The sequence below is a fragment of the Escherichia sp. S10b genome (assembly GCF_028421345.1).
Classification (GTDB): domain Bacteria; phylum Pseudomonadota; class Gammaproteobacteria; order Enterobacterales; family Enterobacteriaceae; genus ECMA0423.
In genome coordinates this window covers 1-57,671 of sequence record NZ_JAHZSO010000074.1, presented here as the reverse complement: position 1 = coordinate 57,671, position 57,671 = coordinate 1, and the positions used below count along the sequence as shown (strand labels likewise).

General features: G+C 51.6%; 53 protein-coding genes, 4 tRNA genes and 2 pseudogenes (1 of these 59 running past the window's edge). 39 read left to right on the top strand and 20 right to left on the bottom strand.

Annotation, left to right across the window (positions count from 1 at the left end):
• The 6 genes from thrP to FTE26_RS06900 all read left to right on the top strand — a co-directional run.
• Window positions 1-1,088: the 3' portion of a bifunctional threonine/serine APC transporter ThrP gene (thrP, locus tag FTE26_RS06925; RefSeq protein WP_000774731.1), read on the top strand. It extends 298 nt beyond the left edge of the window; 1,088 of the gene's 1,386 nt are visible here — the last part of the coding sequence; its start codon lies beyond the left edge, outside the window; the stop codon is at window positions 1,086-1,088.
• Between the two features lie 102 nt (window positions 1,089-1,190).
• Window positions 1,191-1,267, top strand: a tRNA-Arg gene (locus FTE26_RS06920).
• Window positions 1,268-1,325: 58 nt separating this feature from the next.
• Window positions 1,326-1,401 (top strand) — tRNA-His (locus FTE26_RS06915).
• 20 nt (window positions 1,402-1,421) lie between these two features.
• Window positions 1,422-1,508 (top strand) — tRNA-Leu (locus FTE26_RS06910).
• Between the two features lie 42 nt (window positions 1,509-1,550).
• Window positions 1,551-1,627: transfer RNA gene (locus tag FTE26_RS06905), tRNA-Pro, on the top strand.
• A 146-nt stretch (window positions 1,628-1,773) separates the two neighbouring features.
• A complete protein-coding gene (locus FTE26_RS06900) occupies window positions 1,774-3,009 on the top strand; it encodes an anaerobic sulfatase maturase (protein ID WP_000941530.1) in 1,236 nt (411 codons plus the stop codon).
• Window positions 3,010-3,116: 107 nt separating this feature from the next.
• On the opposite strand, the pseudogene FTE26_RS06895 reads toward FTE26_RS06900, so the two are convergent.
• The 5 genes and pseudogenes from FTE26_RS06895 to hemC all read right to left on the bottom strand — a co-directional run.
• Window positions 3,117-3,254 (bottom strand): annotated as a pseudogene (locus tag FTE26_RS06895) (arylsulfatase); the annotation flags it as partial.
• A 678-nt stretch (window positions 3,255-3,932) separates the two neighbouring features.
• A complete protein-coding gene (hemY, locus tag FTE26_RS06890) occupies window positions 3,933-5,129 on the bottom strand; it encodes a protoheme IX biogenesis protein HemY (protein WP_000921791.1) in 1,197 nt (398 codons plus the stop codon).
• 2 nt (window positions 5,130-5,131) lie between these two features.
• Window positions 5,132-6,385: a uroporphyrinogen-III C-methyltransferase gene (gene hemX / locus FTE26_RS06885; RefSeq protein WP_001388707.1), complete on the bottom strand. Its 1,254-nt coding sequence runs from the start codon at window positions 6,383-6,385 to the stop codon at window positions 5,132-5,134.
• A gap of 21 nt (window positions 6,386-6,406) precedes the next feature.
• On the bottom strand, window positions 6,407-7,147 hold the full coding sequence (gene hemD / locus FTE26_RS06880) for a uroporphyrinogen-III synthase (protein WP_000026061.1): 741 nt from the start codon (window positions 7,145-7,147) through the stop codon (window positions 6,407-6,409).
• Window positions 7,144-8,085: a hydroxymethylbilane synthase gene (gene hemC, locus FTE26_RS06875; RefSeq protein WP_001296976.1), complete on the bottom strand. Its 942-nt coding sequence runs from the start codon at window positions 8,083-8,085 to the stop codon at window positions 7,144-7,146. The genes hemD and hemC overlap by 4 nt, the downstream gene beginning before the upstream one ends.
• A 386-nt stretch (window positions 8,086-8,471) precedes the next feature.
• Here hemC and cyaA point away from each other — a divergent pair, with 386 nt between their 5' ends.
• A complete protein-coding gene (gene cyaA / locus FTE26_RS06870) occupies window positions 8,472-11,018 on the top strand; it encodes a class I adenylate cyclase (protein WP_000281681.1) in 2,547 nt (848 codons plus the stop codon).
• Window positions 11,019-11,057: 39 nt separating this feature from the next.
• On the opposite strand, the gene cyaY is transcribed toward cyaA, so the two are convergent.
• The 4 genes from cyaY to FTE26_RS06850 form a co-directional block, all read right to left on the bottom strand.
• Window positions 11,058-11,378, bottom strand: a complete 321-nt coding sequence (gene cyaY / locus FTE26_RS06865; RefSeq protein WP_000999947.1) for an iron donor protein CyaY — start codon at window positions 11,376-11,378, stop codon at window positions 11,058-11,060.
• A gap of 47 nt (window positions 11,379-11,425) precedes the next feature.
• Window positions 11,426-12,739, bottom strand: a complete 1,314-nt coding sequence (locus tag FTE26_RS06860; protein WP_000678269.1) for a hypothetical protein — start codon at window positions 12,737-12,739, stop codon at window positions 11,426-11,428.
• Window positions 12,736-14,244, bottom strand: coding sequence for a hypothetical protein (locus FTE26_RS06855; protein WP_000580517.1), 1,509 nt, complete (start codon window positions 14,242-14,244; stop codon window positions 12,736-12,738). Before FTE26_RS06855 ends, FTE26_RS06860 begins: the two co-directional genes overlap by 4 nt.
• 337 nt (window positions 14,245-14,581) lie before the next feature.
• Window positions 14,582-15,136, bottom strand: coding sequence for a DUF3304 domain-containing protein (locus FTE26_RS06850; protein WP_000522559.1), 555 nt, complete (start codon window positions 15,134-15,136; stop codon window positions 14,582-14,584).
• Window positions 15,137-15,485: 349 nt separating this feature from the next.
• On the opposite strand from FTE26_RS06850, the gene lptM reads away from it, so the two are divergent.
• The 6 genes from lptM (at window position 15,486) to uvrD (ending at window position 21,109) form a co-directional block, all read left to right on the top strand.
• The gene (gene lptM, locus FTE26_RS06845) at window positions 15,486-15,689 is read left to right on the top strand and encodes an LPS translocon maturation chaperone LptM (protein WP_000799884.1); all 204 of its coding nucleotides are present in this window, start codon (window positions 15,486-15,488) and stop codon (window positions 15,687-15,689) included.
• A gap of 36 nt (window positions 15,690-15,725) precedes the next feature.
• On the top strand, window positions 15,726-16,550 hold the full coding sequence (gene dapF / locus FTE26_RS06840; RefSeq protein WP_001160654.1) for a diaminopimelate epimerase: 825 nt from the start codon (window positions 15,726-15,728) through the stop codon (window positions 16,548-16,550).
• The gene (locus tag FTE26_RS06835; protein WP_000812796.1) at window positions 16,547-17,254 is read left to right on the top strand and encodes a DUF484 domain-containing protein; all 708 of its coding nucleotides are present in this window, start codon (window positions 16,547-16,549) and stop codon (window positions 17,252-17,254) included. Before dapF ends, FTE26_RS06835 begins: the two co-directional genes overlap by 4 nt.
• Window positions 17,251-18,147 (top strand): tyrosine recombinase XerC, encoded by an 897-nt coding sequence (xerC, locus tag FTE26_RS06830; RefSeq protein WP_000130694.1) that lies wholly within the window; start codon window positions 17,251-17,253, stop codon window positions 18,145-18,147. Before FTE26_RS06835 ends, xerC begins: the two co-directional genes overlap by 4 nt.
• Window positions 18,147-18,863: a 5-amino-6-(5-phospho-D-ribitylamino)uracil phosphatase YigB gene (yigB, locus tag FTE26_RS06825; protein WP_001213584.1), complete on the top strand. Its 717-nt coding sequence runs from the start codon at window positions 18,147-18,149 to the stop codon at window positions 18,861-18,863. Before xerC ends, yigB begins: the two co-directional genes overlap by 1 nt.
• 83 nt (window positions 18,864-18,946) lie before the next feature.
• Window positions 18,947-21,109 carry a DNA helicase II gene (uvrD, locus tag FTE26_RS06820; RefSeq protein WP_000383401.1) on the top strand — a complete coding sequence of 721 codons (2,163 nt, stop codon included), beginning with the start codon at window positions 18,947-18,949 and terminating at the stop codon, window positions 21,107-21,109.
• Window positions 21,110-21,255: 146 nt separating this feature from the next.
• Here the strand turns inward: uvrD and FTE26_RS06815 are convergent, their stop codons facing one another.
• Window positions 21,256-22,020: a phosphodiester glycosidase family protein gene (locus FTE26_RS06815; protein WP_000951164.1), complete on the bottom strand. Its 765-nt coding sequence runs from the start codon at window positions 22,018-22,020 to the stop codon at window positions 21,256-21,258.
• Window positions 22,021-22,181: 161 nt separating this feature from the next.
• On the opposite strand from FTE26_RS06815, the gene ysgD reads away from it, so the two are divergent.
• Both ysgD and corA read left to right on the top strand, forming a co-directional pair.
• The gene (gene ysgD, locus FTE26_RS06810; RefSeq protein WP_211180520.1) at window positions 22,182-22,238 is read left to right on the top strand and encodes a protein YsgD; all 57 of its coding nucleotides are present in this window, start codon (window positions 22,182-22,184) and stop codon (window positions 22,236-22,238) included.
• Window positions 22,239-22,389: 151 nt separating this feature from the next.
• Window positions 22,390-23,340, top strand: coding sequence for a magnesium/cobalt transporter CorA (gene corA, locus FTE26_RS06805; RefSeq protein ID WP_000947159.1), 951 nt, complete (start codon window positions 22,390-22,392; stop codon window positions 23,338-23,340).
• 53 nt (window positions 23,341-23,393) lie between these two features.
• Here the strand turns inward: corA and FTE26_RS06800 are convergent, their stop codons facing one another.
• Together FTE26_RS06800 and FTE26_RS06795 are read right to left on the bottom strand one after the other, a co-directional pair.
• On the bottom strand, window positions 23,394-23,873 hold the full coding sequence (locus FTE26_RS06800; protein WP_000837561.1) for a DUF943 family protein: 480 nt from the start codon (window positions 23,871-23,873) through the stop codon (window positions 23,394-23,396).
• Window positions 23,870-24,718: a YPO3983 family protein gene (locus FTE26_RS06795; protein ID WP_001059709.1), complete on the bottom strand. Its 849-nt coding sequence runs from the start codon at window positions 24,716-24,718 to the stop codon at window positions 23,870-23,872. The genes FTE26_RS06800 and FTE26_RS06795 overlap by 4 nt, the downstream gene beginning before the upstream one ends.
• Window positions 24,719-24,904: 186 nt before the next feature.
• Here FTE26_RS06795 and FTE26_RS06790 point away from each other — a divergent pair.
• Window positions 24,905-25,051: pseudogene (locus FTE26_RS06790) on the top strand (CorA family divalent cation transporter); the annotation flags it as partial.
• 625 nt (window positions 25,052-25,676) lie between these two features.
• Window positions 25,677-25,976, top strand: coding sequence for a hypothetical protein (locus FTE26_RS06785; protein ID WP_000526434.1), 300 nt, complete (start codon window positions 25,677-25,679; stop codon window positions 25,974-25,976).
• A gap of 46 nt (window positions 25,977-26,022) precedes the next feature.
• On the opposite strand, the gene rarD is transcribed toward FTE26_RS06785, so the two are convergent.
• Complete coding sequence (gene rarD, locus FTE26_RS06780; RefSeq protein ID WP_000339103.1) at window positions 26,023-26,910, bottom strand: EamA family transporter RarD; 888 nt, start codon at window positions 26,908-26,910, stop codon at window positions 26,023-26,025.
• 51 nt (window positions 26,911-26,961) lie between these two features.
• The gene (gene yigI / locus FTE26_RS06775; protein ID WP_001277142.1) at window positions 26,962-27,429 is read right to left on the bottom strand and encodes an acyl-CoA thioesterase YigI; all 468 of its coding nucleotides are present in this window, start codon (window positions 27,427-27,429) and stop codon (window positions 26,962-26,964) included.
• Window positions 27,430-27,593: 164 nt separating this feature from the next.
• Here yigI and pldA point away from each other — a divergent pair, with 164 nt between their 5' ends.
• From pldA to rhtC, 3 genes are all read left to right on the top strand, one after another.
• On the top strand, window positions 27,594-28,463 hold the full coding sequence (pldA, locus tag FTE26_RS06770; protein WP_001259700.1) for a phospholipase A: 870 nt from the start codon (window positions 27,594-27,596) through the stop codon (window positions 28,461-28,463).
• Between the two features lie 132 nt (window positions 28,464-28,595).
• Window positions 28,596-30,425, top strand: a complete 1,830-nt coding sequence (recQ, locus tag FTE26_RS06765) for an ATP-dependent DNA helicase RecQ (protein ID WP_001346040.1) — start codon at window positions 28,596-28,598, stop codon at window positions 30,423-30,425.
• Between the two features lie 63 nt (window positions 30,426-30,488).
• Entirely contained in the window at window positions 30,489-31,109 is a 621-nt protein-coding gene (gene rhtC / locus FTE26_RS06760; protein WP_000928824.1) for a threonine export protein RhtC, read from the top strand.
• A 61-nt stretch (window positions 31,110-31,170) separates the two neighbouring features.
• Here rhtC and rhtB read toward each other — a convergent pair whose 3' ends face one another.
• Window positions 31,171-31,791 (bottom strand): homoserine/homoserine lactone efflux protein, encoded by a 621-nt coding sequence (gene rhtB, locus FTE26_RS06755; protein WP_000171710.1) that lies wholly within the window; start codon window positions 31,789-31,791, stop codon window positions 31,171-31,173.
• A 110-nt stretch (window positions 31,792-31,901) separates the two neighbouring features.
• On the opposite strand from rhtB, the gene pldB reads away from it, so the two are divergent.
• The 3 genes from pldB (at window position 31,902) to bioP (ending at window position 34,707) form a co-directional block, all read left to right on the top strand.
• Entirely contained in the window at window positions 31,902-32,924 is a 1,023-nt protein-coding gene (gene pldB / locus FTE26_RS06750; RefSeq protein ID WP_000487654.1) for a lysophospholipase L2, read from the top strand.
• Window positions 32,925-32,931: 7 nt separating this feature from the next.
• Entirely contained in the window at window positions 32,932-33,732 is an 801-nt protein-coding gene (gene yigL, locus FTE26_RS06745; RefSeq protein ID WP_000285353.1) for a sugar/pyridoxal phosphate phosphatase YigL, read from the top strand.
• 75 nt (window positions 33,733-33,807) lie between these two features.
• Window positions 33,808-34,707, top strand: a complete 900-nt coding sequence (gene bioP / locus FTE26_RS06740) for a biotin transporter (protein ID WP_001196238.1) — start codon at window positions 33,808-33,810, stop codon at window positions 34,705-34,707.
• Here bioP and metR read toward each other — a convergent pair.
• Entirely contained in the window at window positions 34,595-35,548 is a 954-nt protein-coding gene (gene metR / locus FTE26_RS06735) for an HTH-type transcriptional regulator MetR (protein ID WP_000573618.1), read from the bottom strand. The genes bioP and metR overlap by 113 nt on opposite strands.
• 117 nt (window positions 35,549-35,665) lie before the next feature.
• On the opposite strand from metR, the gene metE reads away from it, so the two are divergent.
• Window positions 35,666-37,927: a 5-methyltetrahydropteroyltriglutamate--homocysteine S-methyltransferase gene (gene metE, locus FTE26_RS06730; RefSeq protein ID WP_000153962.1), complete on the top strand. Its 2,262-nt coding sequence runs from the start codon at window positions 35,666-35,668 to the stop codon at window positions 37,925-37,927.
• A gap of 38 nt (window positions 37,928-37,965) precedes the next feature.
• On the opposite strand, the gene FTE26_RS06725 is transcribed toward metE, so the two are convergent.
• Window positions 37,966-38,781 carry a dienelactone hydrolase family protein gene (locus FTE26_RS06725; protein ID WP_001296987.1) on the bottom strand — a complete coding sequence of 272 codons (816 nt, stop codon included), beginning with the start codon at window positions 38,779-38,781 and terminating at the stop codon, window positions 37,966-37,968.
• A 261-nt stretch (window positions 38,782-39,042) separates the two neighbouring features.
• Here FTE26_RS06725 and udp point away from each other — a divergent pair, with 261 nt between their 5' ends.
• From udp to tatD, 9 genes are all read left to right on the top strand, one after another.
• Complete coding sequence (gene udp, locus FTE26_RS06720; RefSeq protein WP_000045177.1) at window positions 39,043-39,804, top strand: uridine phosphorylase; 762 nt, start codon at window positions 39,043-39,045, stop codon at window positions 39,802-39,804.
• Window positions 39,805-39,944: 140 nt separating this feature from the next.
• Window positions 39,945-41,372, top strand: coding sequence for a DNA recombination protein RmuC (rmuC, locus tag FTE26_RS06715; protein WP_000347731.1), 1,428 nt, complete (start codon window positions 39,945-39,947; stop codon window positions 41,370-41,372).
• A gap of 94 nt (window positions 41,373-41,466) precedes the next feature.
• Complete coding sequence (ubiE, locus tag FTE26_RS06710; protein ID WP_000227958.1) at window positions 41,467-42,222, top strand: bifunctional demethylmenaquinone methyltransferase/2-methoxy-6-polyprenyl-1,4-benzoquinol methylase UbiE; 756 nt, start codon at window positions 41,467-41,469, stop codon at window positions 42,220-42,222.
• Window positions 42,223-42,235: 13 nt separating this feature from the next.
• Window positions 42,236-42,841 carry a ubiquinone biosynthesis protein UbiJ gene (gene ubiJ, locus FTE26_RS06705; protein WP_001295259.1) on the top strand — a complete coding sequence of 202 codons (606 nt, stop codon included), beginning with the start codon at window positions 42,236-42,238 and terminating at the stop codon, window positions 42,839-42,841.
• Window positions 42,838-44,478 (top strand): ubiquinone biosynthesis regulatory protein kinase UbiB, encoded by a 1,641-nt coding sequence (ubiB, locus tag FTE26_RS06700; protein WP_000187530.1) that lies wholly within the window; start codon window positions 42,838-42,840, stop codon window positions 44,476-44,478. Before ubiJ ends, ubiB begins: the two co-directional genes overlap by 4 nt.
• Before the next feature lie 78 nt (window positions 44,479-44,556).
• Window positions 44,557-44,826, top strand: coding sequence for a Sec-independent protein translocase subunit TatA (tatA, locus tag FTE26_RS06695; RefSeq protein WP_001295260.1), 270 nt, complete (start codon window positions 44,557-44,559; stop codon window positions 44,824-44,826).
• 3 nt (window positions 44,827-44,829) lie between these two features.
• Window positions 44,830-45,345, top strand: coding sequence for a Sec-independent protein translocase protein TatB (gene tatB / locus FTE26_RS06690; protein ID WP_000459594.1), 516 nt, complete (start codon window positions 44,830-44,832; stop codon window positions 45,343-45,345).
• A 2-nt stretch (window positions 45,346-45,347) separates the two neighbouring features.
• Window positions 45,348-46,124, top strand: coding sequence for a Sec-independent protein translocase subunit TatC (tatC, locus tag FTE26_RS06685; RefSeq protein ID WP_000109943.1), 777 nt, complete (start codon window positions 45,348-45,350; stop codon window positions 46,122-46,124).
• Between the two features lie 41 nt (window positions 46,125-46,165).
• A complete protein-coding gene (gene tatD, locus FTE26_RS06680) occupies window positions 46,166-46,948 on the top strand; it encodes a 3'-5' ssDNA/RNA exonuclease TatD (RefSeq protein ID WP_001296978.1) in 783 nt (260 codons plus the stop codon).
• Here tatD and rfaH read toward each other — a convergent pair.
• The gene (rfaH, locus tag FTE26_RS06675; protein WP_001192396.1) at window positions 46,945-47,433 is read right to left on the bottom strand and encodes a transcription/translation regulatory transformer protein RfaH; all 489 of its coding nucleotides are present in this window, start codon (window positions 47,431-47,433) and stop codon (window positions 46,945-46,947) included. The two genes, tatD and rfaH, sit on opposite strands and share 4 nt — an antisense overlap.
• Window positions 47,434-47,599: 166 nt before the next feature.
• On the opposite strand from rfaH, the gene ubiD reads away from it, so the two are divergent.
• A complete protein-coding gene (gene ubiD / locus FTE26_RS06670) occupies window positions 47,600-49,093 on the top strand; it encodes a 4-hydroxy-3-polyprenylbenzoate decarboxylase (RefSeq protein ID WP_000339804.1) in 1,494 nt (497 codons plus the stop codon).
• 45 nt (window positions 49,094-49,138) lie between these two features.
• Window positions 49,139-49,840 (top strand): NAD(P)H-flavin reductase, encoded by a 702-nt coding sequence (gene fre, locus FTE26_RS06665; RefSeq protein WP_000209826.1) that lies wholly within the window; start codon window positions 49,139-49,141, stop codon window positions 49,838-49,840.
• Window positions 49,841-50,031: 191 nt separating this feature from the next.
• Here the strand turns inward: fre and fadA are convergent, their stop codons facing one another.
• Both fadA and fadB read right to left on the bottom strand, forming a co-directional pair.
• On the bottom strand, window positions 50,032-51,195 hold the full coding sequence (fadA, locus tag FTE26_RS06660; RefSeq protein ID WP_000438743.1) for an acetyl-CoA C-acyltransferase FadA: 1,164 nt from the start codon (window positions 51,193-51,195) through the stop codon (window positions 50,032-50,034).
• 9 nt (window positions 51,196-51,204) lie between these two features.
• Window positions 51,205-53,394, bottom strand: a complete 2,190-nt coding sequence (gene fadB / locus FTE26_RS06655; RefSeq protein WP_000965894.1) for a fatty acid oxidation complex subunit alpha FadB — start codon at window positions 53,392-53,394, stop codon at window positions 51,205-51,207.
• A gap of 189 nt (window positions 53,395-53,583) precedes the next feature.
• Here fadB and pepQ point away from each other — a divergent pair, with 189 nt between their 5' ends.
• The 4 genes from pepQ to hemG are packed head-to-tail and all read left to right on the top strand — an operon-like array spanning window position 53,584 to window position 57,576.
• Complete coding sequence (gene pepQ / locus FTE26_RS06650; protein WP_000444561.1) at window positions 53,584-54,915, top strand: Xaa-Pro dipeptidase; 1,332 nt, start codon at window positions 53,584-53,586, stop codon at window positions 54,913-54,915.
• Window positions 54,915-55,529, top strand: coding sequence for an IMPACT family protein (locus tag FTE26_RS06645; RefSeq protein WP_001296979.1), 615 nt, complete (start codon window positions 54,915-54,917; stop codon window positions 55,527-55,529). Before pepQ ends, FTE26_RS06645 begins: the two co-directional genes overlap by 1 nt.
• A gap of 38 nt (window positions 55,530-55,567) precedes the next feature.
• The gene (trkH, locus tag FTE26_RS06640) at window positions 55,568-57,019 is read left to right on the top strand and encodes a Trk system potassium transporter TrkH (protein ID WP_000545677.1); all 1,452 of its coding nucleotides are present in this window, start codon (window positions 55,568-55,570) and stop codon (window positions 57,017-57,019) included.
• An 11-nt stretch (window positions 57,020-57,030) separates the two neighbouring features.
• A complete protein-coding gene (hemG, locus tag FTE26_RS06635; protein WP_000853969.1) occupies window positions 57,031-57,576 on the top strand; it encodes a menaquinone-dependent protoporphyrinogen IX dehydrogenase in 546 nt (181 codons plus the stop codon).
• Window positions 57,577-57,671 lie beyond the last annotated feature (95 nt).

The following is a 57,671-nucleotide window of genomic DNA, read 5'->3' as shown; positions in this document are numbered from 1 at the left end:
GGATGGCCGTGGGGATCTCAGAAATCACCGCCATTGGCGTTTATGTCCAGTTCTGGTTCCCGGAGATGGCGCAGTGGATACCCGCATTGATCGCAGTGGCGCTGGTGGCGTTGGCGAATCTGGCGGCGGTGCGGTTGTACGGCGAAATCGAGTTCTGGTTCGCGATGATCAAAGTCACCACGATTATCGTGATGATTGTCATTGGCCTGGGCGTGATTTTCTTTGGCTTTGGCAATGGCGGGCAGTCGATTGGTTTTAGCAATCTCACAGAGCATGGCGGTTTCTTTGCGGGTGGCTGGAAAGGGTTCCTGACCGCGCTGTGTATTGTGGTGGCGTCCTACCAGGGCGTGGAGCTGATTGGCATTACTGCCGGTGAAGCGAAGAATCCGCAGGTGACGCTGCGCAGTGCCGTAGGCAAAGTGCTGTGGCGGATCCTGATTTTCTACGTAGGCGCGATTTTCGTTATCGTCACCATCTTCCCGTGGAATGAAATTGGCAGCAACGGCAGCCCGTTCGTACTGACTTTTGCCAAAATCGGTATTACCGCAGCGGCGGGCATTATCAACTTTGTGGTGCTGACGGCTGCGCTCTCTGGCTGTAACAGCGGCATGTACAGTTGCGGACGTATGCTCTACGCACTGGCGAAAAACCGTCAGTTACCGGCGGCGATGGCGAAAGTTTCCCGTCACGGCGTACCAGTTGCGGGTGTGGCAGTATCTATTGCTATTCTGCTAATTGGCTCATGCCTGAACTACATCATTCCCAATCCGCAGCGTGTGTTTGTCTACGTCTACAGTGCCAGCGTGCTTCCGGGGATGGTGCCATGGTTTGTGATATTGATAAGCCAGCTGCGTTTTCGGCGTGCACATAAAGCGGCGATTGCCAGCCATCCGTTCCGCTCAATCCTGTTCCCGTGGGCCAACTACGTAACAATGGCATTCCTGATTTGCGTTTTGATCGGCATGTACTTTAATGAAGATACGCGTATGTCGCTGTTTGTTGGCATCATCTTTATGCTGGCGGTGACGGCGATTTATAAAGTTTTTGGCCTTAATCGCCACGGGAAAGCGCATAAACTGGAGGAATAAGCAGCAAAACGCACAAACCGTAACCAAACGCGCAATTTATTTAAAAAGGGACTAGACAGAGGGGTGGGAAGTCCGTATTATCCACCCCCGCAACGGCGCTAAGCGCCCGTAGCTCAGCTGGATAGAGCGCTGCCCTCCGGAGGCAGAGGTCTCAGGTTCGAATCCTGTCGGGCGCGCCATTTAGTCCCGGCGCTTGAGCTGCGGTGGTAGTAATACCGCGTAACAAGATTTGTAGTGGTGGCTATAGCTCAGTTGGTAGAGCCCTGGATTGTGATTCCAGTTGTCGTGGGTTCGAATCCCATTAGCCACCCCATTATTAGAAGTTGTGACAATGCGAAGGTGGCGGAATTGGTAGACGCGCTAGCTTCAGGTGTTAGTGTCCTTACGGACGTGGGGGTTCAAGTCCCCCCCCTCGCACCACGACTTTAAAGAATTGAACTAAAAATTCAAAAAGCAGTATTTCGGCGAGTAGCGCAGCTTGGTAGCGCAACTGGTTTGGGACCAGTGGGTCGGAGGTTCGAATCCTCTCTCGCCGACCAATTTTGAACCCCGCTTCGGCGGGGTTTTTTGTTTTCTGTGCATTTCGTCACCCTCCCTTCGCAATAAACGCCCGTAATAACTCATTGCCCCACGGTATGATTTCGCCCTTAACGTATTGAAGGATGACTTCAGGCAAGGAGTGACCATGCTGCAACAGGTTCCAACGCGTGCTTTTCATGTGATGGCGAAACCGAGTGGTTCCGATTGTAATCTGAACTGTGACTACTGTTTTTATCTCGAAAAACAATCCCTTTACCGCGAAAAGCCAGTCACGCATATGGACGATGACACGCTGGAAGCGTATGTCCGTCACTATATCGCTGCCAGCGAACCGCAAAACGAAGTGGCTTTTACCTGGCAGGGCGGCGAACCAACGTTACTCGGGCTGGATTTTTACCGCCGTGCCGTAAAGTTACAGGCGAAATACGGTGCTGGCAGGAAGATAAGTAACAGCTTCCAGACTAACGGCGTGCTGCTCGATGATAAATGGTGTGCATTTCTGGCAGAAAATCATTTTCTTGTTGGGTTATCGCTGGACGGTCCGGCTGAGATCCACAATCAATATCGCGTGACCAAAGGTGGCAGACCAACGCATAAGCTGGTGATGCGTGCCCTGACGCTGCTGCAAAAACATCATGTCGACTATAACGTGCTGGTCTGCGTCAACCGCACCAGCGCGCAGCAACCGTTGCAGGTTTATGATTTTTTGTGCGATGCGGGAGTCGAATTCATCCAGTTTATTCCGGTGGTCGAGCGCCTGGCTGATGAAACAGCTGCCAGCGATGGACTGAAACTACATGCGCCTGGTGATATTCAGGGGGAACTGACGGAATGGTCGGTGCGCCCCGATGAATTTGGTGAATTTCTGGTGGCGATATTCGACCACTGGATCAAACGCGACGTCGGCAAGATTTTCGTGATGAATATCGAATGGGCGTTTGCCAATTTTGTCGGTGCGCCGGGTGCGGTTTGCCATCATCAGCCAACCTGTGGGCGCTCGGTGATTGTTGAGCACAACGGCGACGTTTACGCCTGCGATCACTATGTTTATCCGCAATATCGGCTGGGGAATATGCATCAGCAAACAATTGCAGAAATGATCGATTCCCCGCAACAGCAGGTGTTTGGTGAAGATAAATTTAAGCAATTACCGGCGCAGTGTCGCAGTTGTAACGTGTTAAAAGCGTGCTGGGGAGGCTGCCCGAAACACCGCTTCATGCTCGATGCCAGCGGCAAACCGGGGCTGAATTATTTGTGTGCCGGGTATCAGCGTTATTTCCGCCATCTACCGCCATATCTTAAAGCAATGGCTGATTTGCTGGCGCACGGTCGCCCGGCCAGTGACATTATGCAGGCACATTTGCTGGTGGTGAATAAGTAAAAAAGCGGCCATTTTGTGGCCGCCTGCGGTTGATTGCCGGATGCGGCGTAAACGCCTTATCCGGCCTACATGATCGTGCAAATTCAATAAATTGCAGCGTTCTGTGGATACTGGTTTGGGTGATCGTATCCGGCAAAGCCTTTGCGTGCGGTGGCAGTTGACGGGGTATCTGCTGCGCTGGCCATGAGAGGAAGAGCGGCGGCGACAGCAACAACAAGAAGTTTGGGTGAAAACGAAAATTCCATGCAAAATGCTCCGGTTTCATGTCATCAAAATGATGACGTAATTAAGCATTGATAATTGAGATCCCTCTCCCTGACAGGATGATTACATAAATAATAGTGACAAAAATAAATTATTTATTTATCCAGAAAATGAATTGGAAAATCAGGAGAGCGTTTTCAATCCTACCTCTGGCGCAGTTGATATGTAAGGCAGATTTATTATATCGCGTTGATTATTGATGCTTTTTTTAGTTTTAACGGCAATTAATATATGTGTTATTAATTGAATGAATTTTATCATTCATAATAAGTATGTGTAGGATCAAGCTCAGGTTAAATATTCACTCAGGAAGTTATTACTCAGGAAGCAAAGAGGATTACAGAATTATCTCATAACAAGTGTTAAGGGATGTTATTTCCCGATTCTCTGTGGCATAATAAACGGGTAGATGCTCATTCCATCTCTTATGTTCGCCTTAGTGCCTCATAAACTCCGGAATGACGCAGAGCCGTTTACGGTGCTTATCGTCCACTGACAGATGTCGCTTATGCCTCATCAGACACCATGGACACAACGTTGAGTGAAGCACCCACTTGTTGTCATACAGACCTGTTTTAACGCCTGCTCCGTAATAAGAGCAGGCGTTTTTTTATGCATCAGAAAGGTCCCGGAGGTGCTTGCCTCCGGGTGAGAAGGAACTACTGTGGTGGGTTGTTCTGCAACGTTAACATCAAACCGTCGCGACGCATCGCTGCAGCTTCTTCCGGCTTGTGCAGTCTGTCCAGCGCGTCGGCAAGCCATGCGTAATCGTAGGCGTCCGGACGTTGTTTCAGCGCCGCGCGGAAGGCGAGCGATGCTTCCTGCCATTCTCCGTGCTTCATCAGTGACTGGCCCAGTGTGCTCCACAACAGCGGGCGATCGCCGACGTTTTTGATCTGCTGGCGCAGCACTTTTTCCAGCTGTTCCGGATTGTTGGTTTTCAGTCGAGGAATCGGCAGCAGTAGGCGATCGTCGTACTGGCGTTTCAGGCCATCGATGATAATTTGCTGGGCAGTATCATGATCGTCACATTCAATAAGATGTTCCGCCATTGCCACCTGCAACGCTACCTGATGACGCGTTTTCCGGCTTTGGTTTTTCCACCAGTTACGCAAACCTTCACTACCGTTATCGGCACGCGCCTGATCCATCAGGCCAATCCATGCCTGTTGTTCCAGCATTGCACGATGTTCTTCATCACCAACATGGGCTTTCGCCATTGATGGGATGATATCCAGCAGAGAACTCCATGCACCTGTGCGGATATACGCCTGTTCCGCCAGACGTAATACTTCCGGATGGCGTGGCGTAACTTCCAGCAGCTTATCCACGCCGTGGCGTGCAGCATGGTTTTCATTACGGGCCAGTTGCAGACGTACACGGGTGATTTCTACCGGAATGGTGTCATTGCCGGCCAGCTCTGCTGCGCGTTCCAGATGTTGGTTGGCGCGTGCTTCATCACCACGTTGTTGCGCGGCTTCGGCAGCCAGTAGATAGTTTACCACCGGTTGTTCCGCGTGATCGGCATTTTTCGCCATCAGCTTTTCAACTTGCTGATAATCGCCTTCCGCCAGTTTCAGCAGCGCCTGTTCGGTCTGCTTACGGGCACGGCGACGCTTACGTCCGACAAACCACCCACGGGTGTGTGCGCCTGTGCGGAAGATCCGCCGCAGTAGCCACTCAATGGCAAACAGCACTACCATCGCCAGAATCAAAATAATCGCCAGGCCCGTGACGCTGGTTTCGATATTGTAGTTGTCAGTCTGGATCAGCACGTAACCCTGATGACCGGCAATCATCGGGCCAACCACTATCCCCGCAATCAGCAAAACAAAGAGTAATAACACTTTTAGCATGGTTATTCTCCTTGCGGCGCGGCTGCCGGAGTATCACCTTGCGGTGCAGGTGCAGGTGCAGGTGCAGGTGCAGGTGCAGGTGCAGGTGCAGGTGCAGGTGCAGGTGCAGGTGCAGGTGCAGGTGCAGGTTTAGCTTCCGTTGTCCCCGCTGCCGGTTGTGCCAGCAGGTTACGCACGCGAGTCTGCATCAGTTTTTCCAGCATCGCCTGGCTTTGCAGGGTTTCCGGAAGATCCATCGAGATATTTTGCTGGCTTAACTGGTCTACCTCGTCGAGGAACGCTTTGGTGGTGGCATCATCAGTATCGTAGTAAGCACGTACCCAGGTGGAGACGTTCTCCAGCGCCTGGCGATAAGTCTCTTGCTGGTGACGCGGTACAGCTTGTGCTGCGACCAGCAGGCGAGAGCGAATATTTTCGCGCAGATAGATATCCTGATTTGGCGCTAACAGCGGTACGGCGGTGTCATCACGACGGCGAATCGTAATGAAGTTGTCCATAAAGTTCTGCCAGCTTTTTTGCAGATTGATACGCCATTCGCTGATGGAACTGGAAAGCTCTTCACCGTCGGAATCCATCGGCGAACCATCGCTGTCATTATCGGCCAGACGCAGGTTATCTACCTGATTTGAAAGCTGATTAAGCTTAAGGATGATGCCGTCATAATCCACCTGCGAAACTGCAGAAAGGCTGGCGATATCATCGGTAATTGCCCGACGAACGGTAATCAGACTCGGGTCATTCATATCCGCCAGGCTGGCATCTGCACTTTTCAGCAACGCTGCAGCGGTCGTGACGTCCTGATCGCTCCACAGCTTCCGTCCGGCGAGTTTCACCAGAAAATCGGCCTGAGCCAGCAGCCAGGTTTTAGCATCGCTGCCGGAAATGGTGGCGACCTTTTGTTGGACTTCATCCAACTGTTTTGCCAGCGTTTCTTGCTGACGATTCGCCTGCTTAAGCTGTGCAGCTTGTTGCTTAATAATGCCTTCCAGCTCGGCTTTTTGGCTCTCCTGGGCTTTTTGCAATGCCGTCAGTTGGTTAGCCAGGGCATCGCTGGTGGCGGTCTGATTGACGGCCTGTTGTTTACCCCAGCCATACAAACCGACGCCCGCCGCCAGAGCAATAGCGATAGCCACCGCGCTGAGAATCAATGCGGTATTGTTCTTACTCTTTTTTTCTGTTGCGACAGGTTGTGACGTGGTGTCCACGGCCTCCCTGGTCTCTTCAACCACGGCGGAGGTTTTTTCTTGTTCCGTCATTATGGCTTCCTGTTATGAGAGTTATTGTAATGCCCGTAAAAGCGCATCGTTGTCAGCGTTATCGGCGACCTTAATGTCTTGCCAGCCCAGTTCCCGGGCGAGTTTCGCCAAACGCTCACTGACGACCAATAGTCGACAGTGTAGTAACCAGTGCTCACGATACCATTGTGGGATCAGCGACCAGAGTTGCTGCAACATTTCACCGCTGGTAACAACGACCATCGTCACCTCGCGGGATTGCCAGCGCATCGCTTCTTCTGCACCATCGTAATGGATTGCGCATCGTTGATAACATTCACAAAAAGTGACCTCAGCACCGCGCGCTGTCAGGGTATCCCCAATTAGCTCACGACCGCCATTGCCACGTAATATCAGCGCACGTTTGCCCGCAATATTTTGTAATTCAGGTAATTGTAGCAAGACTTCGCTGATTTCCCGATCCTGCGGGTAGAGAATCTTCTGTCCGCTTACGGTATGTAGCGCCAGTGCGGTGGTGCGTCCAATGGCGAAATAATCAGGTAGTCGGGGCCATTTACGATCTTGCTGATGCAGCTGTGATTGGGCAAAAGCAACCGCGTGTTGCGAGAGGGCAAACAACAGATCGCTCTCCCCCAGCGCCGCCAGTTGATCAGCAAGTTGCGGTAATTGTCGACCCGGAGAAAACTCAATCAGCGGAAAATGCCAGGCCACCTGCCCCAGTGTGCGCAGACGGCTCACTAACTCTTCTCCAGCGGGAGACGGGCGGGTGACCAGGATACTCATGCCGGGGCGTCTCCGTTATAGACTTCAGCGAGGATCTCGCGCGCGCCGTTATTCAGTAGCTCTTCTGCCAGCGAAATCCCCATTTGTTCGGCATTTTGCGGCGCACCGCGGCGTTCACCGCGAATAATCTGCGAACCGTCCGGCGCGCCGACCAGCGCACGCAGCCAGATTTCACCATCAATAAGCTCGGCGTAGCTACCAATTGGCACCTGACATCCGCCTTCGAGACGGGTATTCATGGCGCGTTCTGCGGTAACGCGCAGTGCAGTTTTGTGGTGATTCAGCGCGGCAAGCAGCTCGCGAGTGCGTGCATCATCAAGGCGGCATTCAATACCCACCGCACCTTGCCCTACCGCCGGAAGAGAAATCTCGGGTGGCAACGCGGCGCGAATACGTGACTCCAGACCTAAACGTTTTAGTCCGGCTACGGCAAGAATGATGGCATCGTATTCGCCGTTATCTAGTTTGCTCAGGCGAGTGCCGACGTTGCCGCGCAGGGAGCGGATAATCAGATCCGGGCGGCGTTCAGCCAGTTGGCACTGGCGACGTAAACTGGACGTCCCGACGATACTGCCTGCCGGTAACGCATCCAGACTGTCATAATTATTGGACACAAAGGCATCGCGAGGATCTTCACGCTCACAAATAGTGACCAACCCCAGACCTTGCGGGAATTCAACCGGCACATCTTTCATTGAATGTACGGCGATATCGGCGCGATTCTCCAGGAGCGCGACTTCCAGCTCTTTTACAAATAAGCCTTTTCCGCCTACTTTCGCCAGCGGCGTATCAAGAATCACATCGCCGCGCGTCACCATCGGTACCAGTTCAACCACCAGGCCCGGATGGCTCGCCATCAACTTGTCTTTGACATAGTGTGCCTGCCAGAGTGCAAGTGGGCTTTGGCGTGTGGCAATTCTTAAAACATTGTCTAACATGCTTGTTACCGTCATTATCATCCGTGGTCCATCCTAACATCCTTGCCAGAGTGATGTCAGTGTTGTGGTGAAACGTAGACGCCTGCGCAAACCGTAAAATGAGGTCTGGCAGTGGATCCTGACAGGCGTTTCACGCCGTCGTAATAAGGAATTTACAGAGAATAAACGGTGCTACACTTGTATGTAGCGCATCTTTCTTTACGGTCAATCAGCAAGGTGTTAAATTGATCACGTTTTAGACCATTTTTTCGTCGTGAAACTAAAAAAACCAGGCGCGAAAAGTGGTAACGGTTACCTTTGACATACGAAATATCCCGAATGCCGCGTGTTACCGTTGATGTTGGCGGAATCACAGTCATGACGGGTAGCAAATCAGGCGATACGTCTTGTACCTCTATATTGAGACTCTGAAACAGAGACTGGATGCCATAAATCAATTGCGTGTGGATCGCGCGCTTGCTGCTATGGGGCCTGCATTCCAACAGGTCTACAGTCTACTGCCGACATTGTTGCACTATCACCATCCGCTAATGCCGGGTTACCTTGATGGTAACGTTCCCAAAGGCATTTGCCTTTACACGCCTGATGAAACTCAACGCCACTACCTGAACGAGCTTGAACTGTATCGTGGAATGTCAGTACAGGACCCACCGAAAGGTGAGCTTCCAATTACTGGTGTATACACCATGGGCAGCACCTCGTCCGTAGGGCAAAGTTGTTCCTCTGACCTGGATATCTGGGTCTGTCATCAATCCTGGCTCGATAGCGAAGAGCGCCAGTTACTACAACGTAAATGTAGTCTGCTGGAAAGCTGGGCCGCCTCGCTGGGTGTGGAAGTCAGCTTCTTCCTGATTGATGAAAACCGCTTCCGTCATAATGAAAGCGGCAGCCTGGGGGGCGAAGATTGTGGCTCCACCCAGCATATACTGCTGCTTGACGAATTTTATCGTACCGCCGTGCGTCTCGCCGGTAAGCGTATTCTGTGGAATATGGTGCCGTGCGACGAAGAAGAGCATTACGACGACTATGTGATGACGCTTTACGCGCAGGGCGTGCTGACGCCAAATGAATGGCTGGATCTCGGTGGCTTAAGCTCGCTTTCTGCTGAAGAGTACTTTGGTGCCAGCCTTTGGCAGCTCTACAAGAGTATCGATTCCCCATACAAAGCGGTACTGAAAACACTGCTGCTGGAAGCCTATTCCTGGGAATACCCGAACCCACGTCTGCTGGCGAAAGATATCAAACAGCGTTTGCACGACGGCGAGATTGTATCGTTTGGTCTCGATCCATACTGCATGATGCTGGAGCGTGTTACTGAATACCTGACGGCGATTGAAGATTTTACCCGTCTGGATTTAGTACGTCGCTGCTTCTATTTAAAAGTGTGCGAAAAGCTCAGCCGTGAACGCGCCTGCGTAGGCTGGCGTCGCGCAGTGTTGAGCCAGTTAGTGAGCGAGTGGGGTTGGGACGAAGCTCGTCTGGCAATGCTCGATAACCGCGCTAACTGGAAGATTGATCAGGTGCGTGAGGCGCACAACGAGTTGCTCGACGCGATGATGCAGAGCTACCGTAATCTGATCCGCTTTGCGCGTCGCAATAACCTTAGCGTCTCCGCCAGTCCGCAGGATATCGGCGTGCTGACGCGTAAGCTGTATGCCGCGTTTGAAGCATTACCAGGTAAAGTGACGCTGGTAAACCCGCAGATTTCACCCGATCTCTCGGAACCGAATCTGACCTTTATTTATGTGCCGCCGGGCCGTGCTAACCGTTCAGGTTGGTATCTGTATAACCGCGCGCCAAATATTGAGTCGATCATCAGCCATCAGCCGCTGGAATATAACCGTTACCTGAACAAACTGGTGGCGTGGGCATGGTTTAACGGCCTGCTGACCTCGCGCACCCGTTTGTATATTAAAGGTAACGGCATTGTCGATTTGCCTAAGTTGCAGGAGATGGTCGCCGACGTGTCGCACCATTTCCCGCTGCGCTTACCTGCACCGACACCGAAGGCGCTCTACAGCCCGTGTGAGATCCGCCATCTGGCGATTATCGTTAACCTGGAATATGACCCGACAGCTGCGTTCCGCAATCAGGTGGTGCATTTTGATTTCCGTAAGCTGGATGTCTTCAGCTTTGGCGAGAATCAAAATTGCCTGGTAGGTAGCGTTGACCTGCTGTACCGCAACTCGTGGAACGAAGTGCGTACGCTGCACTTCAACGGCGAGCAATCGATGATCGAAGCCCTGAAAACTATTCTCGGCAAAATGCATCAGGACGCCGCACCGCCAGATAGCGTGGAAGTCTTCTGTTATAGCCAGCATCTGCGCGGGTTAATCCGTACTCGCGTGCAGCAACTGGTTTCTGAGTGTATTGAACTGCGCCTTTCCAGCACCCGCCAGGAAACCGGGCGTTTCAAGGCGCTGCGCGTTTCTGGTCAAACCTGGGGGTTGTTCTTCGAACGCCTGAATGTATCGGTACAGAAACTGGAAAACGCCATCGAGTTTTATGGCGCTATTTCGCATAACAAACTGCACGGCCTGTCAGTGCAGGTTGAAACCAATCACGTCAAATTACCGGCGGTGGTGGACGGCTTTGCCAGCGAAGGGATCATCCAGTTCTTCTTCGAAGAAACGCAAGACGAGAATGGCTTTAATATCTACATTCTCGACGAAAGCAACCGGGTTGAGGTGTATCACCACTGCGAAGGCAGCAAAGAGGAGCTGGTACGTGACGTCAGTCGCTTCTACTCGTCATCGCACGATCGCTTCACCTACGGCTCAAGCTTTATCAACTTCAACCTGCCGCAGTTCTATCAGATTGTGAAGGTTGATGGTCGTGAACAGGTGATTCCGTTCCGCACAAAATCTATCGGTAACATGCCGCCCGCCAATCAGGACAACGATACGCCGCTATTACAGCAGTATTTTTCGTGATGAGCGTGCCGGAAAGCGAGGCTTATCCGGCATGCAATCTTAGCGGAAACTGACTGTTTCACCCGCTTGCTGTGTCGCCGCCTGTTCCAGCAAATCCCAGAAGGTTTCGCCGCTGCGATCGCAAATCCACTCATCGCCTTTCAGATCAAAATGGTAGCCGCCTTGTTTGGTTGCCAGCCATACCTGGTGCAGCGGTTCCTGGCGGTTGATAATGATTTTGCTGCCGTTTTCAAAGGTAATGGTCAGCACGCCGCCGTTGATTTCGCAGTCGATATCGCTGTCGCCATCCCAGTCGTCCAGACGCTCTTCAATGGTCAGCCACAGTTGATCAGCCAGGCGATGAAATTCACTGTCGTTCATTGTTGTATCCTGTTTTTAAGTGATGGCGGCAGTATAGCGGCATGGGGTCAGGGCTTCAAAGTTTGCACCTCTGCTGCTGCGTTCCGGCATGATTCATCCGTCACCGGAATAATGATGTCTCTGTTTTGAACTTCACGTACGTTCTCCTCTCTGACACGAGTTTTCGCCGGGCAGGGGGAGGGCGTAATCCTTACCTCTGTATCGGTCCATGTATAAACATTGCGATCGTCATAAGCGAAGCGATCGTTTTTAGTTAGCGGACCGTTAACTGGAATAATTTGCAAGCTCTTTGACCGTAATTGGCGGATAAAGTAAGCATGTTGTTTGCCGCCATTAAATGAGCGATCAATGACCAGGTCTGGCGTATCCAGCGGGATTATCTCAAGCTGGTCTTCACCAAATATCGATAATTTTGTTACATACAGCCGATCTTTATATTGCGCAATATTGCCAGTAATCAGATGAAATTGTTCAGGTTCAATACCTGGTAGGTCTATCCACTTGCTCCACTGACGGTCGGACGTGAGCTGTTTACGCCAGCGAACGCGACTTTCCCCTACTTCAAAAGAGACGTCATCATCTACGGGTATCGCTTTGCCTGATAATTGACCAAAGGGATAACGATGCATACCCTTATTGTCGCGAAAAACCAGCAGTGAATGAGGTATCCAGCGAATTATCTCAAATGAGTCTGCATTCGCCGTAAGGTGAACGCCATTTAAATAAATATTCTGCCCACTGCGGATAAGCAGATCATTGGAATACAAATTTCTGTTTACACTCATAAGACGTGGATTAATACCCCACCATCTTTTTTCTAATACAGTAACATTACTGCTGCTCCCCTGACGTCGACCGGACAAATAGAGATTTTTACTATCCACCAGCGTGGTAGAGTTACCTTCGATAGCTTTTAGTGTCGCCAGATCAACACGTGACGCGCCGCTATTACTTTCGGTGCGCTGTCCGTCAAAATAGAGGCTATATTTATCGACCGCGAAGCGGCCCATAGCCTGAAAGCTGGCAATATCGACAGTGGGGGTTCCCGGTGGATTGCTAACGATTTTGCCACGCCAGAGAATAACGCGGCCGTCTGTCACCCAGTGGTATTCCTCATTTTTTATGCTTATTTCATCGGAAGGTATATAACCCGTTTTCCCAGAGATATTTTTCACAAGGCGCAAATCGGCCCTGCTCATCTCCGGAAACTGGGCAATGATTTTCTTATCCCCCCAATAACCTTTACCGTAAGACATAACACCGTGATCATTGTAATAGTCGAACCCTATGGCCTGTACAGCAGGCGTCAGAAATGTGTGTCCCAACAGGATGAGTGCAACTGTGATTATTTGACCCTTCATTTTGTCGCCTCATTGCGCGGGGCAGGAATAAATTCGCCGTCATCAGTAATTTTTCCGTCCAGATATCCCGTTTTGTAATTTACGCCATAGCCATATCCCGAATGTTGTTCCTTCCAGATTAAGCGAACTTGTTTCGGATCAGCGGTGCGGTATCGCCAGAGCTGCGCGCCATCAAAGCTGTAAATGTAGCGGTTATCGCGGGCATACCATCTGCGCAAAAAGGGATGGTCATTAAGATGGGCTTCGCGTTCATCCGGAGAACGGTTATCCAGTAAGATCAGCGGTCCGTCAGATTCAAACACATGTAAACCGGAATGGTATGGCCACCCTTCGGCACGCGTAAGTAAATAGCCGTGGCGTTTCCCGGCGTTGAAACGTTTGTTGATAATAAGATTGGGATCATCAAGTTTCACGATTTCCAGCTTGCGGTCACCAGACTCTGTTTCGATGATGGTATAAAGCGAGTCCTGATACTGGGCGACAGCATCACTGATGGGTTGAAACTGCTCCGGATCGAGTCCGGGTAATTCTTCCTGTTTACAAGCAGGTCCTTTACGCCAGAACACTTTCTTTTCCAGCAGAGAAAAATCCAGACAGTGCTTTGTTAAATCTTCATCCCACGCCAGATTTTCCTTGTCGAGGACTTTACGCTGTAGCCCGTTTTTATCACGCCAGGTCAAGAGTGAGCCGGGCATCCAGCGCACGACGGAAAAGGTGTCCGGGTCGGCATCAAGCTGTTCGCCGTTGATCAGGATTTTGGTCCGTGTACGAGCCAGGGTATCCCAGGGGCCAAATGGCATAGCCACACAGGGATTAAACGCGGTAGAAAACTTTCCTCGCTGATCCCATGACTTTTGTGCCAGCACACGGAAACTATCGGGATCTGCGAGGCGATGCCCATTGATATACAAGAAATTAGCGTCACGTAATATCAGCCCCAGTAAGTCAGGATCCCAGGGAGGCCGGAATTCCACCTGATGCAGTGTTTTGATATCTAAGCGATTTCCCCCGCCATTGTTATCTGTGCGCTTGCCTTCGAAATAGAGACTGTGTTTATCTGCGGCAAAATCACCCCACGCCTTGAACGAGGCGACATCGACGGGAGGTTTGTCTGGCGGGTTTTGCACAACTTCACCCGCGTAGAGGATATAGCGACCATCGCTATGCCAGGAGTAATGAGGATACCAGGCCTGTGCGCCTTCATAGAGGTAGTCGGTTGTCAGATCAGTCAGAGGAGGTACTTTATCCCATTTGTCTAGTGTTGTCGGGTCTATTAATAAATTGGGTAAACGGCGCAAACTTTTGTAATTCACGTCAGGAAGAGAAAGATTTGTTTCTTTATAAGGGCGCAGGTATACCACGCCTTTTCCCTGTTTCTGGTAAATATTATGTTCAGGCGGATCAAGCCGACATCCCCATGCCGACGATAAAAACAATGAACAAGACAACAAACAAACCACATTGCGATAGTGCATAAAGCCATCCTGGCGCGAGGTGCCGATCACGAAACTACCAGCAGAACATAATTCCTCGCACGTAAGCGTAACTTTTGCGGCAAATCGTCACTTTTCAGAATCTATAAAGGCCATCGCTATTTTCTGATAGTTGCTGGGGTAAACTTGAGGTTTTCATTCACGATATAAATACGAGCTACTGCGCCATGGTGTGACTGATCACGTTAAAATGTGCCGGATTGACGCCGGGAAGGGTGTCAACATGCGACTCTGCCCACCGTTACCTACTTTATTGTCTTTCGCGTGTTGTACTTAGGTCCCACCACCGGTATCTAACATTCCCCACATTATTACGCTTTCTGCCGAACGTGATTTTTATAGAAATCTATCAATTCATTTTCCCTGTACCATAAAGTTTATCTTTCACATCCTGCCGAACGCGGGTCTTGTACCCCCCGTTGTGAAGATCTTCATACGGAGAAAAAGAATCTTTACTCCACCCCAGCAGCACTTTATCGCCAGGCATAAAATGCACATGCAGAAAATCTTCTCCCCATTCTCTTTTGGGGAGAGGTAACGTCATATTCCGTTTCTCCAGACGCATTCCAGCATTATACTGTGTACGAGTAGTACTTAATGTCCAGATAACCTCTGCCGTATCCCCACTAACATCACCACAACAGGTTGTTGAACCGCCACCATTTGCAAAAGCATTCGCGCCCGCCACGCCGTTAACACTGAATCCCAGTATCGGGCGGTCAATTTCACTGTGGATTTCCAGAATCACTCCACCTCTTGGTCCTCCCCATACTGCCTGTCCTATATTCCACAACACGACCAGTACCGGAACGACAATTAACGTCCGCCATACCCAGCGCCCCCACCGGGCATAACCGCGCGTAAGCTTTTGGTCAAATTTTTCCAGTTGGGTAAATAGCCCCATCAGATTTTATTCCCTCTTATCACCAGGTTGGCAAAGTTGTATGTCACTGGCGACTAAGGTCAGACAACAAAATTGCATGGTGCGCCACTCTTTTAAAAGCTCCATGCCGACGATAAGAACAACGAACAAGCCAACAAACAAACTACATTGCGATAGTGCATAGAGCCATCCTGGCGCGAGGTGCCGATCACGAAACTACCAGCAAAACATAAATCCCCACGAGTAAGCGTTATACTCGCAGCATTTCCTCACTTTTCAGACTTCATAAAGAGTCGCTAAACGCTTGCTTTTACGTCTTCTCCTGCGATGATAGAAAGCAGAAAGCGATGAACTTTACAGGCAATCCATAATGAAAAACGTGTTTAAGGCACTCACTGTATTAATTACTCTCTTCAGCCTGACGGGCTGCGGTCTGAAAGGTCCGCTCTATTTCCCGCCTGCAGATAAAAACGCACCGCCGCCGACCAAACCGGTAGAGACGCAAACGCAATCCACGGTGCCGGATAAAAACGATCGCGCCACTGGCGATGGTCCATCCCAGGTGAATTACTAAAAGTCAGTTTCTGTACCCGCGTGATTGGAGTAAATGATGCAGTTCTCGAAAATGCATGGCCTTGGCAACGATTTTATGGTCGTCGACGCGGTAACGCAGAATGTCTTTTTTTCACCGGAGCTGATTCGTCGCCTGGCTGATCGGCACCTGGGGGTAGGGTTTGACCAACTGCTGGTGGTTGAGCCGCCGTATGATCCTGAACTGGATTTTCACTATCGCATTTTCAATGCTGATGGCAGTGAAGTGGCGCAGTGCGGCAACGGTGCGCGCTGCTTTGCCCGTTTTGTGCGTCTGAAAGGACTGACCAATAAGCGTGATATCCGCGTCAGCACCGCCAACGGGCGGATGGTTCTGACCGTCACCGATGATGATCTGGTCCGCGTAAATATGGGCGAACCCAACTTCGAACCTTCCGCCGTGCCGTTTCGCGCTAACAAAGCGGAAAAGACCTATATTATGCGCGCCGCCGAGCAGACAATCTTATGCGGCGTGGTGTCGATGGGAAATCCGCATTGCGTGATTCAGGTCGATGATGTCGATACCGCGGCGGTAGAAACGCTTGGTCCTGTTCTGGAAAGCCACGAGCGTTTTCCGGAGCGCGCCAATATCGGTTTTATGCAAGTGGTTAAGCGCGAGCATATTCGTTTACGCGTTTATGAGCGTGGGGCAGGAGAAACCCAGGCCTGCGGCAGCGGCGCGTGTGCGGCGGTGGCGGTAGGGATTCAGCAAGGTTTGCTGGCCGAAGAAGTACGCGTGGAGCTCCCCGGCGGTCGTCTTGATATCGCCTGGAAAGGTCCGGGTCACCCGTTATATATGACTGGCCCGGCGGTACATGTCTACGACGGATTTATTCATCTATGAAGCAACCAGGGGAAGAACTGCAGGAAACACTCACGGAGCTTGATGACCGGGCGGTTGTCGATTATCTGATTAAAAATCCTGAGTTTTTTATCCGTAATGCGCGCGCAGTAGAAGCGATACGTGTGCCGCATCCGGTACGCGGCACCGTTTCGTTGGTCGAATGGCACATGGCCCGCGCACGTAATCATATTCATGTTCTGGAAGAGAACATGGCGTTGTTGATGGAACAGGCTATCGCCAACGAAGGCCTGTTTTATCGCTTACTCTACCTGCAGCGCAGTCTCACCGCCGCCAGCAGTCTCGACGATATGCTGATGCGCTTTCACCGCTGGGCGCGCGATCTCGGCCTGGCTGGTGCGAGTCTGCGCCTGTTTCCGGATCGCTGGCGCTTAGGTGCGCCGTCGAACCACACTCATCTGGCATTAAGCCGTCAGTCTTTCGAACCGCTGCGTATTCAGCGTTTGGGGCAGGAACAGCACTATCTTGGGCCGCTTAACGGACCAGAGCTGCTGGTGGTGCTACCGGAAGCGAAAGCGGTGGGATCGGTGGCGATGTCGATGCTGGGAAGCGATGCTGATTTGGGTGTTGTGCTGTTTACCAGTCGCGATGCCAGTCACTATCAACAAGGGCAGGGAACGCAGTTACTTCATGAAATTGCGCTGATGTTGCCGGAGCTTCTGGAGCGTTGGATTGAACGCGTATGACCGATTTACACACCGATGTAGAACGCTACCTACGTTATCTGAGCGTGGAGCGCCAGCTTAGCCCGATAACCCTGCTTAACTACCAGCGTCAGCTTGAGGCGATCATCAATTTTGCCAGCGAAAACGGCCTGCAAAGCTGGCAGCAATGTGATGTGACGATGGTGCGCAATTTTGCTGTACGCAGTCGCCGTAAAGGGCTGGGAGCAGCAAGCCTCGCGTTACGGCTTTCTGCGCTACGTAGCTTTTTTGACTGGCTGGTCAGCCAGAACGAACTCAAAGCTAACCCGGCGAAAGGTGTTTCGGCACCGAAAGCGCCGCGTCATCTGCCGAAAAACATCGACGTGGACGATATGAATCGGCTGCTGGATATTGATATCAACGATCCCCTCGCTGTACGCGACCGTGCAATGCTGGAAGTGATGTACGGCGCGGGTCTGCGTCTTTCCGAGCTGGTGGGGCTGGATATTAATCACCTCGACCTGGAGTCTGGTGAAGTGTGGGTTATGGGGAAAGGCAGCAAAGAGCGCCGCCTGCCGATTGGTCGCAACGCTGTGGCGTGGATTGAGCACTGGCTTGATTTGCGCGACCTGTTTGGTAGCGAAGACGACGCGCTTTTTCTGTCGAAACTGGGCAAGCGTATCTCCGCGCGTAATGTGCAGAAACGCTTTGCCGAATGGGGCATAAAACAAGGGCTGAATAATCACGTTCACCCACATAAATTACGTCACTCGTTCGCTACGCATATGCTGGAGTCGAGCGGTGATCTTCGTGGTGTGCAGGAGCTACTGGGTCATGCCAACCTCTCCACCACGCAAATCTATACTCATCTTGATTTTCAACACCTTGCCTCGGTGTACGATGCGGCGCATCCACGCGCCAAACGGGGGAAATAATGCGTTTTTACCGGCCTTTGGGGCGCATCTCGGCGCTCACCTTTGACCTGGATGATACCCTTTACGATAACCGTCCGGTGATTTTGCGCACCGAGCGAGAGGCGCTTACCTTTGTGCAAAATTATCATCCGGCGCTGCGCAGCTTCCAGAATGAAGATCTGCAACGCCTGCGCCAGGCGGTACGGGAAGCGGAACCCGAGATTTATCACGACGTGACGCGTTGGCGTTTTCGTTCGATTGAACAAGCGATGCTCGACGCCGGGCTGAGTGCCGAAGAAGCCAGTGCAGGCGCACACGCAGCAATGATTAACTTTGCCAAATGGCGCAGCCGAATCGACGTCCCGCAGCAAACTCACGACACCTTAAAACAGCTGGCGAAGAAATGGCCGCTGGTGGCGATCACCAACGGTAACGCCCAGCCGGAACTGTTTGGTTTGGGGGATTATTTTGAGTTTGTGCTGCGCGCTGGCCCGCACGGGCGCTCAAAACCGTTCAGCGATATGTACTTTTTGGCTGCGGAAAAACTCAACGTGCCGATCGGCGAGATCTTACATGTTGGGGACGATCTCACCACTGACGTGGGTGGGGCAATTCGCAGCGGAATGCAGGCTTGTTGGATCAGACCGGAAAATGGCGATCTGATGCAAACCTGGGACAGCCGTTTACTGCCGCATCTGGAAATTTCCCGGTTGGCATCTCTGACCTCGCTGATATAATCAGCAAATCTGTATATATACCCAGCTTTTTGGCGGAGGGCGTTGCGCTTCTCCGCCCAACCTATTTTTACGCGGCGGTGCCAATGGACGTTTCTTACCTGCTCGACAGCCTTAATGACAAACAGCGCGAAGCGGTGGCCGCGCCACGCAGCAACCTTCTGGTGCTGGCGGGCGCGGGCAGTGGTAAGACGCGCGTACTGGTGCATCGTATCGCCTGGCTGATGAGCGTGGAAAACTGCTCGCCATACTCGATTATGGCGGTGACGTTTACCAACAAAGCGGCGGCGGAGATGCGTCATCGTATCGGGCAGCTGATGGGCACCAGCCAGGGCGGCATGTGGGTCGGCACCTTCCACGGGCTGGCGCACCGTCTGCTGCGTGCGCACCATATGGACGCCAATCTGCCGCAGGATTTCCAGATCCTCGATAGCGAGGACCAGCTGCGCCTGCTTAAGCGTCTGATCAAAGCCATGAACCTCGACGAGAAGCAGTGGCCGCCGCGCCAGGCAATGTGGTACATCAACAGCCAGAAAGATGAAGGCCTGCGTCCGCATCATATTCAAAGCTACGGTAATCCGGTGGAGCAGACCTGGCAGAAGGTGTATCAGGCGTATCAGGAAGCGTGTGACCGCGCGGGCCTGGTGGACTTCGCCGAGCTGCTGCTGCGCGCTCACGAACTGTGGCTTAACAAGCCGCATATCCTACAACACTACCGCGAACGTTTTACCAATATCCTGGTGGACGAATTCCAGGATACCAACAACATTCAGTACGCGTGGATCCGCCTGCTGGCGGGCGACACCGGCAAAGTGATGATCGTCGGTGATGACGACCAGTCAATCTACGGCTGGCGCGGGGCGCAGGTGGAGAATATTCAGCGTTTCCTTAATGATTTCCCCGGTGCCGAAACTATTCGTCTGGAGCAAAACTACCGCTCTACCAGCAATATTCTGAGCGCCGCTAACGCCCTGATTGAAAATAATAACGGGCGTCTGGGTAAAAAACTGTGGACCGATGGCGCGGACGGTGAGCCTATTTCCCTCTATTGCGCTTTTAACGAACTCGATGAAGCGCGTTTTGTGGTTAACCGCATCAAAACCTGGCAGGACAACGGCGGGGCGCTTGCCGAGTGCGCCATTCTCTACCGCAGTAACGCCCAGTCGCGTGTACTGGAAGAAGCACTGTTGCAGGCCAGTATGCCGTACCGTATTTACGGCGGGATGCGCTTCTTCGAACGCCAGGAAATCAAAGACGCGCTCTCGTATCTGCGTCTGATTGCCAACCGTAACGACGACGCGGCGTTTGAGCGCGTGGTGAATACGCCAACGCGGGGTATTGGTGACCGGACGCTGGACGTGGTACGTCAGACATCGCGCGATCGCCAGTTAACACTCTGGCAGGCATGTCGTGAACTGTTGCAGGAAAAAGCCCTCGCCGGGCGAGCTGCCAGCGCCTTGCAGCGATTTATGGAATTAATCGATGCCTTAGCGCAAGAAACTGCCGATATGCCGCTGCATGTACAGACTGACCGGGTAATTAAAGACTCCGGCCTGCGCACCATGTACGAGCAGGAGAAGGGCGAAAAAGGCCAGACGCGTATCGAAAACTTAGAGGAACTGGTGACGGCAACGCGCCAGTTCAGCTACAACGAAGAAGATGAAGATTTAATGCCGCTGCAGGCATTCCTCTCCCATGCGGCGCTGGAAGCGGGCGAGGGGCAGGCGGATACCTGGCAGGATGCAGTGCAGTTGATGACGCTGCACTCGGCGAAAGGCCTGGAGTTCCCGCAGGTGTTTATTGTCGGTATGGAAGAGGGTATGTTCCCAAGCCAGATGTCGCTGGATGAAGGCGGGCGTCTGGAAGAAGAACGCCGTCTGGCCTACGTTGGTGTAACCCGCGCGATGCAGAAACTGACGCTGACCTACGCGGAAACCCGCCGTCTGTATGGTAAAGATGTTTACCATCGCCCGTCGCGCTTTATCGGCGAGCTGCCGGAAGAGTGTGTGGAAGAGGTGCGCCTGCGCGCTACGGTAAGTCGTCCGGTCAGCCATCAACGGATGGGGACGCCGATGGTCGAGAACGACAGCGGCTACAAGCTCGGTCAGCGTGTACGCCACGCTAAGTTTGGTGAAGGCACCATCGTCAATATGGAAGGCAGCGGCGAGCATAGCCGTTTGCAGGTGGCATTCCAGGGCCAGGGTATTAAATGGCTGGTGGCGGCATACGCCCGGCTGGAGTCGGTGTAACGTTGCCGGATGCGGTGCTGCGCACCTTATTTGGCCTAAAAAATCATTCATATTCAATAAATTGCAACGTCATGTAGGCCGGATAGGGCGTTTACGCCGCATCCGGCATCTGCGCCATCTTCAGTATCTGACACAAAACTATCGTTTTAACCTTTCCGCTCTACGGAAATCATGGTGACAAAAGGATAGCGTTGCCACGGGATTGCCCCGCCTTTCATATACATATGTGAAATCGTGCCATCAAGATAAAGCAGCTGCTCAACGTTCAGTTTCGCTTTGGCATAACAGGCAAAATCATAAAAATTTGTCGCCTGCTGGCTCAACAAAAACACGGCATTCCCATGTTTATTAATCCCAACACCGTTACGAATTTTACGTGAGGCGACGTTGGGATGAATACGCGGATTAATTACACTGTTTTCCATCAACATTGGCCCTGACTGCACCGCAAACTGAATCTCTTTACTGGTTTTGAAGGCATCCAGACGAACGATGCCGACTTTATCTCCCGCGACATAAAACACGCCGCCAGGACGGATAAAGAAATTCCCTTCACCTGAAGCGAGATTTAACGCCACCTTCTGCTGACCGTTTTCGATGTACAAACCGAGCGGCGCATAGCTTTCATCATAGATGCCGCCGTTCATCGCCATCTGCACCTGACCCTGACTATTCATATCCGCCAGCAGAGCATGTAAAGTTCCCCACGCTTCGCCATTGGCTTTTTGCCAGTACATTTTCACCCGCTCTGTTTGAGGATTAACGGTATACGCCTGTACGGTCAGCGTCGGATCTGAGAGTGCGCAATCATCAGCGGCAACAGCAAACAAGGGAAGTAAGGTGAGGGCGAGAAAAATCCGTTTGAGATTCAAGGTGATCATTCCTTTACCAATGAGTAGCCGATGCGCCATTATAGGTCCTGGATGTTGGATTTTTTTATCCTGTTAGCGACCTTGACGAGTACCAAAAAGCGCGAAGTTCAACTATTGTTCTGTGGTGTTCTGTTGCGTGTTGACGGCAAAATTTTGCTGGCGTAACATGCGCGCACGATCACTCTAAGAGGACATTCGCCTTGGACACACCCAGTAGATACTGGCTCACTATCCTGTCATCCAGGATCAACTCCTAAGGCTATCCCTTTTTGCTGATAGCCTTAGCGGTTGTCAGCGACCTCAATTTTTCCCGTCGCGCTGAGTCAGTCTGTTTAATGGTCTGAAACCCAATTTGTTTCTGTGTGCCCACCGAACTGTCCGATATTTTAAGCATTGGGAGTCCCGGTCATGCTGAGCGCATTTCAACTGGAAAATAACCGACTGACCCGGCTGGAAGTCGAAGAGTCACAACCCCTTGTAAATGCAGTATGGATTGATCTTGTCGAACCGGACGACGACGAGCGACTGCGCGTACAATCTGAACTTGGCCAGAGCCTGGCAACCCGCCCGGAACTGGAAGACATCGAAGCATCGGCACGTTTCTTTGAAGACGATGACGGCCTGCATATTCACTCCTTCTTCTTCTTTGAAGATGCGGAAGATCACGCCGGTAACTCCACTGTGGCATTTACCATCCGTGATGGTCGTCTGTTTACTCTGCGTGAGCGTGAACTGCCTGCATTCCGTCTGTATCGTATGCGCGCCCGTAGCCAGTCAATGGTGGACGGTAACGCCTACGAGCTGCTGTTGGATCTGTTCGAAACCAAAATCGAACAGCTGGCAGATGAAATTGAAAATATCTACAGCGATCTGGAGCAGTTGAGCCGGGTAATTATGGAAGGGCATCAGGGCGATGAGTACGATGAGGCGCTCTCCACGCTGGCGGAACTGGAAGATATCGGCTGGAAAGTTCGCCTGTGTCTGATGGATACCCAGCGTGCGCTCAACTTCCTGGTACGCAAGGCGCGTTTACCGGGTGGGCAACTGGAGCAGGCGCGTGAAATCCTGCGAGATATCGAATCCCTGCTGCCGCATAACGAATCCCTGTTCCAGAAGGTGAACTTCCTGATGCAGGCGGCGATGGGCTTTATCAACATCGAGCAGAACCGCATCATCAAAATCTTCTCGGTGGTATCCGTGGTATTCCTGCCGCCGACGCTCGTTGCTTCCAGCTATGGGATGAACTTTGAGTTTATGCCAGAACTGAAGTGGAGCTTCGGCTACCCAGGCGCGATTATCTTTATGATCCTCGCGGGCCTGGCACCGTATCTGTACTTTAAGCGCAAGAACTGGCTGTAATATGAGTGCCGGATAAAGCTATTTTTTTATCCGGCTTATTTCTAAAAATTGTCTTATTTAAAGTCATGCGGATTGAAAACTCGCTCTATTTTATTTTCTTGTGTTAATTGATACTCAGTAAAATCGTTAATACCAATATGAGTGTTACGATAAGGGTATTCATTAATAACCATTAAGTAATTTTTCACGATGCAATTATCATTGCTCTTAATTGTCGGGAAACAGTAGAGATCTTCATACGGCCCTTCGATATATTTTTTATAGTCAGTGAAGCCATTACCGATATCAATGACATACCAGGTATGCCAACTACCTTCTGGTAGGGGATGTTGATTTTTAATTTCATTCTGATGCTTCAGATACCAATTTATTTTATCGCTGTCAGTCCATGGCAGATGATCAACGACCAGAAAGACTGAATTGCCAGCATCAGAGTATGTATACAAAATCTGTACAGGACGCAATGTCCATAAATTATAGATGCAGCATAGAAGAAATAAACATAATATAATTTTCTGGAGTTTGCTTTTCATAGATAATTTTCGATTCTTTCGATAGTGTTAAAATTGGTGAAAAAAGGTTTGAAAGCAAAGTCTTTATGCCGTTGTAAAAAGAACCATATGCGAAAAAATCTATATTTGCTGTAAGTCTTGTTTTTGATATCAGTTACATCAAGACCGAAGTGGTCCTGTGCTACAAAATGAATTGTTGCACTCCATCCTATAGCGTATTTTTGAAAACTTAAAAGAGATATTTTTTGAGCTGAAATATCATGAACACTGATTCCTAAGCCATTAAAACTGTCCTCGAAGTCATTAAATTTATTTAGTCTTGATGAAAGTAATTTGGTTTTAATGCTTTGCAGGATAAGAGGTTGGTATCCTGTCGAGGGAGTTGAATTAATGCCATTTTCGATACATTCTTTGATTATTCGTATTGGACTATTATAACCATATTTATTTATTTTTTCATGAAAAGATAAATTTAATTGTTGGCTATGAAAATTGCTGCCATTTCCATATCTAAAATGTTCAATCAGATCTTCGATAAGTGTTTTATATTGTCCAAAAAAGGAAAGCATTTTTGCTAGTTCTTTCATTTCTGAAAATAAAATATCAGTGCATTCACGTTGTGATATTTTTGTTCCGGAACTTGAGGCACTAAAAGCAACATTAATAGAACCTGGGCCAGGGAAATGGTATTTAATAAGTCTGTAAGGATCAACTTTTGCTGAGATATCGCTTAGGCCGAGTGAGAGAAAGTCTTGTTCTACCATATCACCATATTGCATATCATCAGCAGAAAAATCATCGAATAAACTAATAGTTTCGAAAAGTGTACAGGGAATATTAATTGGCGGAAGTAATATGTTATTCATTTGCATTTGCCTTGGTTATATTTAAGCTCAATGTCAATTCGAGAACAAATGCTAGGGTAAAAAAATATTTAAAAAAGAAGTACATTTCACATTTTTTCATTACATCTCTGAAGAGAACCTCGTTAATGATTGGTCTTGCTCATTGTTAATAACAAAATGTTGAATTTACCGATTAGGAAACTTTTTCCTACGCGGATTGCCTCCAGCTATGGCATGAACTTTGAGTTTATGCCAGAACTGAAGTGGAGCTTTGGCTACCCTGGCGCGATTATCTTTATGATCCTTGCGGGCCTGACACCGTATCTGTACTTTAAGCGTAAGAACTGGCTGTAACTATACGATGTCGCTGTGAGTAAGTTAGTGTGCTGACAGCGACATTTTAGCCGAGGGAATCGCAGATAATATAATTGTTGTGAATAATATCCATGCCACGTTGAGTTGGACGCTTAATGACTCACATCTCACCCCTTCAATTGCTGCAGAGATAATAGAAAAAAGTGTCAAACCCAATGAAATCAATACAAAGTAGATTGCCTTACATCCAGTATCTCTTATTCTTTTTGCTCCAATATTGATATTTACATAGGTATTATTAATAACCAGAATAAAACTCAAAGCCAGGTTGATATCATTCAAAGTTATTAATATTGACCATGATGTTAATGTATAGATTATGAACTGAAAGCGTGATAAATGCTCAAGCCTGGATGGGTAGAATATATTTCTGATGGATGATTTGAATATTTTTTACATTGTTTTTTATATATAATTGTTTTGAATATATATATTACCTGAATTATGAGGTTTGCATATATATGCAATATAGCAGTCTTTGCATTGATAACTATACAGTAGTAATTTAGAGTGTGTAAGTTTTTATTGATGGGGTATATTTTAATTAAATATAATTGGAATGTATTTTTATTCTATAAACAATATCTTGGGGAATGGATTCTATATGGGGAATGGTAACTTTTGGCAGTTGTTCTTGGGTAAAGAACCTTACAGCAAAAAATCTGATTTTGTTAAGGCATGGTTATTGTGGTGGGCTATTACCATCCTTGTTCTATTTATTTTAAGCCTGACTACGACATTAAATTTAAGAAGTATAGGTATAGGGTTAAGTTTTGGGTTTTGTCAAATCCTTGGTAGATATACGATGTCTCTAGGATGGAGTAAGTACTGGGGAGTTTTGGGGGTACTTCCTGTAACAAATATTGTTCTTTTTCTTATCTTAATTTTTTTCAAAAAAAGATAAATAAGTCAGTGGGTAGGCTCATTAAACGGCCTACCCATGTTAATTCTTAACTTTTTCTACGCTGCGTATAAATCGCATCCATCACAAAAATTGCCAGCGCCACCCAAATAAAGGCGAAAGTCACCATCTTATCGGCACCCGGTTTTTCACCATAAAACGTCACAGCCAGCAGGAACATCAGCGTCGGGCCAATGTACTGGAAAAAGCCTAACGTTGAGAGACGCAAGCGCGTGGCAGCGGCGGTAAAACACAACAGCGGTACGGTAGTGACAATACCGGCGGCGATCAGCAGTAAATTCAGCGACATCGGGTTTTGCCCCATATGGCTGGTTGAGCTGTCGGCAATAGCAAACAGGTAAATTGCCGCCACGGGCAGCAGCCACATGGTTTCGATTAACATGCCGGTTTGCGCTTCAACGGCAATCTTCTTGCGTACCAGACCGTAGAAGGCAAAACTAAATGCCAGTCCCAGCGCGATAATAGGTAGCGAACCAAAAGTCCACAGCTGGACTAACACGCCACATATCGCCAGAATCACCGCCAGCCATTGCATCCGGCGGAATCGCTCGCCGAGGAAAATCATCCCCAGCACAATGTTCACCAGCGGGTTAATAAAGTAACCAAGGCTCGCTTCCAGCATATGGTGATTGTTCACCGCCCAGATAAACAGTAGCCAGTTGCCACCAATCAGCACGGCAGAGACTGCCAGCATAAAAATTTTCTGTGGCGTCTGAATCAGCGTTTTTAAATAGGACCACTGGCGGCAAATACTCATCAGCACCACCATAAAGAAAAACGACCAGATCACGCGATGCGTCAGGATTTCATCGGCGGGCACGTAGTAAATCAACTTGAAGTACGCTGGCGCAATACCCCAAATAAAATAAGCGGCAAGAGCGAGTAATACGCCCTGCCGCGTTTGTTTTGCATCCATCGGGAATACTCATTTTTAATTGGTAACAGCAGTTTACCTGCTTTTATGTCTTCAACCTACCATATAGGTGGCGGTGGCACTGGCAATATAAAGCTGTTCTTCATTGTGTAATTCAACGCGGGCGACGGCGACTTTATTGCCTGCACGCAACAGGCTACTGGTAGCAGTAAAACGCTCGCCCCTGCCTGGGCGCAGATAATCAACGCGAAGATCAATGGTCCCCATCCGCGATAGCCGCTGGCGTAGTTCATCTTCACTGATGGTTTCGTGGCGGGTTAAGGTACTTCCCACGCACACCAGACCGGCGGCGACATCCAGCGCCGACGCAATGACCCCGCCGTGCAAAATGCTTTGCGCCCAGTTGCCCACCATCATTGGCTGATTTTTAAAGGCCAGCTGTGCGAACTCTTTTTCGTAACGCTCCAGTTCCATCCCCAATGCGCGGTTAAATGGCATGTGATAAACAAACATCTCACCCACTAATTTCAGGGCTTGTTCAGCAGTCAGTACGGCAGACATATCATCCTTACACTTCATTGGTTAATGAAATGTTGATTTTATGCTTCTTTGTTGTTGGTTTCTACTTTAGGAAGGGATAACTAACGGCAATGGAGTTAAGTATGTAAAATAGCCCGCAGAAAAACATTCACCTTATCAATAATTCGTTACGGAGAACACGACCGATGCGGACTCTGCAGGGCTGGTTGTTGCCGGTGTTTATGTTGCCTATGGCAGTATATGCACAAGAGGCAACGGTGAAAGAGGTGCATGACGCGCCAGCGGTGCGTGGCAGTATTATCGCCAATATGCTGCAGGAGCATGACAATCCGTTCACGCTCTATCCTTATGACACCAACTACCTCATCTACACACAAACCAGCGATCTGAATAAAGAAGCGATTGCCAGTTACGACTGGGCGGAAAATGCGCGTAAGGATGAAGTAAAGTTTCAGTTGAGCCTGGCATTTCCACTGTGGCGTGGGATTTTAGGCCCGAACTCGGTGTTGGGTGCATCTTATACGCAAAAATCCTGGTGGCAACTGTCCAATAGCGAAGAGTCTTCACCGTTTCGTGAAACCAACTACGAACCGCAATTGTTCCTCGGTTTTGCCACCGATTACCGTTTTGCAGGTTGGACGCTGCGCGATGTGGAGATGGGGTATAACCACGACTCTAACGGGCGTTCAGACCCGACCTCCCGCAGCTGGAACCGCCTTTATACTCGCCTGATGGCAGAAAACGGTAACTGGCTGGTAGAAGTGAAGCCGTGGTATGTGGTGGGTAATACTGACGATAACCCGGATATCACCAAATATATGGGTTACTACCAGCTTAAAATCGGCTATCACCTCGGTGATGCGGTGCTCAGTGCGAAAGGACAGTACAACTGGAACACCGGCTACGGCGGCGCGGAGTTAGGCTTAAGTTACCCGATCACCAAACATGTGCGCCTTTATACTCAGGTTTACAGCGGCTATGGCGAATCGCTCATCGACTATAACTTCAACCAGACCCGTGTCGGTGTGGGGGTTATGCTAAACGATTTGTTTTGATGAACGGTTGAGTGGTTGGCAAATCTGGAATCCAGCATCCAGGATTACCCTCTCAGAGACTAAAAGCATTGCAGTTTCTCGCGCAGGCGCTGAAAATAGCGCCTGTTTTTATTTCAGGCAATCGGGGTGAATGTGGCGCAGGCGGAAGTGTTGAATCTGGAGTCCGGAGCTAAACAGGTTTTACAAGAAACCTTTGGCTACCAACAGTTTCGCCCCGGCCAGGAAGAAATTATCGACACTGTGCTTTCCGGTCGCGATTGCCTGGTCGTCATGCCCACCGGTGGCGGAAAATCCCTTTGCTATCAAATTCCTGCCTTATTGCTAAACGGCCTTACCGTGGTTGTTTCACCGCTGATTTCGTTGATGAAAGATCAGGTGGATCAACTGCAAGCCAACGGCGTGGCGGCGGCGTGCCTTAACTCGACGCAAACCCGCGAACAGCAACTTGAAGTGATGACAGGCTGCCGCACCGGGCAAATTCGTCTGCTTTATATCGCCCCGGAACGCCTGATGCTGGATAACTTTCTTGAGCATCTGGCGCACTGGAATCCGGTGTTATTAGCCGTTGATGAAGCGCACTGTATCTCCCAATGGGGCCACGATTTCCGCCCGGAATATGCCGCGCTCGGTCAGTTGCGCCAGCGGTTCCCGACGCTGCCGTTTATGGCGCTGACCGCCACAGCCGACGACACCACGCGCCAGGATATCGTGCGCCTGCTGGGGCTGAACGATCCGCTGATTCAAATCAACAGTTTTGACCGTCCGAATATTCGCTACATGCTGATGGAGAAGTTCAAACCGCTCGATCAGTTGATGCGCTACGTGCAGGAACAGCGCGGTAAGTCAGGCATTATCTACTGCAACAGCCGCGCGAAAGTAGAAGACACCGCTGCGCGCCTGCAAAGCAAGGGAATTAGCGCGGCGGCCTATCATGCCGGGCTGGAAAATAATGTTCGCGCCGATGTGCAGGAAAAATTCCAGCGCGATGACCTGCAAATTGTGGTGGCGACGGTGGCGTTCGGCATGGGCATCAATAAACCAAACGTTCGCTTCGTGGTCCACTTTGATATTCCGCGCAATATCGAATCCTATTATCAGGAAACCGGTCGCGCCGGGCGTGATGGCCTGCCCGCGGAAGCGATGCTGTTTTACGATCCGGCCGATATGGCGTGGCTGCGCCGTTGTCTGGAAGAGAAGCCGCAGGGGCAGTTGCAGGATATCGAACGTCATAAACTCAATGCGATGGGCGCTTTTGCCGAAGCGCAAACTTGCCGTCGTCTGGTACTGCTGAACTATTTTGGCGAAGGGCGTCAGGAGCCGTGCGGGAACTGCGATATCTGCCTCGATCCGCCGAAACAGTACGACGGTTCAACCGATGCTCAGATTGCCCTTTCCACCATTGGTCGTGTGAATCAGCGTTTTGGTATGGGCTATGTGGTGGAAGTGATTCGCGGCGCTAATAACCAGCGTATCCGCGACTATGGTCATGACAAACTAAAAGTCTACGGTATGGGCCGTGATAAAAGTCATGAACATTGGGTGAGCGTGATCCGCCAGCTGATTCACCTCGGTCTGGTGACGCAAAATATTGCCCAGCATTCTGCCCTACAACTGACAGAGGCTGCGCGTCCGGTGCTGCGCGGCGAATCCTCTTTGCAACTTGCCGTGCCGCGTATCGTGGCGCTCAAACCGAAAGCGATGCAGAAATCGTTCGGCGGCAACTATGATCGCAAACTGTTCGCCAAATTACGCAAACTGCGTAAATCGATAGCCGATGAAAGTAATGTCCCGCCGTACGTGGTGTTTAACGACGCAACCTTGATTGAGATGGCTGAACAGATGCCGATCACCGCCAGCGAAATGCTCAGCGTTAACGGCGTTGGGATGCGCAAGCTGGAACGCTTTGGCAAACCGTTTATGGCGCTGATTCGTGCGCATGTTGATGGCGATGACGAAGAGTAGTCAGCAGCATAAAAAAGTGCCAGTATGAAGACTCCGTAAACGTTTCCCCCGCGAGTCAAATGTATGTTGATGTTATTTCTCACCGTCGCCATGGTGCACATTGTGGCGCTTATGAGCCCCGGTCCCGATTTCTTTTTTGTCTCTCAGACCGCTGTCAGTCGTTCCCGTAAAGAAGCGATGATGGGCGTGCTGGGCATTACCTGCGGCGTAATGGTTTGGGCTGGGATTGCGCTGCTTGGCCTGCATTTGATTATCGAAAAAATGGCCTGGCTGCATACGCTGATTATGGTGGGCGGTGGCCTGTATCTCTGCTGGATGGGTTACCAGATGCTACGCGGTGCACTGAAAAAAGAGGCGGTTTCTGCACCTGCGCCACAGGTCGAGCTGGCGAAAAGTGGGCGCAGTTTCCTGAAAGGTTTACTGACCAATCTCGCTAATCCGAAAGCGATTATCTACTTTGGCTCGGTGTTCTCATTGTTTGTCGGTGATAACGTTGGCACTACCGCGCGCTGGGGCATTTTTGCGCTGATCATTGTCGAAACGCTGGCGTGGTTTACCGTCGTTGCCAGCCTGTTTGCCCTGCCGCAAATGCGCCGTGGTTATCAACGTCTGGCGAAGTGGATTGATGGTTTTGCCGGGGCGTTATTTGCCGGATTTGGCATTCATTTGATTATTTCGCGGTGATGCCAGACGCGTCTTCAGAGTAAGTCGGATAAGGCGTTTACGCCGCATCCGACATTATTTTTCACGCATGCCTCGCCGATGCTAACAGCGCTCCCACCAGCATAAACAACGAGCCGAAAATCTTATTCAGCGCCTTCATCTGCTTTGGTCCTTTAATCCATAGAGCAATCCGTTGAGCAAGGGTGGCGTAACCGATCATCACAATAATATCGACCACAATAGTGGTGACGCCGAGCACGATATACTGCATCAGTTGCGGCTGTTGCGGCATGATGAATTGCGGAAATAGCGCCGCCAGAAACACAATACTTTTGGGATTGGTGAGATTCACAAAAACTGCGCGCTGGAACAAATGTCGACGCGATTGAGTAGAGGCCAGCGATTTAAGGTCAATTGCACCAGCGGCGCGCCACTGCTGGATTCCCAGCCAAATCAAGTAAGCCGCGCCTGCCCACTTCAACACTTCAAACGCAATCACTGAGCGGGAAAATAGCGTCCCCAACCCCACGCCAACCAGCACAATATGAATCGCCAGTCCGGTCTGAAGCCCAGCAATAGACGCCACCGCGCCGCGATAACCGTGGTTGAGCGAGGTGGTCATAGTGTTGATTGCACCAGAGCCTGGCGACAGGCTTAAAATGATCGATGTCAGCAGGTAGGCAAACCACCATTCTAAGGTCATGATGAACTCCCGGTGTGTCTATTTTTGTGCCACAATACGCTACTGTCGCAGCGTTGTGTCAGGCACGCTAAAAAAAACGATTTTACGTGGTTTAAGAGGCAGATTACCCGATGTTTCAGCAGCAAAAAGACTGGGAAACAAGAGAAAACGCGTTTGCTGCTTTTACCATGGGACCGCTGACTGATTTCTGGCGTCAGCGTGATGAAGCAGAGTTTACTGGTGTGGATGACATTCCGGTGCGCTTTGTCCGTTTTCGCGCACAGCACCATGACCGGGTGGTAGTCATCTGCCCGGGGCGTATTGAGAGCTACGTAAAATATGCGGAACTGGCCTATGACCTGTTCCATTTGGGGTTTGATGTCTTAATCATCGACCATCGCGGGCAGGGACGTTCCGGTCGCCTGTTAGCCGATCCGCATCTCGGGCATGTTAATCGCTTTAATGATTATGTTGATGATCTGGCGGCATTCTGGCAGCAGGAGGTTCAGCCCGGTCCGTGGCGTAAACGCTATATACTGGCACATTCGATGGGCGGTGCGATCTCCACATTATTTCTGCAACGCCATCCAGGTGTATGTGACGCCATTGCGCTAACTGCGCCAATGTTTGGGATCGTGATTCGTATGCCGTCATTTATGGCACGGCAGATCCTCAACTGGGCCGAAGCGCATCCACGTTTCCGTGATGGCTATGCAATAGGCACCGGGCGCTGGCGCGCGTTGCCGTTTGCTATCAACGTACTGACCCACAGCAGACAGCGATATCGACGTAACTTACGCTTCTATGCTGATGACCCAACGATTCGCGTCGGTGGGCCGACCTACCATTGGGTACGCGAAAGTATTCTGGCTGGCGAACAGGTGTTAGCCGGTGCGGGTGATGACGCCACGCCAACGCTTCTCTTACAAGCTGAAGAGGAACGCGTGGTGGATAACCGCATGCATGACCGTTTTTGTGAACTCCGCACCGCCGCGGGCCATCCTGTCGAAGGAGGACGGCCGTTGGTAATTAAAGGTGCTTACCATGAGATCCTTTTTGAAAAGGACGCAATGCGCTCAGTCGCGCTCCACGCCATCGTTGATTTTTTCAACAGGCATAACTCACCCAGCGGAAACCGCTCTACAGAGGTTTAAATTTCTTATGTACCAGGTTGTTGCGTCTGATTTAGATGGCACGTTACTTTCTCCCGACCATACGTTATCCCCTTACGCCAAAGAAACTCTGAAGCTGCTCACCGCGCGCGGCATCAACTTTGTGTTTGCGACCGGTCGTCACCACGTTGATGTGGGGCAAATTCGCGATAATCTGGAGATTAAGTCTTACATGATTACCTCCAATGGTGCGCGCGTTCACGATCTGGATGGTAATCTGATTTTTGCTCATAACCTGGATCGCGACATTGCCAGCGATCTGTTTGGCGTAGTCAACGACAATCCGGACATCATTACTAACGTTTATCGCGACGACGAATGGTTTATGAATCGCCATCGCCCGGAAGAGATGCGCTTTTTTAAAGAAGCGGTGTTCAAATATGCGCTGTATGAGCCTGGATTACTGGAGCCGGAAGGCGTCAGCAAAGTGTTTTTCACCTGCGATTCCCATGAACAACTGCTGCCGCTGGAGCAGGCGATTAACGCTCGCTGGGGCGATCGCGTCAACGTCAGTTTCTCTACCTTAACCTGTCTGGAAGTGATGGCGGGCGGCGTGTCGAAAGGCCATGCGCTGGAAGCAGTGGCGAAGAAACTGGGCTACAGCCTGAAGGATTGTATTGCGTTTGGTGACGGGATGAACGACGCCGAAATGCTGTCGATGGCGGGGAAAGGCTGCATTATGGGCAGTGCGCACCAGCGTCTGAAAGACCTTCATCCCGAGCTGGAAGTGATTGGTACTAACGCCGAAGACGCGGTGCCGCATTATCTGCGTAAACTCTATTTATCGTAATCGTTCTTTATTTGGTCAGTTGTCAACCTGATACTTCGCTACAATGGATACTCGTTAATCAAAGAGTTTTCCATTGTGGCGCTACTTATCATCACCACGATTCTGTGGGCCTTCTCCTTTAGCTTTTATGGCGAGTACCTTGCGGGGCACGTCGATAGCTATTTTGCGGTGCTGGTGCGCGTTGGCCTGGCGGCACTCGTTTTTCTGCCGTTTCTGCGTACCCGTGGCAATAGCCTGAAAACAGTCGGCCTGTATATGCTGGTGGGCGCGATGCAGCTCGGCGTGATGTATATGCTGAGTTTCCGCGCTTATCTCTACCTGACGGTTTCCGAGCTGCTGCTGTTCACCGTGCTGACGCCGCTCTACATCACGCTGATTTATGACATCATGAGTAAGCGCCGTCTGCGCTGGGGCTATGCTTTTAGCGCCTTGCTGGCGGTGATTGGTGCCGGGATTATTCGCTATGATCAGGTCACCGACCATTTCTGGACTGGCTTGTTGCTGGTGCAACTCTCCAATATCACTTTTGCCATCGGCATGGTGGGTTACAAACGCCTGATGGAAACTCGCCCGATGCCGCAGCATAACGCCTTTGCGTGGTTCTATCTTGGCGCGTTCCTGGTGGCGGTAATTGCATGGTTCTTGCTGGGAAATGCGCAGAAAATGCCGCAAACCACGCTGCAATGGGGCATTCTGGTGTTTCTTGGCGTGGTGGCTTCCGGGATTGGCTACTTTATGTGGAACTACGGCGCGACGCAGGTGGACGCCGGAACGCTGGGCATTATGAATAATATGCACGTTCCGGCAGGGCTGCTGGTAAACCTGGCTATCTGGCACCAACAGCCGCACTGGCCAACGTTCATTACAGGCGCGCTGGTGATCCTGGCCTCACTGTGGGTGCATCGTAAGTGGGTCGCTCCGCGCTCTTCACAAACGGCAGATGATCGCAGGCGTGATTGCGCGCTGAGCGAATAAATGCTTCTGTAATCGGCTGACGCTGCTCGCCATCGCGCACGGCGGCGTACAGTCGGCTCCACAAGCCTTCGCCCAGGGTTTTGGTCACCACCAGACCCTGGCGCTCAAAACTCTCTACTACCCAATGCGGTAGCGCGGCAATACCCATCCGCGCGGCAACCATCTGAATCAACAATAAGGTGTTATCGACGCTTTTCAGTGACGGGCTGACGCCTGCCGGCTGAAGAAAATGCCGCCAGACATCCAGTCGACTACGCTGCACCGGATAAATCAACAGCGTCTCGCTGGCGAGATCTTCCGGTGTAATTCGCGTTTTCGCCGCCAGTGGATGGTCAGGTGCTAACACCAGACGCACTTCATAGTCGAACATCGGCGAATAATGCAGGCCACTGCGCGGCAGGATATCGGAGGTCATCACCAGATCCAGCTCGCCCTGTTGCAACGCGGGCTGCGGGTCAAACGTCACGCCCGATTTAAAATCCATCTCTACCTGCGGCCAGTTCTTATGGAAATTTTCTAACGCGGGCGTCAGCCACTGAATACAGCTATGGCACTCAATGGCAATGCGCAGACGCGTCTGCTGCGGTTCATTGCAGGCTTGCAGTGCCTGGCTAATTTGCGGCAGCACCTGGTTTGCCAGTTGCAACAGGATTTCTCCCTGCGGTGTAAAGCGTAGCGGCTGGCTCTTACGCACAAATAGCCGGAAGCCAAGGCGTTGTTCCAGATCGCTAAACTGGTGAGACAGGGCGGATTGCGTCTGATGCAACGTCGCCGCAGCGGCTGCGAGAGAGCCGCAGTTCCGCAACGCTTGTAGCGTTTTCAGGTGTTTTACTTCGATCATGAAAGTCCTTCACTTCGGCATGAATAATTTGCGCTTGAGGAATATACAGTAACCGCCAATTATGGATGTGTAAACATCTGGACGGCTAAATACTAAAAATTCCATAAGGGGCATATAATGACAATTCTTAATCACACCCTCGGTTTCCCTCGCGTTGGCCTGCGTCGCGAGCTGAAAAAAGCGCAAGAAAGTTATTGGGCGGGGAACTCCACGCGTGAAGAACTGCTGACAGTAGGGCGTGAACTGCGTGCTCGTCACTGGGATCAACAAAAGCAAGCGGGTATCGACCTGCTGCCGGTGGGCGATTTTGCCTGGTACGATCATGTTCTGACCACCAGTCTGCTGCTGGGTAATGTTCCGCCACGTCATCAGAACAAAGACGGTTCGGTAGATATCGACACCCTGTTCCGTATTGGTCGTGGACGTGCGCCGACTGGCGAACCTGCGGCGGCAGCGGAAATGACCAAATGGTTTAACACCAACTATCACTACATGGTGCCGGAATTCGTTAAAGGCCAACAGTTCAAACTGACCTGGACGCAGCTGCTGGAGGAAGTGGACGAGGCGCTGGCGCTGGGCCACAACGTTAAGCCTGTGCTGCTGGGGCCGGTTACTTACCTGTGGCTGGGGAAAGTGAAAGGTGAACAGTTTGACCGCCTTAGCCTGCTGAACGACATTCTGCCGGTTTATCAGCAAATGCTGGCAGAACTGGCGAAACGCGGCATCGAGTGGGTACAGATTGATGAACCCGCGCTGGTACTGGAACTACCACAGGCGTGGCTGGACGCATACAAACCCGCTTACGACGCGCTCCAGGGCCAGGTGAAACTGCTGCTGACCACTTATTTTGAAGGCGTAACGCCAAACCTCGACACGATTACTGCGCTGCCTGTTCAGGGGCTGCATGTGGACCTTGTACATGGTAAAGATGACGTTGTTGAACTGCACAAGCGCCTGCCTTCTGACTGGTTGCTGTCTGCGGGTCTGATCAATGGTCGTAACGTCTGGCGTGCCGATCTTAGCGAGAAATATGCGCAAATTAAGGACATTGTCGGCAAACGTGATTTGTGGGTGGCATCTTCCTGCTCGTTGCTGCACAGCCCCATCGACCTGAGCGTGGAAACGCGTCTTGATGCAGAAGTGAAAAGCTGGTTTGCCTTCGCCCTACAAAAATGCCATGAACTGGCACTGCTGCGCGATGCGCTGAACAGTGGTGACACGGCAGCTCTGGCAGAGTGGAGCGCCCCGATTCAGGCGCGTCGTCACTCTACCCGCGTACATAATCCGGCGGTAGAAAAGCGTCTGGCGGCGATCACCGCCCAGGACAGCCAGCGTGCGAATGTCTATGAAGTGCGTGCCGAAGCCCAGCGTGCGCGTTTTAAACTGCCAGCGTGGCCGACCACCACGATTGGTTCTTTCCCGCAAACCACGGAAATTCGTACCCTGCGTCTGGATTTCAAAAAGGGCAATCTCGACGCCAATAACTACCGCACGGGCATTGCGGAACATATCAGGCAGGCCATTGTTGAACAGGAACGTTTGGGACTGGATGTGCTGGTACATGGCGAGGCCGAGCGTAATGACATGGTGGAATACTTTGGCGAGCACCTCGACGGATTTGTCTTTACGCAAAACGGTTGGGTACAGAGCTACGGTTCCCGCTGCGTGAAGCCACCGATTGTTATTGGTGACGTGAGCCGACCGGCACCGATTACCGTGGAGTGGGCGAAATATGCGCAGTCGCTGACCGACAAACCGGTGAAAGGGATGCTGACTGGTCCGGTGACCATACTCTGCTGGTCGTTCCCGCGTGAAGATGTGAGCCGTGAAACCATCGCCAAACAGATTGCGCTGGCGCTGCGTGATGAAGTGGCGGACCTGGAAGCCGCTGGAATTGGCATCATCCAGATTGATGAACCGGCGCTGCGCGAAGGTTTACCGCTGCGTCGTAGCGACTGGGACGCCTATCTCCAGTGGGGCGTAGAGGCCTTCCGTATCAACGCCGCCGTGGCGAAAGATGACACACAAATCCACACTCACATGTGTTATTGCGAGTTCAACGACATCATGGATTCCATTGCGGCGCTGGATGCGGATGTGATTACCATCGAAACTTCGCGTTCTGACATGGAGTTGCTGGAGTCGTTCGAAGAGTTTGATTATCCCAATGAAATCGGTCCAGGCGTCTATGATATTCACTCGCCAAACGTACCGAGCGTGGAATGGATTGAAGCCCTGCTGAAGAAAGCGGCAAAACGCATTCCGGCAGAGCGCCTGTGGGTTAACCCGGACTGTGGCCTGAAAACGCGCGGCTGGCCAGAAACCCGCGCGGCACTGGCGAACATGGTGCAGGCGGCGCAGAACTTGCGTCGGGGGTAAATCCAAACCGGGTGGTAATACCACCCGGTCTTTTCTCATTACAGCGACTTCTTCCCACCATACTGCTTAAACCATTCCAGCATACGCTGCCAGCCATCTTTCGCAGATTCGGCATGATAGCTCGGGCGATAATCAGCGTTGAATGCATGCCCGGCATCCGGGTACACGATAATCTCTGCTTTCGCATTAGCAGCCCGCAGCGCCTGGCGCATGGTTTCAACGCTCTCCTGCGGAATGCTGTTATCCTGACCACCATATAAGCCGAGAACCGGCGCGTTAAGATCGGTTGCGATATCAACAGGTTGTTTCGGTGAATTCAGCGACTTGTCGCCCGTCAGTTTGCCGTACCACGCCACTGCGGCTTTTAGCTGTGGATTATGCGCGGCATACAGCCAGGTGATACGTCCACCCCAGCAGAATCCGGTGATCATTAAACGATGAACATCGCCGCCGTTGCGGGAAGCCCAACTGGCGACATGATCGAGATCGGCCAGCACCTGCGAGTCAGGCACTTTTGCTACCAGACCGCTAAGCAACGTGGGGATATCGGCAAAATCATTCGGATCGCCTTCGCGGAAGTAAAGTTCAGGTGCGATAGCCAGATACCCCTCCAGCGCCAGACGGCGACAAATGTCGCGGATATGTTCATGCACGCCAAAAATTTCCTGCACTACAATGACCACTGGCAGTGGGCCATCGCTTTGCTTTGGTCTGGCATGGTAAGCAGGCATGTTATCCCCTTGTGAAGGGATAGAGGTGAAGCCCGCCACAATCGCGTCGTCCGGGGTCTGAACGATGGTCGAAGCGAGAGGCGATGCAGCAGGTGCAAATCCAGATTGTTGTGTTGTTGCCATGGTATTCTCCGTACCCTTATAAAAATGTTGCGCAATGTTAACTATAGTCAGCATGCAACAAATCACATTGCCTGAATCGGCTCATCTTTTATGCAGTCCTGCAGAATGAAGAGTGATTTATGTGATTTACATCACTTTTGATGGGTAAATTTATGCAACGCGTTTGCGTCATGGTGATGAGTATCACGAAAAAATGTTAAACCCTTCGGTAAAGTGTCTTTTTGCTTCTTCTGACTAAACCGATTCACAGAGGAGTTGTATATGTCCAAGTCTGATGTTTTTCATCTCGGCCTCACTAAAAACGATTTACAAGGGGCTACGCTTGCCATCGTCCCTGGCGACCCGGATCGTGTGGAAAAGATCGCCGCGCTGATGGATAAGCCGGTTAAGCTGGCATCTCACCGCGAATTCACTACCTGGCGTGCAGAGCTGGATGGTAAACCTGTTATCGTCTGTTCTACCGGTATCGGCGGCCCGTCTACCTCTATTGCTGTTGAAGAGCTGGCACAGCTGGGCATTCGCACCTTCCTGCGTATCGGTACAACGGGCGCTATTCAGCCGCATATTAATGTGGGTGATGTCCTGGTTACCACGGCGTCTGTCCGTCTGGATGGCGCGAGCCTGCACTTCGCACCGCTGGAATTCCCGGCTGTCGCTGATTTCGAATGTACGACTGCGCTGGTTGAAGCTGCGAAATCCATTGGCGCGACAACTCACGTTGGCGTGACAGCTTCTTCTGATACCTTCTACCCAGGTCAGGAACGTTACGATACTTACTCTGGTCGCGTAGTTCGTCACTTTAAAGGTTCTATGGAAGAGTGGCAGGCGATGGGCGTAATGAACTATGAAATGGAATCTGCAACCCTGCTGACCATGTGTGCAAGTCAGGGCCTGCGTGCCGGTATGGTAGCGGGTGTTATCGTTAACCGCACCCAGCAAGAGATCCCGAATGCTGAGACGATGAAACAAACCGAAAGCCATGCGGTGAAAATCGTGGTGGAAGCGGCGCGTCGTCTGCTGTAATTCTCTTCTCCTGTCTGAAGGCCGACGCGTTCGGCCTTTTGTATTTTTGCGTAGCGCCTCGCAGGAAATGCCTTTCCAACTGGACGTTTGTACAGCACAATTCTATTTTGTGCGGGTAAGTTGTTGCGTCAGGAGGCGTTGTGGATTTCTCAATCATGGTTTACTCAGTTATTGCGTTGGTGGGTGTGGCAATTGGCTGGCTGTTTGCCAGTTATCAACATGCGCAGCAAAAAGCCGAGCAATTAGCTGAACGTGAAGAGATGGTCGCGGAGTTAAGCGCGGCAAAACAACAAATTACCCAAAGCGAGCACTGGCGTGCAGAGTGCGAGTTACTCAATAACGAAGTGCGCAGCCTGCAAAGTATTAACACCTCTCTGGAGGCCGATCTGCGTGAAGTAACCACGCGGATGGAAGCCGCACAGCAACATGCTGACGATAAAATTCGCCAGATGATTAACAGCGAGCAGCGCCTCAGTGAGCAGTTTGAAAACCTCGCCAACCGTATTTTTGAGCACAGCAATCGCCGGGTTGATGAGCAAAACCGTCAGAGTCTGAACAGCCTGTTGTCGCCGCTACGTGAACAACTGGACGGTTTCCGCCGTCAGGTTCAGGACAGCTTCGGTAAAGAAGCACAAGAACGCCATACCCTGACCCACGAAATTCGCAATCTCCAGCAACTCAACGCGCAAATGGCCCAGGAAGCGATCAACCTGACGCGCGCGCTGAAAGGCGACAATAAAACCCAGGGCAACTGGGGCGAGGTAGTATTGACGCGGGTGCTGGAGGCTTCCGGTCTGCGTGAAGGGTATGAATATGAAACCCAGGTCAGCATCGAAAATGACGCCCGCTCGCGGATGCAACCGGATGTCATCGTGCGGCTGCCGCAGGGAAAAGATGTGGTGATCGACGCCAAAATGACGCTGGTCGCCTATGAACGCTATTTCAACGCCGAAGATGACTACACCCGCGAAAGCGCGCTACAGGAACATATCGCGTCGGTGCGTAACCATATCCGTTTGCTGGGACGCAAAGATTATCAACAGCTGCCGGGGCTGCGAACTCTGGATTACGTGCTGATGTTTATTCCCGTTGAACCCGCTTTTTTACTGGCGCTTGACCGCCAGCCGGAGCTGATCACCGAAGCGTTGAAAAACAATATCATGCTGGTTAGCCCGACTACGCTGCTGGTGGCGTTGCGTACTATTGCCAACCTGTGGCGTTATGAGCATCAAAGCCGCAACGCCCAGCAAATCGCCGATCGTGCCAGCAAGCTGTACGACAAGATGCGTTTGTTCATCGATGACATGTCCGCGATTGGTCAAAGTCTCGACAAAGCGCAGGATAACTACCGCCAGGCAATGAAAAAACTCTCTTCAGGTCGCGGAAATGTGCTGGCGCAGGCAGAAGCGTTTCGCGGTTTAGGAGTAGAAATTAAACGCGAGATTAATCCGGATTTGGCTGAACAGGCGGTGAGCCAGGATGAAGAGTATCGACTTCGGTCGGTTCCGGAGCAGCCGAATGATGAAGCTTATCAACGCGATGATGAATATAATCAGCAGTCGCGCTAGCCCATTAGGGGTAGTTAAGCCGGGTAGAAATCTAGGGCATCGACGCCCAATCTGTTACACTTCTGGAACAATTTTTTGATGAGCAGGCATTGAGATGGTGGATAAGTCACAAGAAACGACGCACTTTGGTTTTCAGACCGTCGCGAAGGAACAAAAAGCGGATATGGTCGCCCACGTTTTCCATTCCGTGGCATCAAAATACGATGTCATGAATGATTTGATGTCATTTGGTATTCATCGTTTGTGGAAGCGATTCACGATTGATTGCAGCGGCGTACGCCGTGGGCAGACCGTGCTGGATCTGGCTGGTGGCACCGGCGACCTGACAGCGAAATTCTCCCGCCTGGTCGGAGAAACTGGCAAAGTGGTCCTTGCTGATATCAATGAATCCATGCTCAAAATGGGACGCGAGAAGCTGCGTAATATCGGTGTGATTGGCAACGTTGAGTATGTTCAGGCGAACGCTGAGGCGCTGCCGTTCCCGGATAACACCTTTGATTGCATCACCATTTCGTTTGGTCTGCGTAACGTCACCGACAAAGATAAAGCACTGCGTTCAATGTATCGCGTGCTGAAACCCGGCGGCCGCCTGCTGGTGCTTGAGTTCTCGAAGCCAATTATCGAGCCGCTGAGCAAAGCCTATGATGCATACTCCTTCCATGTGCTGCCGCGTATTGGCTCACTGGTCGCGAACGACGCCGACAGCTACCGTTATCTGGCAGAATCCATCCGTATGCATCCCGATCAGGATACCCTGAAAGCCATGATGCAGGATGCCGGATTCGAAAGTGTCGACTACTACAATCTGACGGCAGGGGTTGTGGCGCTGCATCGTGGTTATAAGTTCTGACAGGAGACCGGAAATGCCTTTTAAACCTTTAGTGACGGCAGGAATTGAAAGTCTGCTCAACACCTTCCTGTATCGCTCACCCGCGCTGAAAACAGCCCGCTCGCGTCTGCTGGGTAAAGTATTGCGCGTGGAGGTAAAAGGCTTTTCGACGTCATTGATTCTGGTGTTCAGCGAACGCCAGGTTGATGTACTGGGCGAATGGGCAGGCGATGCTGACTGCACCGTTATCGCCTACGCCAGTGTGTTGCCGAAACTTCGCGATCGCCAGCAGCTTACCGCACTGATTCGCAGTGGTGAGCTGGAAGTGCAGGGCGATATTCAGGTGGTGCAAAACTTCGTTGCGCTGGCAGATCTGGCAGAGTTCGACCCTGCGGAACTGCTGGCCCCTTATACCGGTGATATCGCCGCTGAAGGAATCAGCAAAGCCATGCGCGGAGGCGCAAAGTTCCTGCATCACGGCATTAAGCGCCAGCAACGTTATGTGGCGGAAGCCATTACTGAAGAGTGGCGTATGGCACCCGGTCCGCTTGAAGTGGCCTGGTTTGCGGAAGAGACGGCTGCCGTCGAGCGTGCTGTTGATGCCCTGACCAAACGGCTGGAAAAACTGGAGGCTAAATGACGCCAGGTGAAGTACGGCGCCTATATTTCATCATTCGCACTTTTTTAAGCTACGGACTTGATGAACTGATCCCCAAAATGCGTATCACCCTGCCGCTACGGCTATGGCGATACTCATTATTCTGGATGCCAAATCGGCATAAAGACAAACTTTTAGGTGAGCGACTACGACTGGCCCTGCAAGAACTGGGGCCGGTTTGGATCAAGTTCGGGCAAATGTTATCAACCCGCCGCGATCTTTTTCCACCGCATATTGCCGATCAGCTGGCGTTATTGCAGGACAAAGTTGCTCCGTTTGATGGCAAGCTGGCGAAGCAGCAGATTGAAGCTGCAATGGGCGGCTTGCCGGTAGAAGCGTGGTTTGACGATTTTGAAATCAAGCCGCTGGCTTCTGCTTCTATCGCCCAGGTTCATACCGCGCGATTGAAATCGAATGGTAAAGAGGTGGTGATTAAAGTCATCCGCCCGGATATTTTGCCGGTCATTAAAGCGGATCTGAAACTTATCTACCGTCTGGCTCGCTGGGTGCCGCGTTTGCTGCCGGATGGTCGCCGTCTGCGCCCAACCGAAGTGGTGCGCGAGTACGAAAAGACCTTGATTGATGAACTGAATTTGCTGCGGGAATCTGCCAACGCCATTCAGCTTCGGCGCAATTTTGAAGACAGCCCGATGCTCTACATCCCGGAAGTTTACCCTGACTATTGTAGTGAAGGGATGATGGTGATGGAGCGCATTTACGGCATTCCGGTGTCTGATGTTGCGGCGCTGGAGAAAAACGGCACTAACATGAAATTGCTGGCGGAACGCGGCGTGCAGGTGTTCTTCACTCAGGTCTTTCGCGACAGCTTTTTCCATGCCGATATGCACCCTGGCAACATCTTCGTAAGCTATGAACACCCGGAAAACCCGAAATATATCGGCATTGATTGCGGGATTGTTGGCTCGCTAAACAAAGAAGATAAACGCTATCTGGCAGAAAACTTTATCGCCTTCTTTAATCGCGACTATCGCAAAGTGGCAGAGCTACACGTCGATTCTGGCTGGGTGCCACCAGATACCAACGTTGAAGAGTTCGAATTTGCCATTCGTACGGTCTGTGAACCTATCTTTGAGAAACCGCTGGCCGAAATTTCGTTTGGACATGTACTGTTAAATCTGTTTAATACGGCGCGTCGCTTCAATATGGAAGTGCAGCCGCAACTGGTGTTACTCCAGAAAACCCTGCTCTATGTCGAAGGGGTAGGACGCCAGCTTTATCCGCAGCTCGATTTATGGAAAACAGCGAAGCCTTTCCTGGAGTCGTGGATTAAAGATCAGGTCGGTATTCCTGCGCTGGTGAGAGCATTTAAAGAAAAAGCGCCGTTCTGGGTCGAAAAAATGCCAGAACTGCCTGAATTGGTTTACGACAGTTTGCGCCAGGGCAAGTATTTACAGCACAGTGTTGATAAGATTGCCCGCGAGCTTCAGTCAAATCATGTACGTCAGGGACAATCGCGTTATTTTCTCGGAATTGGCGCTACGTTAGTATTAAGTGGCACATTCTTGTTGGTCAGCCGACCTGAGTGGGGGCTGATGCCCGGCTGGTTAATGGCAGGTGGTCTGATCGCCTGGTTTGTCGGTTGGCGCAAAACACGCTGATTTTTTCATCGCTCAAGGCGGGCCGTGTAACGTATAATGCGGCTTTGTTTAATCATCATCTACCACAGAGGAACATGTATGGGTGGTATCAGTATTTGGCAGTTATTGATTATTGCCGTCATCGTTGTACTGCTTTTTGGCACCAAAAAGCTCGGCTCCATCGGTTCCGATCTTGGTGCGTCGATCAAAGGCTTTAAAAAAGCAATGAGCGATGATGAACCAAAGCAGGATAAAACCAGTCAGGATGCTGATTTTACTGCGAAAACTATCGCCGATAAGCAGGCGGATACGAATCAGGAACAGGCTAAAACAGAAGACGCGAAGCGCCACGATAAAGAGCAGGTGTAATCCGTGTTTGATATCGGTTTTAGCGAACTGCTATTGGTGTTCATCATCGGCCTCGTCGTTCTGGGGCCGCAACGACTGCCTGTGGCGGTAAAAACGGTAGCGGGCTGGATTCGCGCGTTGCGTTCACTGGCGACAACGGTGCAGAACGAACTGACCCAGGAGTTAAAACTCCAGGAGTTTCAGGACAGTCTGAAAAAGGTTGAAAAGGCGAGCCTCACTAACCTGACGCCCGAACTGAAAGCGTCGATGGATGAACTACGCCAGGCCGCGGAGTCGATGAAGCGTTCCTACGTTGCAAACGATCCTGAAAAGGCGAGCGATGAAGCGCACACCATCCATAACCCGGTGGTGAAAGATAATGAAGCTGCGCATGAGGGCGTAACGCCTGCCGCTGCACAAACGCAGGCCAGTTCGCCGGAACAGAAGCCAGAAACCACGCCAGAGCCGGTGGTAAAACCTGCTGCGGACGCTGAACCGAAAACCGCTGCACCTTCCCCTTCGTCGAGTGATAAACCGTAAACATGTCTGTAGAAGATACTCAACCGCTTATCACGCATCTGATTGAGCTGCGTAAGCGTCTGCTGAACTGCATTATCGCGGTGATCGTGATATTCCTGTGTCTGGTCTATTTCGCCAATGACATCTATCACCTGGTATCCGCGCCATTGATCAAGCAGTTGCCGCAAGGTTCAACGATGATCGCCACCGACGTGGCCTCGCCGTTCTTTACGCCGATCAAGCTGACCTTTATGGTGTCGCTGATTCTGTCAGCGCCGGTGATTCTCTATCAGGTGTGGGCATTTATCGCCCCAGCGCTGTATAAGCATGAACGTCGCCTGGTGGTGCCGCTGCTGGTTTCCAGCTCTCTGCTGTTTTATATCGGCATGGCATTCGCCTACTTTGTGGTCTTTCCGCTGGCATTTGGCTTCCTTGCCAATACCGCGCCGGAAGGGGTGCAGGTATCCACCGACATCGCCAGCTATTTAAGCTTCGTTATGGCGCTGTTTATGGCGTTTGGTGTCTCCTTTGAAGTGCCGGTAGCAATTGTGCTGCTGTGCTGGATGGGGATTACCTCGCCAGAAGACTTACGCAAAAAACGCCCGTATGTGCTGGTTGGTGCATTCGTTGTCGGGATGTTGCTGACGCCGCCGGATGTCTTCTCGCAAACGCTGTTGGCGATCCCGATGTACTGTCTGTTTGAAATCGGTGTCTTCTTCTCACGCTTTTACGTTGGTAAAGGGCGAAATCGGGAAGAGGAAAACGACGCTGAAGCAGAAAGCGAAAAAACTGAAGAATAAATTCAACCGCCCGTCAGGGCGGTTGTCATATGGAGTACAGGATGTTTGATATCGGCGTTAATTTGACCAGTTCGCAATTTGCGAAAGACCGTGATGATGTTGTAGCGCGCGCTTTTGACGCGGGAGTTAATGGGCTACTCATCACCGGCACTAACCTGCGTGAAAGCCAGCAGGCGCAAAAGCTGGCGCGTCAGTATTCGTCCTGTTGGTCAACGGCGGGCGTACATCCTCACGACAGCAGCCAGTGGCAAGCTGCGACTGAAGAAGCGATTATTGAGCTGGCCGCGCAGCCAGAAGTGGTGGCGATTGGTGAATGTGGTCTCGACTTTAACCGCAACTTTTCGACGCCGGAAGAGCAGGAACGCGCTTTTGTTGCCCAGCTACGCATTGCCGCAGATTTAAACATGCCGGTATTTATGCACTGTCGCGATGCCCACGAGCGGTTTATGACATTGCTGGAGCCGTGGCTGGATAAACTGCCTGGTGCGGTTCTTCATTGCTTTACCGGCACACGCGAAGAGATGCAGGCGTGCGTGGCGCGTGGAATTTATATCGGCATTACCGGTTGGGTTTGCGATGAACGACGCGGGCTGGAGCTGCGGGAATTGTTGCCGTTGATTCCGGCGGAGAAATTGCTGATCGAAACTGATGCGCCGTATCTGCTCCCGCGCGATCTCACGCCAAAGCCATCCTCCCGGCGCAACGAGCCAGCCCATCTGCCCCATATTTTGCAACGTATTGCGCACTGGCGTGGAGAAGATGCCGCATGGCTGGCTGCCACCACGGATGCCAATGTCAAAACACTGTTTGGGATTGCGTTTTAGAGTTTGCGGAACTCGGTGTTCTTCACACTGTGCTTAATCTCTTTATTAATAAGATTAAGCAATAGCATGGAGCGAGCCTCACCATCGGGTTCGGTGAAAATGGCCTGAAAGCCTTCGAACGCGCCTTCGGTAATAATCACCTTATCACCCGGATAAGGGGTTGCCGGATCGACAATGTCTTTCGGTTTATATACCGATAGCTGATGAATCACCGCCGATGGGACTATCGCTGGCGACGCGCCAAAGCGCACGAAGTGGCTGACACCGCGGGTCGCGTTGATAGTCGTGGTATGAATCACTTCTGGATCAAATTCGACAAACAGGTAGTTGGGAAACAATGGCTCACTGACTGCAGTACGTTTTCCACGCACGATTTTTTCCAGGGTGATCATCGGTGCCAGGCAATTCACAGCCTGTCTTTCGAGGTGTTCCTGGGCACGTTGAAGTTGCCCGCGCTTGCAGTACAGTAAATACCAGGATTGCATAATGACTCTTATCCGTTTAATCGGGGCGCAAGGATAGCAAAAGCTTTACGCTAAGTTAATTATATTCCCCGGTTTGCGTTATACCGTCAGAGTTCACGCTAATTTAACAAATTTACAGCATCGCAAAGATGAACGCCGTATAATGGGCGTAGATTAAGAGGCTACAATGGACGCCATGAAATATAACGATTTACGCGACTTCTTGACGCTGCTTGAACAGCAGGGTGAGCTAAAACGTATCACGCTCCCGGTGGATCCGCATCTGGAAATCACTGAAATTGCTGACCGCACTTTGCGTGCCGGTGGGCCTGCGCTGTTGTTCGAAAACCCTAAAGGCTACTCAATGCCGGTGCTGTGCAACCTGTTCGGTACGCCAAAGCGCGTGGCGATGGGCATGGGGCAGGAAGATGTTTCGGCGCTGCGTGAAGTTGGTAAATTATTGGCGTTTCTGAAAGAGCCGGAGCCGCCAAAAGGTTTCCGCGACCTGTTTGATAAACTGCCGCAGTTTAAGCAAGTATTGAACATGCCGACAAAGCGGCTGCGTGGTGCGCCCTGCCAACAAAAAATCGTCTCTGGCGATGACGTCGATCTCAATCGCATTCCCATTATGACCTGCTGGCCGGAAGATGCCGCGCCGCTGATTACCTGGGGGCTGACAGTGACGCGCGGCCCGCATAAAGAGCGGCAGAATCTGGGCATTTATCGCCAGCAGCTGATTGGTAAAAACAAACTGATTATGCGCTGGCTGTCGCATCGCGGCGGCGCGCTGGATTATCAGGAGTGGTGTGCGGCGCATCCGGGCGAACGTTTCCCGGTTTCTGTGGCGCTGGGTGCCGATCCCGCCACGATTCTCGGTGCAGTCACCCCCGTTCCGGATACACTTTCAGAGTATGCGTTTGCCGGATTGCTGCGCGGTACCAAGACCGAAGTGGTGAAGTGTATCTCCAATGACCTTGAAGTGCCCGCCAGTGCGGAGATTGTGCTGGAAGGGTATATCGAACAAGGTGAAACGGCGCCGGAAGGGCCGTATGGCGACCACACCGGTTACTATAACGAAGTCGATAGTTTCCCGGTATTTACCGTGACGCATATTACCCAGCGTGAAGATGCGATTTACCACTCCACCTATACTGGTCGTCCGCCGGATGAACCCGCGGTGCTGGGTGTCGCACTGAACGAAGTGTTTGTGCCGATTCTGCAAAAACAGTTCCCGGAAATTGTCGATTTTTACCTGCCGCCGGAAGGCTGTTCTTATCGTCTGGCGGTAGTGACGATCAAAAAACAGTACGCCGGACACGCGAAGCGCGTCATGATGGGCGTCTGGTCGTTCTTACGCCAGTTTATGTACACTAAATTTGTGATCGTTTGCGATGATGACGTCAACGCACGCGACTGGAACGATGTGATTTGGGCGATTACCACCCGTATGGACCCGGCGCGGGATACTGTTCTGGTAGAAAATACGCCTATTGATTATCTGGATTTTGCCTCGCCTGTCTCCGGGCTGGGTTCAAAAATGGGGCTGGATGCCACGAATAAATGGCCGGGGGAAACCCAGCGTGAATGGGGACGTCCCATCAAAAAAGATCCAGATGTTGTCGCGCATATTGACGCCATCTGGGATGAACTGGCTATTTTTAACAACGGTAAAAGCGCCTGATGCGCGTTTGTTTTGCCCTATTTATCGATCCGACAGAGAAAGCGCATGACAACCTTAAGCTGTAAAGTGACCTCGGTAGAAGCTATCACGGATACCGTATATCGTGTCCGCATCGTGCCAGATGCGGCCTTTTCTTTTCGCGCTGGTCAGTATTTGATGGTAGTGATGGATGAGCGCGACAAACGTCCGTTCTCAATGGCTTCGACGCCGGATGAAAAAGGGTTTATCGAGCTGCATATTGGCGCTTCTGAAATCAACCTTTACGCGAAAGCAGTCATGGACCGCATCCTCAAAGATCATCAAATCGTGGTCGATATTCCCCACGGAGAAGCGTGGCTGCGCGATGATGAAGAGCGTCCGATGATTTTGATTGCGGGCGGCACCGGGTTCTCTTATGCCCGCTCGATTTTGCTGACAGCGTTGGCGCGTAACCCAAACCGTGATATCACCATTTACTGGGGCGGGCGTGAAGAGCAGCATCTGTATGATCTCTGCGAGCTTGAGGCGCTTTCGTTGAAGCATCCTGGTCTGCAAGTGGTGCCGGTGGTTGAACAACCGGAAGCGGGCTGGCGTGGGCGTACTGGCACCGTGTTAACGGCGGTATTGCAGGATCACGGTACGCTGGCAGAGCATGATATCTATATTGCCGGACGTTTTGAGATGGCGAAAATTGCCCGCGATCTGTTTTGCAGTGAGCGTAATGCGCGGGAAGATCGCCTGTTTGGCGATGCGTTTGCATTTATCTGAGATATAAAAAAACCCGCCCCTGACAGGCGGGAAGAACGGCAACTAAAACTTTATTCAGTGGCATTTAGATCTATGTCGCATCCGGCATTCGGCACACGATGCCTGATGCGACGCTGGCGCGTCTTATCAGGCCTACATTGGTGCCGGATCGGTAGACCGGATAAGGCGTTCACGCCGCATCCGGCAAGTGGTTAAACCCGCTCAAACACCGTCGCAATACCCTGACCCAGACCGATACACATCGTCGCCAGACCAAACTGGACGTCTTTGCGCTCCATCAGATTTAGCAGCGTGGTGCTGATACGCGCACCGGAACAGCCCAGCGGATGACCCAGCGCGATCGCGCCACCGTTGAGGTTGATCTTCTCGTCAATCTGCTCCATTAGCCCCAGATCTTTAATACATGGCAGGATCTGCGCGGCAAAGGCTTCATTCATTTCAAACACGCCGATATCACTGACAGAAAGCCCCGCTTTTTTCAGCGCCAGCTTCGAGGCCGGAACCGGGCCGTAACCCATAATCGATGGGTCACAACCAACGACCGCCATCGAACGCACGCGGGCGCGCGGCTTAAGACCTAATTCATGGGCGCGGCTTTCACTCATCACCAGCATGGCAGCTGCGCCATCGGAAAGCGCAGAAGATGTACCCGCCGTTACCGTACCGCTTACTGGATCAAACGCCGGACGCAGCGTGGCTAGGGCTTCCACGGTGGTTTCCGGGCGAATCACTTCGTCGTAATTAAACTGCTTCAGGACGCCGTCGGCATCGTGACCACCGGTCGGGATAATTTCATTTTTAAATGCACCCGACTGCGTGGCGGCCCAGGCGCGGGCGTGTGACCGCGCGGCAAAGGCATCCTGCATTTCACGGCTGATACCGTGCATACGCGCCAGCATTTCTGCCGTTAAGCCCATCATGCCCGCCGCTTTGGCGACATTGCGGCTCAGGCCGGGGTGAAAATCGACGCCGTGGCTCATTGGCACATGGCCCATATGCTCCACGCCGCCGACAAGACATGCCTGCGCATCGCCAGTCATGATCATTCGTGCTGCGTCATGCAATGCCTGCATGGATGAACCACACAAGCGATTGACGGTCACCGCCGGGACAGAGTGTGGTACTTCTGCCAGCAGCGCCGCGTTACGGGCGATATTAAAACCCTGCTCCAGCGTCTGCTGCACACAACCCCAGTAAATATCGTCGAGGGCCGCCGCTTCCAGCGCCGGGTTACGCGCCAGCAGGCTACGCATTAAATGAGCGGAGAGATCTTCTGCACGCACGTTACGAAAAGCACCGCCCTTCGAACGGCCCATCGGGGTGCGAATTGCATCGACAATGACAACCTGTTCCATTGTGACTCCTTAAGCCGTTTTCAGGTCGCCAACCGGACGGGCTGGCTCAACCGGAGGATAGTACGGTTCGTTATGACGCGCTTTATTACGCAGACCTTCCGGCACTTCATACAGCGGGCCGAGGTGCTGATATTGCTGTGCCATATCGAGGTATTTTGCGCTACCGAGGGTGTCCAGCCAGCGGAACGCGCCGCCGTGGAACGGAGGGAAGCCCAGGCCGTAGACCAGCGCCATATCCGCTTCCGCCGGAGTGGCGATAATGCCTTCCTCCAGACAGCGCACCACTTCGTTGACCATCGGGATCATCATGCGGGCGATAATCTCTTCTTCGCTGAAATCGCGCTTCGGCTGGCTCACTTCTGCCAGCAGGTCTTCAACGGCGGCGTCTTCTTCTTTCTTCGGCTTACCTTTGCTGTCTTCTTTATAACGCCAGAAACCGAGGCCGTTCTTCTGACCAAAGCGGTTGGCATCAAACAGCGCGTCGATGGCATCGCGGTAATCTTTCTGCATCCGCTGCGGGAAGCCTGCTGCCATGACAGCCTGAGCGTGATGCGCGGTATCAATGCCCACGACATCCAGCAGATATGCCGGACCCATAGGCCAGCCAAACTGTTTTTCCATCACTTTGTCGATCTTGCGGAAATCCGCGCCGTCGCGCAGCAGCTGGCTGAAACCGGCGAAATACGGGAACAGCACGCGGTTAACAAAGAAGCCGGGGCAGTCGTTAACCACAATCGGCGTCTTGCCCATCTTGCTCGCCCAGGCGACAACTTTCGCGATGGTTTCGTCGGAGCTTTTCTCGCCGCGAATAATTTCTACCAACGGCATCCGGTGTACCGGGTTAAAAAAGTGCATTCCGCAGAAGTTTTCCGGGCGTTCCAGCGCGTTGGCCAGTTCGCTGATAGGAATGGTTGAAGTGTTAGACGCCAGCACGGTATCCGGGCGTACTTTTTGTTCGGTTTCTGCCAGTACGGCTTTTTTCACTTTCGGGTTTTCGACAACCGCTTCTACCACAACATCCACGCGGTCAAACCCGGCGTAGTCGAGCGTTGGGTGGATTGTGGAGATCACGCCAGCCAGTTTCAGACCATCGATCTTGCCGCGCTCAAGCTGCTTGTTCAGCAGTTTCGCGGCTTCGGTCATGCCGAGGGTTAACGACTTGTCGTTGATATCTTTCATGACAACCGGCACGCCTTTCCACGCAGACTGGTAAGCGATGCCGCCGCCCATAATGCCTGCACCCAGCACCGCGGCCTGTTTCGGGGTTTCAACGTCTTTGGTGAGTTTCTTCGCTTTGCCTTTTACATATTGATCGTTAAGGAAAATGCCGACCAGTGCGCGGGCTTCGTTGGTATGCGCCAGCGGGACAAAACTTTTGTTTTCCAGGTTTAAGGCTTCTTCACGACCAAAACGGGCCGCAGCTTCAATGGTTTTTACTGCGGTGATGGGGGCCGGATAATGTTTCCCCGCTGTTTGTGCGACCATCCCTTTAGCGATGGTGAAGCTCATGGTGGCTTCAATCTTGCTCAGTTTTAGTGGTTCCAGCTTCGGCTGACGTTTTGCTTTCCAGTCGAGGTCGCCGTTAATGGCCTGGCGTAAAACCGCCTTTGCGCCTTCAACCAGTTTTTCTGCTTTGACTACGCCATCCACCAGACCGATTTTCAGCGCCTGATCCGCGCCGACATCTTTACCGGCGGCAATGATTTCCAGCGCACTGTCAGCGCCCAGCATACGTGGCATACGTACAGAACCGCCAAAGCCCGGCATGATGCCCAGTTTGGTTTCCGGCAGACCGATGCGCAGATCCGGCGTCGCCAGACGATAATCGGTCGCCAGCACGCATTCGCAGCCACCGCCCAGCGCATAGCCGTTGGCGGCAGCAATGGTCGGCACCGGCAGATCTTCCAGGCGATTAAACACGCTATTGGCAAAGTGCAGCCACTGACTTAACTGTTCTTCAGGAACGAGGAACAGGGACAAAAATTCGGTGATATCAGCACCGACGATAAAGGCTGCTTTGTTCGAACGCAGCAGCAGCCCTTTTAGATCTGATTGCTGTTCCAGCACGCCGATGGCCTCGCCGAGGCTGGCGACGGTCGCAGTGTCGAGTTTATTAACTGAACCTGGGGCATCAAATACCAGTTCGGCAATGCCATCTTCCAGCCAGTCAAGGTACAGGGTGTCGCCTTTGTAAAGCATGTCAGTCTCCTGAATCCGCAAGGTGATCTGGTCGTACCAGATGAGTCGAAGTGTGTATTTTGTGTTAAAAATATGCAAATAAAAGATTAAAGAAATGCCGATCTGATCACGCTCGGCAGAAATCACGCTCTGGATGAACGATGTGCTAAGATGCGGAGACTTAAGGTCAAAAAAACAGAAGGGTAAAAAATGGAATCACTGGCCTCACTCTATAAAAATCATATAGCTACCTTACAGGAACGGACTCGCGATGCGCTGGCGCGCTTCAAGCTGGATGCGTTACTTATTCACTCCGGCGAACTGTTCAACGTTTTTCTCGACGATCATCCCTATCCGTTTAAAGTGAACCCGCAATTCAAAGCGTGGGTGCCGGTAACTCAGGTGCCAAACTGCTGGCTGCTGGTGGATGGCGTGAACAAGCCGAAACTGTGGTTCTATCTGCCGGTTGATTACTGGCACAACGTCGAACCGCTGCCGACCTCTTTCTGGACTGAAGACGTGGAAGTGATCGCGCTGCCGAAAGCCGATGGCATTGGTAGCCTGCTGCCTGCTGCGCGCGGGAATATCGGTTATATCGGTCCGGTGCCGGAACGTGCGCTGCAACTGGGTATTGAGGCCAGCAATATCAACCCGAAAGGGGTGATCGACTACCTGCATTACTACCGCTCCTTCAAAACCGAGTACGAACTGGCCTGTATGCGTGAAGCGCAGAAAATGGCGGTCAACGGTCATCGCGCGGCAGAAGAAGCGTTCCGTTCTGGCATGAGCGAGTTCGATATCAACATTGCCTATCTGACCGCGACCGGTCATCGTGATACCGACGTACCTTACAGCAACATTGTGGCGCTCAACGAACACGCTGCGGTGTTGCATTACACCAAACTGGACCACCAGGCACCGGAAGAGATGCGCAGCTTCCTGCTGGATGCCGGGGCCGAATATAACGGCTATGCGGCTGACCTGACCCGTACCTGGTCGGCAAAAAGTGACAACGACTACGCACAGCTGGTGAAAGACGTAAATGATGAACAACTGGCGCTGATCGCTACCATGAAAGCAGGCGTCAGCTATGTGGATTACCACATCCAGTTCCATCAGCGCATCGCCAAACTGCTGCGTAAACATCAAATCATCACCGATATGAGTGAAGAAGCGATGGTCGAAAACGATCTCACCGGACCGTTTATGCCGCACGGTATTGGCCATCCGCTGGGCCTGCAGGTGCATGACGTAGCCGGTTTTATGCAGGATGATAGCGGTACGCACCTCGCGGCACCGGCAAAATATCCGTACCTGCGCTGCACCCGTATTCTCCAGCCGGGCATGGTGTTAACCATCGAACCGGGTATCTACTTCATTGAATCGCTGCTGGCACCGTGGCGTGAAGGGCAGTTCAGCAAGCACTTCAACTGGCAGAAAATTGAAGCACTGAAACCGTTCGGCGGCATTCGTATCGAAGACAACGTGGTGATCCACGAAAACAACGTGGAAAACATGACCCGGGATCTGAAACTGGCGTGATGGAAAGCTGGTTAATTCCTGCGGCACCGGTCACGGTCGTTGAAGAGATCAAAAAAAGCCGCTTCATAACGATGTTGGCGCATACCGATGGCGTTGAGGCGGCGAAAGCGTTTGTTGAATCGGTGCGGGCAGAACACCCCGATGCCCGCCACCATTGCGTGGCGTGGGTGGCGGGTGCGCCGGATGATTCTCAACAGCTGGGTTTCTCTGACGACGGGGAGCCGGCGGGAACGGCAGGTAAACCGATGCTCGCCCAGCTAATGGGCAGCGGCGTCGGGGAAATTACCGCTGTGGTAGTGCGCTACTACGGCGGCATATTGCTTGGCACCGGTGGGTTAGTGAAAGCGTATGGCGGCGGCGTGAATCAGGCGCTGCGCCAGCTAACGACCCAACGCAAGACGCCATTAACCGAATATACTTTGCAATGTGAATATAGTCAGTTAACCGGCATTGAAGCGTTGCTGGGGCAGTGTGACGGCAAAATTATCAACAGTGATTATCAGGCATTCGTTCTGCTGCGGGTGGCGCTTCCGGCGGCGAAAGTGGCTGAATTTTCCGCAAAGCTGGCGGATTTTAGCCGTGGTTCATTGCAATTGTTAGCGATTGAAGAATAATCCCCACTTCGTTTTGCAGAACTAAGGAAGCGGCAGAGATGCATTTTCGCGCCATTACCCGAATCGTTGGACTACTGGTCATCTTATTTTCAGGGACCATGATTATCCCTGGGCTGGTAGCACTCATCTACCGGGATGGAGCGGGCCGCGCTTTTACCCAGACCTTTTTTGTCGCCCTCGCCATTGGCTCTATGCTGTGGTGGCCGAACCGCAAAGAGAAGGGCGAACTGAAATCCCGTGAGGGGTTTCTGATAGTGGTGCTGTTTTGGACCGTGCTGGGTAGCGTCGGTGCGCTCCCTTTTATCTTCTCGGAAAGCCCGAACCTCACGATTACCGATGCGTTTTTTGAATCTTTCTCTGGCCTGACCACCACCGGGGCCACTACGCTGGTGGGGCTGGATTCGCTCCCTCATGCCATCCTCTTTTATCGCCAGATGCTGCAATGGTTTGGCGGGATGGGGATCATCGTGTTAGCGGTTGCGATACTGCCTATCCTCGGCGTGGGTGGGATGCAGCTCTATCGCGCAGAAATGCCCGGCCCGCTGAAAGATAACAAAATGCGCCCGCGAATTGCGGAAACGGCGAAAACCCTGTGGTTGATTTATGTCTTGCTGACCGTCGCCTGTGCGCTGGCGTTGTGGTTTGCCGGAATGGATGCCTTTGATGCCATCGGCCATAGCTTTGCGACTATCGCTATTGGCGGCTTCTCGACACATGATGCCAGTATCGGTTATTTCGACAGCCCGACTATTAACACTATCATTGCTATCTTCCTGCTGATCTCCGGCTGTAACTACGGTCTGCACTTTTCACTGTTAAGTGGGCGTAGTCTGAAGGTTTATTGGCGCGATCCGGAATTTCGCATGTTTATCGGCGTACAGTTTACGCTGGTGGTTATTTGTACCCTCGTACTGTGGTTTCATAATGTCTACAGTTCGGCGCTGATGACAATTAACCAGGCGTTTTTCCAGGTGGTATCGATGGCGACAACCGCCGGGTTTACGACTGACAGCATTGCCCGCTGGCCGCTCTTTTTGCCGGTACTGCTTTTATGTTCAGCTTTTATCGGCGGTTGCGCCGGGTCAACGGGCGGTGGCCTGAAAGTGATCCGCATCCTGCTGCTGTTTAAGCAGGGGAACCGTGAGCTGAAACGACTGGTGCATCCGAACGCCGTCTATAGCATTAAGCTGGGGAATCGCGCACTGCCGGAACGTATCCTCGAAGCCGTTTGGGGATTTTTCTCCGCCTATGCATTGGTGTTTATTGTCAGTATGCTGGCGATTATCGCCACGGGCGTGGATGACTTTTCTGCCTTTGCCTCAGTTGTTGCGACATTGAATAACCTGGGGCCAGGGCTTGGCGTGGTTGCTGATAACTTTACCAGTATGAACCCGGTGGCTAAATGGATCCTGATTGCCAACATGCTGTTTGGTCGTCTCGAGGTCTTTACATTGCTGGTGCTCTTTACCCCGACTTTCTGGCGTGAATGATGGAGTAATACGTGAAAACATTAATTCTTTTCTCAACAAGGGACGGACAAACGCGCGAGATTGCCTCCTACCTGGCTTCGGAACTGAAAGAACTGGGGATCCAGACGGATGTCGCCAATGTGCACCGCATTGAAGAACCACAATGGGAAAATTATGACCGTGTGGTCATTGGTGCTTCTATTCGCTATGGTCACTACCACTCTGCGTTCCAGGAATTTGTCAAAAAACATGCGACGCGACTGAATTCGATGCCGAGCGCCTTTTATTCCGTAAACCTGGTGGCGCGCAAACCGGAGAAGCGTACTCCACAGACCAACAGCTACGCGCGGAAGTTTCTGATGAACTCGCAATGGCGTCCCGATCACTGCGCGGTCATTGCCGGGGCGCTGCGTTACCCACGTTATCGCTGGTACGATCGTTTTATGATCAAGCTAATTATGAAGATGTCAGGCGGTGAAACGGATACGCGCAAAGAAGTTGTCTATACCGATTGGGAGCAGGTGGCGAATTTCGCCCGAGAAATCGCCCATTTAACCGACAAACCGACGCTGAAATAAGCATAAAGAATAAAAAATGCGCGGTCAGAAAATTATTTTAAATTTCCTCTTGTCAGGCCGGAATAACTCCCTATAATGCGCCACCACTGACACGG

Bases quoted from the DNA above. Each gene is read 5' to 3' on its own strand.
- FTE26_RS06900 (WP_000941530.1), top strand. From the start codon at position 1,774: ATGCTGCAACAGGTTCCAACGCGTGCTTTTCATGTGATGGCGAAACCG.
- hemY (WP_000921791.1), bottom strand. From the start codon at position 5,129: ATGCTAAAAGTGTTATTACTCTTTGTTTTGCTGATTGCGGGGATAGTG.
- hemX (WP_001388707.1), bottom strand. From the start codon at position 6,385: ATGACGGAACAAGAAAAAACCTCCGCCGTGGTTGAAGAGACCAGGGAG.
- hemD (WP_000026061.1), bottom strand. From the start codon at position 7,147: ATGAGTATCCTGGTCACCCGCCCGTCTCCCGCTGGAGAAGAGTTAGTG.
- hemC (WP_001296976.1), bottom strand. From the start codon at position 8,085: ATGTTAGACAATGTTTTAAGAATTGCCACACGCCAAAGCCCACTTGCA.
- cyaY (WP_000999947.1), bottom strand. From the start codon at position 11,378: ATGAACGACAGTGAATTTCATCGCCTGGCTGATCAACTGTGGCTGACC.
- FTE26_RS06860 (WP_000678269.1), bottom strand. From the start codon at position 12,739: ATGAAGGGTCAAATAATCACAGTTGCACTCATCCTGTTGGGACACACA.
- FTE26_RS06850 (WP_000522559.1), bottom strand. From the start codon at position 15,136: ATGGGGCTATTTACCCAACTGGAAAAATTTGACCAAAAGCTTACGCGC.
- lptM (WP_000799884.1), top strand. From the start codon at position 15,486: ATGAAAAACGTGTTTAAGGCACTCACTGTATTAATTACTCTCTTCAGC.
- dapF (WP_001160654.1), top strand. From the start codon at position 15,726: ATGCAGTTCTCGAAAATGCATGGCCTTGGCAACGATTTTATGGTCGTC.
- FTE26_RS06835 (WP_000812796.1), top strand. From the start codon at position 16,547: ATGAAGCAACCAGGGGAAGAACTGCAGGAAACACTCACGGAGCTTGAT.
- xerC (WP_000130694.1), top strand. From the start codon at position 17,251: ATGACCGATTTACACACCGATGTAGAACGCTACCTACGTTATCTGAGC.
- yigB (WP_001213584.1), top strand. From the start codon at position 18,147: ATGCGTTTTTACCGGCCTTTGGGGCGCATCTCGGCGCTCACCTTTGAC.
- uvrD (WP_000383401.1), top strand. From the start codon at position 18,947: ATGGACGTTTCTTACCTGCTCGACAGCCTTAATGACAAACAGCGCGAA.
- FTE26_RS06815 (WP_000951164.1), bottom strand. From the start codon at position 22,020: ATGGCGCATCGGCTACTCATTGGTAAAGGAATGATCACCTTGAATCTC.
- corA (WP_000947159.1), top strand. From the start codon at position 22,390: ATGCTGAGCGCATTTCAACTGGAAAATAACCGACTGACCCGGCTGGAA.
- FTE26_RS06800 (WP_000837561.1), bottom strand. From the start codon at position 23,873: ATGAAAAGCAAACTCCAGAAAATTATATTATGTTTATTTCTTCTATGC.
- FTE26_RS06795 (WP_001059709.1), bottom strand. From the start codon at position 24,718: ATGAATAACATATTACTTCCGCCAATTAATATTCCCTGTACACTTTTC.
- FTE26_RS06785 (WP_000526434.1), top strand. From the start codon at position 25,677: ATGGGGAATGGTAACTTTTGGCAGTTGTTCTTGGGTAAAGAACCTTAC.
- rarD (WP_000339103.1), bottom strand. From the start codon at position 26,910: ATGGATGCAAAACAAACGCGGCAGGGCGTATTACTCGCTCTTGCCGCT.
- yigI (WP_001277142.1), bottom strand. From the start codon at position 27,429: ATGTCTGCCGTACTGACTGCTGAACAAGCCCTGAAATTAGTGGGTGAG.
- pldA (WP_001259700.1), top strand. From the start codon at position 27,594: ATGCGGACTCTGCAGGGCTGGTTGTTGCCGGTGTTTATGTTGCCTATG.
- rhtC (WP_000928824.1), top strand. From the start codon at position 30,489: ATGTTGATGTTATTTCTCACCGTCGCCATGGTGCACATTGTGGCGCTT.
- rhtB (WP_000171710.1), bottom strand. From the start codon at position 31,791: ATGACCTTAGAATGGTGGTTTGCCTACCTGCTGACATCGATCATTTTA.
- pldB (WP_000487654.1), top strand. From the start codon at position 31,902: ATGTTTCAGCAGCAAAAAGACTGGGAAACAAGAGAAAACGCGTTTGCT.
- yigL (WP_000285353.1), top strand. From the start codon at position 32,932: ATGTACCAGGTTGTTGCGTCTGATTTAGATGGCACGTTACTTTCTCCC.
- metR (WP_000573618.1), bottom strand. From the start codon at position 35,548: ATGATCGAAGTAAAACACCTGAAAACGCTACAAGCGTTGCGGAACTGC.
- metE (WP_000153962.1), top strand. From the start codon at position 35,666: ATGACAATTCTTAATCACACCCTCGGTTTCCCTCGCGTTGGCCTGCGT.
- FTE26_RS06725 (WP_001296987.1), bottom strand. From the start codon at position 38,781: ATGGCAACAACACAACAATCTGGATTTGCACCTGCTGCATCGCCTCTC.
- udp (WP_000045177.1), top strand. From the start codon at position 39,043: ATGTCCAAGTCTGATGTTTTTCATCTCGGCCTCACTAAAAACGATTTA.
- ubiE (WP_000227958.1), top strand. From the start codon at position 41,467: ATGGTGGATAAGTCACAAGAAACGACGCACTTTGGTTTTCAGACCGTC.
- ubiJ (WP_001295259.1), top strand. From the start codon at position 42,236: ATGCCTTTTAAACCTTTAGTGACGGCAGGAATTGAAAGTCTGCTCAAC.
- ubiB (WP_000187530.1), top strand. From the start codon at position 42,838: ATGACGCCAGGTGAAGTACGGCGCCTATATTTCATCATTCGCACTTTT.
- tatA (WP_001295260.1), top strand. From the start codon at position 44,557: ATGGGTGGTATCAGTATTTGGCAGTTATTGATTATTGCCGTCATCGTT.
- tatC (WP_000109943.1), top strand. From the start codon at position 45,348: ATGTCTGTAGAAGATACTCAACCGCTTATCACGCATCTGATTGAGCTG.
- tatD (WP_001296978.1), top strand. From the start codon at position 46,166: ATGTTTGATATCGGCGTTAATTTGACCAGTTCGCAATTTGCGAAAGAC.
- rfaH (WP_001192396.1), bottom strand. From the start codon at position 47,433: ATGCAATCCTGGTATTTACTGTACTGCAAGCGCGGGCAACTTCAACGT.
- ubiD (WP_000339804.1), top strand. From the start codon at position 47,600: ATGGACGCCATGAAATATAACGATTTACGCGACTTCTTGACGCTGCTT.
- fre (WP_000209826.1), top strand. From the start codon at position 49,139: ATGACAACCTTAAGCTGTAAAGTGACCTCGGTAGAAGCTATCACGGAT.
- fadA (WP_000438743.1), bottom strand. From the start codon at position 51,195: ATGGAACAGGTTGTCATTGTCGATGCAATTCGCACCCCGATGGGCCGT.
- fadB (WP_000965894.1), bottom strand. From the start codon at position 53,394: ATGCTTTACAAAGGCGACACCCTGTACCTTGACTGGCTGGAAGATGGC.
- pepQ (WP_000444561.1), top strand. From the start codon at position 53,584: ATGGAATCACTGGCCTCACTCTATAAAAATCATATAGCTACCTTACAG.
- FTE26_RS06645 (WP_001296979.1), top strand. From the start codon at position 54,915: ATGGAAAGCTGGTTAATTCCTGCGGCACCGGTCACGGTCGTTGAAGAG.
- trkH (WP_000545677.1), top strand. From the start codon at position 55,568: ATGCATTTTCGCGCCATTACCCGAATCGTTGGACTACTGGTCATCTTA.